This window comes from Bradyrhizobium liaoningense (assembly GCF_018130955.1).
Classification (GTDB): domain Bacteria; phylum Pseudomonadota; class Alphaproteobacteria; order Rhizobiales; family Xanthobacteraceae; genus Bradyrhizobium; species Bradyrhizobium liaoningense_C.
Map to the genome: position 1 here is coordinate 1 of NZ_JAFCJM010000046.1, position 52,959 is coordinate 52,959.

Here is a 52,959-nt window from a genome sequence, read left to right on the forward strand (position 1 = left end):
CCCCTGGATGGCCCGGTCGCTGATGCCGCGCGGTTGGAAATTCATGTCCGTGATCCCTTCGATGACGACAAACTGGCTGGTCGCCAATCTCGACATTTGTGACAGTGCATTGCGAAGTACGTGTCGAGAGCTAAACGCGAAAAACATAAACTCGTACAGATGGCTTGTAATCGAATGGTGATGTCATGTAACATAAGAACATGTAACAAATGTTATTTTGTAAAAAATGTAGATAATTGGGTCAGAAGACCTGTCCTTAACGTCACTGGGAAACCGCCATGCCTGCCGTATCCGGGAAAAAGCTGTTCGTGGGGCCGCGCTTCCGACGCATCCGCCAGCAACTGGGGCTGTCGCAGACCCAGATCGCCGAGGGGCTTGGTATCTCGCCGAGCTACATCAACCTGATCGAGCGCAACCAGCGCCCCGTAACCGCACAGATCCTGCTGCGGCTCGCCGAGGCCTATGATCTCGATCTGCGAGATCTTGCGACCGCCGACGAAGACCGCTTCTTCGCGGAACTGAACGAGATTTTCTCCGATCCGCTGTTCCGCCAGATCGACGTTCCCAAGCAGGAGCTGCGGGACCTCGCCGAGCTCTGTCCCGGCGTGACCCACGCGATGCAGCGCCTCTATGCGGCCTATGCCGAGGCACGCCAGGGCGAGACGCTGGCGGCGGCGCAGATGGCCGACCGCGACGTCGGGACGCGCTACGAGGCCAATCCGGTCGAGCGGGTGCGCGAGCTGATCGAGGCCAACCGCAACTATTTTCCGGAGCTCGAGCAGGCCGCGGAGGCCTTGCGCGACGAGTTGAACGTGCCAGCCGAAGGCCTCTACGCGGCGCTCGCCACGCGCCTGCGCGAGAAGCACTCGATCACGACCCGCATCATGCCGGTGGACGTGATGCGCGAGACCTTGCGTCGCTTCGACCGCCATCGCCGCCAGCTCCTGATCTCCGAACTGGTCGACACGCCCGGCCGCGCCTTCCAGCTCGCGTTCCAGATCGGGCTCGGCGAATGCGCTGCTCATCTGGAGACTATCATCAGCCGCGCCGGGCCGCTCGACGACGCGCCGCGGCGGCTGTTCCGCATCACGCTCGGAAACTATTTTGCGGCCGCCGTGATGATGCCCTACCCGACCTTCCTGAGCGCTGCCGAAACGCTGAACTACGACATCCACGTGCTGGCGCAGCGCTTCGGCGCTGGGTTCGAGCAGGTCTGCCACCGCCTGACCACGTTGCAGCGGCCGAACGCGCGCGGCATCCCGTTCTTCCTCTTGCGCGTCGACAATGCGGGCAACGTCTCAAAACGCTTCTCCTCCGGCACCTTTCCGTTCTCGAAGTTTGGCGGCACCTGCCCCTTGTGGAACGTGCACTCGACCTTCGACACGCCGGACCGGCTGCTCAAGCAGGTGATCGAGCTGCCCGATGGCACGCGCTATTTCTCGATCGCGCAGATGGTGCGCCGGCCAATTGCGCCCCACCCTCTTCCCCAGCCGCGCTTTGCGATCGGCCTCGGCTGCGAGATCCGGCACGCCTCGCGCCTGGTCTATGCCGCGGGGATGGATCTGGAGAAGGCGGAAGGCACGCCGATCGGCGTCAACTGCCGGCTCTGCGAGCGCGAGAACTGCGCCCAGCGTGCCGAGCCGCCGATCACGCGCACGCTAATTCTGGACGAGACGACGCGGCGCGTGAGCTCGTTCGCGTTCACGAATGCGCGGGAGTTGTGAGGCGATTGCGGTCGCGCAATCACACCAGCGTATGCACGATCACCGGGCCCGCCACCGCGCGCGCGTCTCCCGCCAAGAGCGGGCCAAGATCCTTCTCGATCCAGGCGATCGCGCGCTTGTTGGCCTCCTCCGCCTGCTCGAACTTGTCGAAGATGGAGATCGCGGTCACCGTGTCGTCGCCGGCATAGACCACGTAATAGGCACGAAAGCCCTCGACGTCGCTGATGATGGGAACCGCACCTTCCTTGATGCGGCGCGCCAGCTCTTCGGCCGTTCCGCTTTTTGCCTTGGCCTGACGGATGGCGGCATACATGAGACCCTCCTTCCGGTACTTGATGGGCATTGCGCCCTCCGCGCGATCCTACGCCCAAGCGCCCAATCGATCCACGGTTGAAAGCGTTGGATAGCCGCGACTTCGGCCTTCTACGGGCCCGTTCGTTGCGTTCACGCGATTGCCAACCCCGACCCGTATCTGCATATTCGCCCGCCTTGATGTGACTGTTTTCGAAGAGGAAGATGACATGGCGGACGCCGACCTGGATGTCGTGATCCGGCAATTGGCCAGACAACTGCATACCGGGCTGATGGCCCGCGCCAAGGAGCGACGGGACAAGTTCGCGGCCCTTGCGGCCAAGGCCAAGGGCAAGGACGTGCGGGATCGCTACAAGGAGATGGCCAAGACCACGATGGAGCAGGCCACCGCCGCCGCAAGGCGGTTGCAGATGTCCGCCGACAACGTCGCCGACAGCTACGCGCGATCGATGCGGCTTGCGGCTGCCGAGGCTGCCGCCGCTACGCAGAAGCCGGAGAAAAAGCAGTCGGTGAAGGAGAAGCCGGCCAAGGCCGCGAAGGCGAAGAAGAAGAAGAAGGCGAAGTAGGCATTCACCGCTATGGCGCGGCGACGTGGGTCGGCTCTGCGTTTTCGAGGTCGGCCAGCCTGGTCCGCGCCGTGTTGTGGGCCCAGCCATCCTTCCCGTCCGGGAGCGCCAGCGCGGCCTCGAAATCGGCCCGCGCGTCGGTGCTGCGTCCCTGCATCGCAAGCGCGAGACCGCGGTTGACGCGCAGTTCGGCATCCGACGGCGCGAGCCGAATGGCGGTGTTGTAGCTCAGGATCGCGCGGTCGAGGTCGCCCTTGGCGGCGAGCACGAGGCCGCGGTTGGCGTAAGGCGCGGCGAGCTTCGGATCGAGCGCGATCGCCTGGTCGAAATCGGCGATCGCGGCATCGAGCTCGCCGTTGCGCTGGCGCGCGAGCCCGCGGTCGCGGAAAAGTGCCGCGCGGTTGGGATTGAGGCGGATGGCCTGGTCGTAATCGGCGATCGCCACCTTGGCATCGCCGTGCCGCATCGCGATCCGGCCGCGCCCCTCATAGGCAAAGGCGATCAGCGGACCGCGCAGGGGGCTGAAGCCGATGACGGCCGAGCAGACGTCGGGATCGTCGGCGTCACCGCAATTGACAACGGTGTGCAACGACAGACCGACGAGAATGCCGAGAATGATCAACAATGGCGCGGCTAGTCTGGTCATCATCGACCGTCGCCGGCAGCGGGCCGGCCACGCATCCCCTTTCAAAACGAACTGGAAGCGGTGTTAGCACCGCCGAGCACGACCTTGTGTGCGCCAGCTCACAAAGGCGGCCGCATCTGCGAAAGGAACCAGGCCCTCCCAAAGATCCTCAACGTTGCCTTGGATCAGCCCCACGGCCCGCGCGAGGACGAGCGGCCCCAGGGGCTTCCGCTCGGGTAATTCTCGTTGGCGCCGACCGACGGCCCGGCGCGCGTGCCGAGCTCGGCTGCAAGCTGCTGGAGCGCGGCGATGCGGTTCTGGGTCGAGGGATGCGTGGCGAACAGGTTGTCCACGCCGTGCCCCGACAGCGGATTGATGATGAACATGTGCGCGGTCGCCGGATTGCGCTCGGCGTCGTAGTTCGGCACCTGATGGGCGGCGTTCTCGATCTTCACCAGCGCCGAGGCGAGCCACACCGGCTGACCCGCGATGCGCGCACCGAGATTGTCGGCGGCATATTCGCGGGTGCGGCTGATCGCCATCTGCACCAGCATCGCGCCGATCGGCGCAAGGATCATCATCAGGATCGAACCGACGATGCCGGGGCCAGAGTTGCTGTCGCGGTGACCGCTAAAGAACATGCCGAACTGCGCCAGCATCGAGATCGCACCGGCGATGGTGGCGGTGATCGTCATCAACAGCGTGTCGTGATTCTTGATGTGCGCGAGCTCGTGCGCGATGACGCCGGCAAGCTCCTCGCGACTGAGCTGTTGCATCAACCCGACGGTGACGGCGACCGCTGCATTTTCGGGGTTGCGGCCGGTGGCGAATGCGTTGGGCTGCGCCTCGTCCATCAGGAACACGCGCGGCATCGGCAGCGCGGCGCGGGCTGCGAGCTCGGAAACGAGGCCATAGAGCTCCGGCGCGCTGGCACGGTCGACCTCATGGGCGCCGTACATCGACAGCACCATGCGGTCGGAGTTCCAGTAGGTGAAGAGGTTGGTCGCCGCCGCAACCAGCAGCGCGATCATGGCACCGCCGGCGCCGCCGATGAGATAGCCGACGCCCATGAACAGCGCCGTGAGGCCTGCGAGAAGAAGAGCTGTGCGAAAATAGTTCATGGCGACGTTCCGTTGCGAGGGGAGAGCGTTCTGCCCCGCGTCTCAGGTAATGATCCGGTTCCGGACGCTTCAAGAGGGGCGGCTGCGTCTTGGCGACGCGGCAAACAGCGCCGCTAAACCTTACCGCGCATTTGCGCAAAAACCCACGCCATCGTTTAGCGGATTGGAAAGTGCGGCGTCGGCTATATCCGATGGCGCGGGCACGACGGGCTGGGTCTGCGCATTAGTCGGTTCCATTGTTACCATTGAGCAAGGTGCTTGCCATGATGGAACGGTCCCGAGCGGCGTCCGTTGGCGATCCATCGCCCTCCTCACCTCGGACGGATCATGCCGCCGACGCGAAGGGCCTGCAGCATGCGTTGCAGGAACGGCTCTTTGCCGACGAAGAACACCTGCAGGAGCCTGTCGCCCACTCAGAGCCCCCCGACGAGGAACGACGCTGGCCGTGGCTGCGGCGAGGCCTCAAGATCGCCGTGGGACTTGCCGTGGTGGCCGTGTTCGGCTGGCTGCCGCTGCGCGCGATGTGGGAGAGCTCCAGCGTCGAAGCGGTGCTGAACTCCCGTCTCGTCACGCTGCGCACGCCGATCGGCGGACGCGTTGCCGCCACCGCCTACACGATCAAGGACCGTGCCCAGCTCGACGCCGGCACGGTGGTGCTCCGCGTCGTCAATTCGCGCGGCGACCGGACCCGGCTCGACGACCTCAGGCGGCAAAAGTCGCGGCTGGAGAACGAGCGGCCGAGCATCGCCGCCAAGCTCGAGACCGCGCGCGCCGCGCAGCAGGACCTGGCGCGGCAGGCGGCGCAGTTCAAGGACGGACGCGTGCTGCAGCTCGAAGCGCGCATCGCCGAGATCCAGACCTCGATCGAGGCGGCGGCCGCACGGCGCGAGGAAGCGAGCGCGGCCGTGGAGCGCGCCTCCTCGCTCGCCAAGACCGGCAACGTGTCCACGGTCGAGCTGGCGCGGCTGACGCGCGAGCTTTCAGTGGCGCAGCAGACCGAGCTTGGTGCGCGCAAGCGGCTGGATGCGGCCAAGGTCGAGCTGACCGCGGCGAAGAGCGGCTCGTTCCTCGGCGACAGCTATAACGACCGGCCGAGCTCGGTGCAGCGCGAGGAGGAGATGCGCCAGCGTGCCAAGGACCTCGAGGCCGATCTGGCGCGCGTCGACACCGAGATCGCCTGGCTCGCCAACGAAATCATCATCGAGGAAATCCGCTTCACCGATCTGTCCGAGGCCGACATCAAGACGCCGGTGACGGGACGGATCTGGGAGATGATGACCTCGCCGGGCGAGGACGTGCAGTCCGGCCAGCCGCTGCTCAAGGTGCTGGATTGCAGCGGTGCCGTCATCACCGCCAACGTCACCGAGAGCGTCTACAACCGGCTGCAGCTCGGCGACCGTGCGACCTTCGAACCGAATGATGGCGGCAATCCGATCTCCGGTACCGTGGTCAACCTGACCGGCGCGGCCGGCGCGCCCGCCAATCTCGCCATCAATCCCGATACGCTGAGCAAGGAGCCGTATCGCGTCACGGTGGCGCCAAGCGATGCCACGCACTGCATGGTCGGACGGACCGGCCGCGTCGTGTTTGACAGGCACGAGACCGCGCCATGATGGCGGCGCTGGCGCCCGGCTTTCTGGCGCTCGGCCTTTTCCTGGCGGCGGTCCCGCTGCTCAGCCGCAAGAGCACGCCCGCGCGCTCGCTGCTGACCGGGGTGTCGTTCGCACTGCTGCTTCGCTATGTCTATTGGCGCGTGACGAAGACCCTCCCTCCGGCCGGGCTGACGGTGGATTTCGTCGTCGGCTATGCCTTCATGCTTGCGGAAGCGGCCTCAATGGCCGCCGTCGCGCTGTCGCTTCTGTTCATCAGCCGCACGATCGATCGCTCCGCCGCGGCCAGGATCGACGGTCGCGCCACCGATCCCGCCGCGCCCCTGATCGACGTCTTCATCTGCACCTACAATGAAGACCGTTCGATCCTGGAGCGCACCATCATCGGCGCCACCGGAATGGCCTACGGCAACTATCGCGTCTGGGTGCTCGATGACGGCCGCCGGCTGTGGCTGCGACGTCTCGCGGGTGAGCTCGGCTGCCACTATCTCACGCGCTCCGACAATCGCCACGCCAAGGCGGGCAACATCAACCACGCCCTTCGGCATGTGAGCCAATTGCCAAACCGGCCCGCCTTCATCTCGATCCTGGATGCCGACTTCGTGCCGCGGCCCGACTTCCTCGCCCGCACCGTCAGCCTGATGGACGATCCGTCCGTCGGCGTGGTGCAGACGCCGCAGCACTTCATCAATCCCGATCCGATCCAGACCAACCTCGCCGCGTCAGACGTCTGGCCCGACGAGCAGCGCTTCTTCTTCGACATCCTGATGCCGGCAAAGGATGCCTGGGGCGTCGCCTTCTGCTGCGGCACGTCCTCACTGATCCGGTATGACGGCTTGATGCAGATCGGCGGCTTTCCGACGGACTCGGTGACGGAGGACTATCTCCTCACCTTGCGGCTGAAGGAGCGTGGGCTAAACACCATCTATCTCAACGAGCGGTTGACCATCGGCCTCGCCCCCGAAGGATTGAAGGAATACATCACCCAGCGTGGCCGCTGGTGTCTCGGCTTCATGCAGATCGCGCGCGGCCGCAGCGGACCATTGTCGCGGACGTCGACTCTTCCATTCATCGACCGGCTGTCGCTGATCGATGCCTTCATGAGCTGGGCCGCGGTGTACCCGGCCAGAATGCTGGGGCTCGTCGTGCCCTGGCTGTTCCTGCTGTTCGGCGTCAAGGCCGTGCAGGCAAATCTCGGCGAGGTTCTTGCCTACTTCCTGCCGTTCTACGTCTGGCATGGACTGACGATGGCCTGGCTGTCGCGCGGCCGTTCGCTCGCCATGATGACTGATGTCTCGCAGCTCATCGCGGCGCCCGCGGTCCTGAAGGCGGTGACGACGGGCCTGTTGAAGCCGAAGGGCCACAAGTTCAAGGTCACCGCCAAGGGCGGCAAGCGTGACCGCAAATTCCTGGAATGGCCGCTGCTGCGGCTCTATGGCGGCGCGCTGCTCATCACGTTGGTCGCGATCGCCTACGCCTTCATCCTGCATCTGCGCGGCGAGAATATCGCCTATGGCGGGCTGGCGCTGGCGTGGAGCTTCTACAACGCCTTCATCCTCACCGTTGTCTGCTTCGTCTGCATCGAGCAGCCGCGCAAGCGCAAGGCGGAACGCTTCGTCCGCAACGAGCCGATCCTGCTGCGCCAGGACGGCAGGTCGCATCTCGCACGGCTCGCCGATCTTTCCATCACGGGCGCCCGGCTGATCGATCCGGATCCCCCCGCGATCGGAAGCGCGGTTGAATGCAAGATCTACGGCCGGTCGATCGCAGCCGTGGCGGTGCGCCACACGACGGACGGATTTGCGGTGCGGTTCGAGGAAAGCATGGACACGCGTGTGCACGCGATCAGGGCGTTCTATGCCGGCGAATATGTGCGCGCCTTTCGCGGCGTCCGGGCCTTCCCGGTCGGCAAGGCGCTGCTGCTGCGGCTGTTCGGCTAGATCGCGATAGCTGGGCCTTTGGGCAAGCTACTCGTCACGACAGATCCTCGGGATCAAGCGCCGCCTCGAAGCGCAGCCACGCGTCCGTTGCGCGCGTCGCCTCGTTCGGAAAGGCTGCCGCGGCGGCAACCTCCTTTGCCAGGCGGGTATGTTCCAGCCAGACCAGATACAGCATCAAGGGCGGCAGTTGCCGCCGCGCGGCCAGCATCGCGGCACAGCGCGCTTCGGCGCCGTCGGTCGCCCACCACCGCTGCGCAACCACGACCACCTTACGGAAGTTGCGCAGGATACCGGTGACTTTCGCGCGGTCGACCTTGGCGATCCCGGCGCAATGGTTGAGCCAGTTCAACCCGGCGATGATGGCGATGGCGACGTCGTCGCCGGCCTGGCCGGTGAAGTCGATCACCGTCTGGTCATGTGGCTTCAGCCGCAGGAAGCTTTCGATCATCTCGGCCTGGCGCGTGGGCGCGGTGAGCAGGCTAGCGTCCCGGCCCGGGATCATGGTGAGGTAGCGCAGCGCCTCGAGCCGCGTGTCGCGCCAGATCTCGCGCGCGCCGACCTCGACCGTTCCAGGCTCACGCTTGCCGGCGGGATAGACGATCTCGCCGCGATCGGCCTTTTCGAGATAGTCTGGCGCGACCTTGTCCAGGCCGCGCAGCAGCGCGTCAGGGCCTGCGCGCGGATCCAGCGCATCGTCTGGCGGCGGAGCTTTGTAACTGCCGAACAAGGCCATCGGGAACACCCCTGCGACCCAACCCCCAAGGCGCAGTCTAGCGCATGATGAGACCGAGTCGCCTGAGGCCTAATGACCGTGCAACAAAAAACATCGAAAACAACCCCATGCACAGTAGCCGATGACCGCCGGCACGATCGTACGATTTTTCCGAAATTGACTTGACGCGTCGGGCAAATCTGAGGTATAGTTTTCATCATCGCAAGGCGCGCCCCGCGGATGGCCCCGCAGGCAATTGGTGCCACCGCGTCAATCCTGCTCGTCAGTCACGGACACACCAGCACGGGGGTTGTCGCCTGCGTCAGCACCTTGTTCGTCACACTGCCGATGAGAAGCATGGAAAGTCCGCTGCGTCCATGCGATGACATGACAATGAGATCGCAGCCCTTGTCCTCGGCTGCTGCGATGATGGCTTGATGCGGGTGCCCGTTCTCGACTTGAATCGTCTCGCAGGGAACACCGGCCTCCTTGGCCTTATTGGCCATGTGATCCAACACGCTCGTGGCCTGTTCCTTGCGCAGTTCGGCATATGTTGCGACCGCTTCAAGAAACCGCCCAGATAGTTCTGAGAACGGCTCGACAACAAAGATTACGGAGACCTTGGCTCCAAGGGATTTCGCCAGTGCCAATCCATGCGCCACCCCACGCTCCGCGATATCCGACCCATCCGTCGGAATGAGAATATGCCGGTACATGCCTCACCTCCCGATTGCTGAACGTATTGCTGCCGTCCGAATGTGTTGTCACCGTCAGCTTCTCTTCTTCGCCGGCGGAATCCAGCAATTCGCCCGGCCGATGATCGGGAAGGCGGCCGCCGGATTCATCGAGAGAGCGACAAGCCGGATGATCACCAGACCGATCTTCAATGCTCGCAGACGCGATTTCGTGTCGAGCAGCACCGCTTCCGCGACCTGCGCCGGCCAAGCGGACGTGCGCCTCGCGCACGAGGTTCTGGACCGCGTCAGCTTCGGGCAGATGCCCGGTCGATATGTAGGGCCAATGCTCCTGCTCAGGATGAGAACGCATGGCACGGCACTCACGCCAGGGTAGTAAATTAGGCGAATGCGAACCTGAAGGCAAGGTCAGGCCAGGTTCCGTTCTTGACGGTCGTGGACGCGCACTGACCAAAGGGACTGTCGGCTTGCGGAGTGCGCGTCGACGTCACAGTCACGAGTTGCAGCGGTCGAGGCCACAGCGAAAACAAAGAGGCGTTCGATTCCAGCTTTATGAGAACCGTATCGAACCTCTTTATCGCCTCCGTCCGCCGGTTTACGGTGGGATTCGCAAAGACCTTCCCTGCCCTCAATCCGGTGAGCTGATGTCCAGGACCCGATGCGCGATCGCGGCATGCGCGACCATCTTCGCTTTTGCCTCCGCAGCATCGGCCCAGCAACTGCTTCCGCCTCCGGGCAGGCCGGCGGCCCCTGCGGCGCCGAAGGCTGCGCCGTCGCCGCGCGGGGCATCGTGTCACAATGGCGCGAGTTTTGATCGCTTCCTCGCGGAGCTGAAACAGCAGGCGGTCGCCGAAGGCGTCTCTCAGCGCACGATCGCCGAAGCCGCGCCCCACCTCGTCTACGACCAGGGCATCGTCAACCGGGACCGCGGCCAGCGCGTGTTCGGCCAGCTCTTCACCGAATTTGCCGGCCGCATGGCCGCGGTCTACCGGATGCAGAACGGCCAGCAGCACATCAAGCAATATGCCGCGGCGTTCGCGCGCGCCGAGAAGGAATACGGCGTGCCCCCCGCCGTCATCGCCGCGTTCTGGGGACTGGAGAGCGATTTTGGCGCCAACATGGGCAATCTGCCGACGCTGAGATCGCTGGTGTCGCTGGCCTATGATTGCCGCCGCTCCGAGATGTTCGCCAAGGAGACCATTGCCGCACTGAAGATCATCGACCGCGGCGATCTGCATCCCGACGAGATGATCGGCTCCTGGGCGGGCGAGCTCGGGCAGACGCAATTCCTGCCCGTGCACTACGTCAACTACGCCGTCGATTATGACGGCGACGGCCGGCGCGATCTGTTGCGCTCGGGGCCCGACGTGATCGGCTCGACCGCGAACTACATCGCCAACGGCCTGAAGTGGCGGCGCGGCGAGCCGTGGCTGGAGGAGATCAAGGTGCCGCCGAACCTGCCGTGGGAGCAGACCGATCTGTCGACCCAGCAGCCGCGCTCGAAATGGGCGCAGCTAGGGGTGACTTATCCCGACGGAAGGCCGTTGCCGAACGACAATCTCGCAGCCTCCGTACTGCTGCCGATGGGACGGACCGGGCCGGCCTTCATGGCCTATCCGAATTTCGCCGCCTACACCGAATGGAATAACTCGCTGATCTATTCAACGACCGCGGGCTACCTCGCCTCGCGCATCGCCGGTGCTGCACCGATGCGCAAGCCGGCGCAGCCGGTCGCGCAACTGCCGTTCAACGAGCTGAAGGAGTTGCAGCAGCTTCTGGTGCGCGCCGGCTACAATGTCGGCAAGATCGACGGCGTGCTGGGCCAGCAAAGCCGCATCGCTGTCAAGGCGATGCAAATCAAATACGGCCTGCCGGCGGATTCCTGGCCGACCGCCGAACTGCTCGCCCGCATACGCGGCGGCACCGCGCAGGCGCAGCCCCAGGCGACGGTGCGGTAGATTTTTTACCCGTCAGCGCGGGTTCATGCAGTTGCATTTTTCCATGCGGATCCCATGTCAGGGGACCAGGATTTCTCCTGGCATTCCGCAACACGAAAAGAGCATCCCATGTCCTTCTATGACGCCGTCGTCCCCGGCTATTTGCAAATGCTGAACAGCCTCACCGGCCTGCTCACCAAGGCGGAAGCGCATTGCGCGGCCAAGAAGATCGAGCCGAGCGTGCTTTTGGGATCGCGGCTCTTCCCGGACATGCTGCCGCTGTCGAAGCAGATCCAGCTCGTCAGCGATTTCGCCGCCAAGGGCTGCGCGCGGCTGACCCACAGCGAGGTGCCGTCGATGCCCGACACCGAGACGACCTTCGCTGAACTGAAGCAGCGACTCGCCAAAACCATCGACTATGTGAAGTCGTACAAGCCCGAGCAGTTCGAGGGCGCCGACGCCAAGGACGTCACCTTCCCGGCCGGTCCCGACCGCTCGATCACGGTGAAGGGGCAGCAATTCCTCTCCTCGTTCTCGCTGCCCAACTTCTATTTCCACGCCGCCACCGCCCACGGCATCTTGCGTCACAATGGCGTGGAGATCGGCAAGCGCGATTTCCTCGGCGTGAGCTAGCCAGCCGACTGGTCGAAGGTTTGAGCTGTTTGACCGCGGGCTCGTTCAACCTCTCCCGCTTGCGGGAGAGGGAGCGCATCTCCTTCGTGGCAAGCATCAAATTCAATCTCGTGAGCTAGTAGCGCCTTCGTTTCCTGCAAGCGCCGCGGCGCAGATCGAATCTGCTGTCGCGGCGCTGATTGCACATGAATTATGCTCCGCGGGTTTCGCGCGCATCTCGCCTGCACTTTCGGAATGGCTTGTCCCTTGCGCCGCTTGCGGCGATGCACAAGTCTTTCCTCACCTTCCACTCACTGAAAGCATTTTCCGATGAGCCGACCGACCAAATTGTTTGAGCCCTACAAGCTCGGCCCGATCACGCTTGCCAACCGCGCGGTGATGGCGCCGCTGACGCGCAACCGCGCGGTGCCGGGCAGCTTCGTACCGGGACCGCTGGCCGCCGAATACTATGCGCAGCGCGCCTCCGCCGGCCTGCTCGTCACCGAAGCGAGCCAGGTCTCGCAACAGGGCCAGGGCTATCAGGACACGCCCGGCATCTATTCAAAGGACCAGGTCGCCGGCTGGCGCAAGGTCACCGATCGCGTGCACGAGCGCGGCGGCAAGATCTTCATCCAGCTCTGGCATGTCGGCCGCATCTCGCACACTGCGTTGCAAGCCGGCGGCGCGGCACCTGTCGCGCCTAGCGCGATCCGCGCCAAGGGCAAGACCTTCGTCAACGGCACCTTTGCCGACGTCTCCGAGCCGCGCGCGCTCGAGCTTTCCGAAATCCCCGGCATCATCGACGACTTCAAGCGCGCCACCAAGAATGCGCTCGAAGCCGGCTTCGACGGCGTCGAGATCCACGGCGCCAACGGCTATCTGCTCGACCAGTTCGCCAAGGACGGCGCCAACAAGCGCACCGATGCCTATGGCGGCGGAATCGAGAACCGCGCAAAGCTGATGCTCGAAGTGTCGAAGGCGGTCGCGTCCGAAGCCGGTGCCGATCGCACCGGCATCCGCATCTCGCCGGTGACGCCGGCCAACGACATCCTGGACTCGAATCCGCAAGCCCTGTTCGACCATATCGTCGACGGGCTCAGCGCGCTCAAGCTGGTCTATCTGCACGTGGTGGAAGGCGCGACCGGCGGCCCGCGCGATTTCGCACCGTTCGACTATGCGAGCCTGCGCAAGCGCTTCTCCGGCGCGTACATGGCCAACAACGCCTATGATTTCGAGCTCGCCAGCAAGGTGCTGGAGGCTGACGCCGCCGACCTCATTGCCTTCGGCAAGCCGTTCATCTCCAACCCCGACCTCGTCGAGCGGCTGAAGAAGGGCGCAGCGCTGAACGAGTGGGACAAGAACACGTTCTACGGCGGCGGCGCCAAGGGCTATACGGACTATCCGACGCTCGCTGCTGAGCCGGCGGAGTAGATCCAGACGAACGTTGTCATGCCCCGCGAAAGCGGGGCATCCAGTACGCCGCGGCTTCTCCGTATTCGTCACCGTCTCTGGAATACTGATCGCCCGATCAAGTCGGGCGATGACAGCGGAGAAGATGGCGGCGCCGCAACTCGCTGGACACAAAGAAAAAGGCCGGGATCGCTCCCGGCCTTTCGTCGTTCTCGGATGGCGTGGGCTGGTACGCCTGTCCTTACTGCAGCGAGGCGCGCTTGGGCGGGGTGGCGGGCCACGACTTGATCAGGGTGTCGTAGTCAACCGTTTCGCCCTTCGGCTTCTCGTTCGCGAGCTTGCGCTGCGGAGCGATGGTGCCATCCTTCTGAACCTTGGCGAACCAGTGCTCAGCGGTCTCCTTCTTATTCAGCTTGGGACCGCAGGCGCCCTGCACGCCCGACTTCTCGAGGCGTTCAAGCACCGAGTCCTGGGCCGCAGCGAGCGAGTCCATCGCGGCCTGGGCGGTCTTCGCACCGGACGACGCATCGCCGATGTTCTGCCACCAGAGCTGCGCCAGCTTCGGATAGTCAGGCACGTTGTTGCCGGTCGGGGTCCACTGCACGCGCGCGGGCGAGCGGTAGAACTCGATCAGGCCGCCGAGCTTCGGCGCACGCTCGGTGAACGACTTGTCCCAGATATCGGATTCACGGATGAAGGTGAGACCGACATGGCTCTTCTTCAGCGACACCGACTTGGAGACGATGAACTGGAGATAGAGCCAGGCCGCCTTGCGGCGATCGGCCGGGGTCGACTTCAACAGCGTCGCAGAACCGGCGTCCTGGTAGCCGAGCTTCATGCCTTCCTTCCAGTACGAGCCGTGCGGCGACGGAGCCATGCGCCACTTCGGCGTACCGTCAGCGTTCACCACCGGCAGACCGGGCTTCACCATGTCGGCGGTGAAGGCGGTGTACCAGAAGATCTGCTGGGCGATGTTGCCCTGCGCCGGCACCGGACCTGCTTCCGAGAAGGTCATGCCCTGGGCCTGCGGCGGGGCATACTTCTTCAGCCAGTCGAGGTACTTGGTGATGGCGTAGACCGAAGCGGGACCGTTGGTGTCGCCGCCGCGCTCGACCGACGAGCCGACCGGACGGCAGCCTTCCATGCGGATGCCCCATTCGTCGACCGGCAGACCGTTCGGAATGCCCTTGTCGCCGTTGCCGGCCATCGACAGCCAGGCGTCGGTGAACCGCCATCCGAGCGACGGGTCCTTCTTGCCATAGTCCATATGGCCGTAGACCTTGACGCCGTTGATCTCCTTGATGTCGTTGGTGAAGAACTCGGCGATGTCCTCATAGGCCGACCAGTTCACGGGAACGCCGAGCTCGTAGCCATACTTGGCCTTGAACTTGGCCTTGTAGTCCGGGTTGGTGAACCAGTCGTAGCGGAACCAGTAGAGGTTCGCGAACTGCTGGTCGGGCAACTGGTAGAGCTTGCCGTCCGGAGCCGTCGTGAACGACTTGCCGATGAAGTCGTTGACGTCGAGCATCGGGTCGGTGACGTCCTTGCCTTCGCCCGTCATGTAGTCGGACAGCACGACCGTCTGGCCGTAGCGGAAGTGGGTGCCGATCAGGTCGCTATCGTTGATCCAGCCGTCATAGACGTTCTTGCCGGACTGCATCTGGGTCTGGAGCTTCTCGACGACGTCACCTTCCTGGATGAGGTCGTGCTTGAGCTTGATGCCCGTCAGCTCGGAGAACGCCTTGGCCAGCGTCTGCGACTCGTATTCGTGAGTCGTGATGGTTTCCGAGACGACGTTGATCTCCATGCCCTTGAAGGGTTCGGCGGCCTTCGCGAACCACTCGAGCTCCTTCTTCTGGTCTTCCTTCGACAGCGTCGAAGGCGTGAATTCCGCGATCCACTTCTGGATCACGGCGTCGTCGGCGGCGCGGACCGGCGCCGAGACGGCGAAAGACGCTGCAACGAGCGCAGCAGCGCTAGACATGGTCAGAAAGCTATTCTTGGTCAATGGACCTTTCCTTCTCCTAAACTGTCGCATGTTGTTCCTCCGTTGCAGCGACAAACTCTAAACAGGTCCGGGTTGGCCCCCGGATCTGGTCTTCTTCGCGAGCTTCAGACCGTGCGGAAAATAAGCACGGCCGTGACAAGCGAAATTCCACTTGCGAACCACAGGTTCGAGATCTCGAACCCGTCCTCCCCGATCGGCAACGTGCCGATCGCGTCGGTCCCGACGAACGCGATCCACAACAGGTGGATCACGGCCGCCGCGATCAGAGAAATGAACAGGCGATCGCCGCGCGTGGTCGGGATGCGCAGCACGCCGACCCGCTCGGCCTCGGGATAGACGGCAGCGAGCCAGGTCATGACAGCGAGCGTGCAGGCGAGCGCGGCGAAGAAGATCGCCGTCGGCAGCGTCCAGGCCATCCATGCGATGCTTTCCATGGGTGCCTCCTTACACGCGGCCGAGCGCAAAGCCGCGCGCGATATAGTTGCGGACGAACCAGATCACGAGTGCGCCCGGAATGATGGTCAGCACGCCGGCGGCTGCTAACAGGCCCCAGTCCATGCCGGCGGCCGAGACCGTGCGCGTCATGATCGCCGAGATCGGCTTGGCCGCGACCGAGGTCAGCGTGCGCGCCAAGAGGAGCTCGACCCAGGAGAACATGAAGCAGAAGAACGCGGCGACGCCGATGCCGCTTGCAATCAGGGGAATCAGGATCTTCACGAAGAAGCGCGGGAAGGAATAGCCGTCGAGGAACGCGGTCTCGTCGATCTCGCGCGGCACGCCGGAGACGAAGCCTTCGAGGATCCACACCGCCAGCGGCACGTTGAAGATGCAGTGCGCGAGCGCGACCGCCCAGGGCGTATCGAACAACCCGATCGCCGAATAGAGGTTGAAGAACGGTAGCGCATAGACCGCGGCCGGCGCCATGCGGTTCGACAGCAGCCAGAAGAACAGATGCTTGTCGCCGAGGAAGCGGTAGCGCGAGAACGCATAGGCCGCCGGCAACGCCACCGAGATCGAGATGATGGTGTTGAGGACGACGTATTCCAGCGAATTGATGTAGCCGGAGTACCAGCTCTCGTCGGTGAAGATGCGCCTGTAGTGCTGCAGCGTCGGCGTGTGCGGCCACAGCGTCATGCTCGAGACGATCTCGGCGTTGGTCTTGAAGCTCATGTTGACGAGCCAGTAGATCGGCAACAGGAGGAAGATCAGGAACAGCGCCATGATCAGGCGACGACCGGGAATCGTGTGCATCAGACGACTCCTTCCTTGGATGCGAGCGCGACCGCGGGCTGCAGCGCGCCGGCGGGCGAGCGATCCACCGCCGGCTCGCTTTCCGCCCGCGCCTTGCGCTCGACGCCGGCATTGGTCATGACGGTGTAGAACACCCAGCAGACGATCAGGATGATCAAATTGTAGACCAACGACAGGGCGGCAGCCTTGCCGAGGTCGAACTGGCCGAGCGCGATCTTGACGAGCTCGATCGAAACGAAGGTCGTGGAGTTACCCGGGCCGCCGCCGGTGACGACGAAGGGCTCGGTGTAGATCATGAAACTGTCCATGAAGCGCAGCAGCACGGCGATCAGGAGCACACGGTTCATCTTCGGCAACTGGATCGCCTTGAACACCGCCCAGCGCGAGGCGCCGTCGATCTGCGCCGCCTGGTAATAGGCCTCGGGGATCGACTTCAGGCCGGCGTAACAGAGCAGCGCGACGAGGCTCGTCCAGTGCCAGACGTCCATCGCGATGACGGTGACCCAGGCGTCGAGGGCGTTGGAGACGTAATTGTAGTCGATGCCGATGCTGTTCAGCGTGTAGCCGAGCAGGCCGATGTCAGGCCGGCCAAAGATCTGCCAGATCGTGCCGACGACGTTCCAGGGAATGAGCAGCGGCAGCGCGAGGATGACGAGGCAGGCCGCGACCGTCCAGCCCTCGCGCGGCATCGACAGCGCGACGACGATGCCGAGCGGCACCTCGATCGCGAGGATGATCGCGGAGAACAGCAAATTGCGGCCAAGCGAAGCGAGGAAGCGGCCGCCGAGATCGGTCGAGGGATCGAGCAACTCCTTGAACCAGCCGACGCCGTTCCAGAAGAACTGGTTGTTGCCAAAGGTGTCCTGCATCGAATAGTTCACGACCGTCATCAGCGGCAGCACCGCCGAGAAGGCCACCACCAGGAACACCGGCAGCACCAGGAACCAGGCCTTTTGGTTGATTGTCTTGTCCATCAGGCGGCTCCCTCCACCAGAAGGCTGTCGGCATAGACGTGGACGTGCGACGGATCGAACTTCAATCCGGCTGATCCGTCGGAGGGCGTGAACCCGGCCGGGGCACGCGCCGCGAGCTTGGCATCGCCGAGACGGGTGCGCGCGAAGCGGATGCGGCCGAGATCGTCGACGCGCTCGATCTTGGCGGTGAGCAGGCCCGGTCCGGGCGCGACGGTTTCGACGAATTCCGGCCGCACGCCGATCTCGATCTTCGCGCCCGCGGGCAGATTGTCGTAGCTGCGGTTGAGCGCGATGGTGTGGCCGTCGATGCGCGCTTCCCGCCCCTTCACCTCGGCTGGCAAAATGTTCATGCCGGGCGAGCCGATGAAGTAGCCGACGAAGGTGTGCGCGGGCTTGTCGAACAGCTCGGCCGGCGTGCCGCTCTGCACCACGCGGCCGTCATGCATCACCACGACCGTGTCGGCGAAGGTCAGCGCCTCGGTCTGGTCGTGGGTGACGTAGATCATCGTGAGATCGAGCTCGCGATGCAGCGCCTTCAATTTCGAGCGGAGCTGCCATTTCAGCTCGGGATCGATGACGGTGAGCGGCTCGTCGAACAGCACGGCGGCAACGTCGTTGCGCACGAGGCCCCGGCCGAGCGAGATTTTTTGCTTGGCGTCCGCCGTCAGTCGCGTGGCCTTGCGGTTCAGATAGGGCTCCAGGTCGAGCAGGCGCGCGATCTCGGTCACGCGCTTGTCGATATCGGCCTTGGCCACGCCGCGGTTCTTCAGCGGAAACGCCAGGTTCTCCCCCACCGTCATGGTGTCGTAGATCACCGGAAACTGGAACACCTGGGCGATGTTGCGCTTCTGGGTTGACAGCGGTGTGATGTCCTGGCCGTCGAACAGGATTTTTCCCCGCGACGGCGTGATGATGCCGGAGATGACGTTGAGAAGCGTGGTCTTGCCGCAGCCGCTTGGGCCGAGCAGCGCGTAGGCGCCGCCCTGCCGCCAGGTCATGGTCACCGGCTTGAGCGCAAAGCTTTCGGGGGCGGCATCATTGCCACCGTAGGAATGGGCGAGGTCGACGAGGTCAATGCGGGCCATGGCGCATCTCCCTCAGCTGTTCTTTGCCGCGGCGCCCGGCGCGGCGACCAGGCGGTCGGCCGCGTCGAACACGAAGACGTCGTTGGGATCGAGCACGGCATCGAGCGTCTGACCGGGCTCGAATTCGTGCACGCCGTGCAGCACCGCAACCCAGTTCGAACCGTCGCGGGTCAAATGCACGAAACTCTCCGAACCGGTGATCTCCGTCACCGTCACTGTGGCGTGGAAGGCGTGGCGCTCGGTCTCGCCGTTGGCGAGGCCGAGCTGGTGGGCGCGGAAGCCGACGCGATAGGCGCCGTCGGCGAGACCCGCATAGAGACCGGAGGCCGGAGCGGCGCTGCCGCCGGCATAGGCGACCCGGCCGTTCTTCTTCTCGAGGCCGACGAGGTTGAGCGGTGGATCGGAAAAGACCTGCGCGACGCGCAAGGTCTGCGGACGGCGATAGACGTTGGAGGTCTCGCCCATCTGCAACGCCTGGCCTTCCCACATGCAGACCGTGTTGCCGCCGAGCAGCAGCGCCTCGGTCGGCTCCGTCGTGGCGTAGACGAAGGTGGCGCCGGTGGCCTCGAAGATGCGCGGCAGCTCGGCGCGCAGCTCCTCGCGGAGCTTGTAGTCGAGATTGGCGAGCGGCTCGTCGAGCAGCACGAGGTCGGCGCCCTTCACCAGCGCGCGCGCGATCGCGGTGCGCTGCTGCTGGCCGCCGGAGAGCTGCAGCGGCGTGCGCTTGAGGAACGGCTCCAGCCGCAACAGTTTTGCGGCTTCCGCAACCCGCTGCTCGATCTCGGAGGCCGGCTTGCCCTGCACGCGCAGGGGCGAGGCGATGTTCTCATAGACCGTGAGCGAGGGGTAATTGATGAACTGCTGGTACACCATCGCCACCGAGCGCTGGCGCACGTCGATGCCGGTGACGTCCTTGCCGTTGACGAGCACCCTGCCCGTGGTCGGCTTGTCGAGGCCAGCGAGCAGCCGCATGATCGAGGTCTTGCCCGACAGCGTCGGCCCGAGCAGCACGTTGAGCGTGCCGCTCTCGAGCGTCAGCGAGACGTCGCGGATATGGGCCATGCCGTCGACGGTGCGGGTGACGTGATCGAGGGTTACGGTCATGAGCGTCCTCCTGCTTCCAGCAAGGGAGACTGCTGCACTCCGTGGGTCGCAATCCAGTCGTTGAGGGCCGCGATCTGGTCGGCAGATAGTCGCAGGCCGAGTTTTGAGCGGCGCCAGACGATGTCCTCGGCGCTGACCGCCCACTCATTGGCCATGAGGTAGCGGACCTCGCGCTCGGTCAGCGTCGCACCGAAGGACTGGCCGAGATCGGCCGCCGACTTGGCCTCGCCGAGCAATTTGATCGCGCGGGTGCCATAGGCCCGCGCCAGGCGGCGGGCGTGTTCGGAACTGAGGAAGGGATAGCCGCGCTGGAGTTCCGCGATCAGGGCGTCGACTGCCGAGACGTCCATGTCGCCGCCGGGCAGCGGCCATTTGCCGGTCCAGCCCTCGCGCGACTTGGAGGAGCGCAAATAGGGCGCCAGCCGTTCCAACGCCTCTTCGGCCAGCCGCCGATAGGTCGTGATCTTGCCGCCATAGATCGAAAGCAGCGGCACGCCGCCGGGGGTGTCGAGCTCGAACACGTAATCGCGCGTTGCGGCCTTGGCTTCGCTGGCGCCGTCATCATAGAGCGGACGGACGCCGGAATAGTCCCACACCACGTCCTCGGGCTTGACGGGTTTTGCCAGATATTCGCTCGCCGCCGCGCAGAGATACGCGATCTCCTCCTTGGTCGCCTTCACCTTGGCAGGATCGCCCTCATAGTCGCGATCGGTGGTGCCGATCAGGGTGAAATCGTCCTGGTAGGGAATAACGAAGATGATGCGGCCGTCCGCGTTCTGGAACATGTAGGCGCGGTCGTGGTCGTAGAGCTTCTTGACCACGATGTGCGAGCCCTGCACCAGGCGGACTTTTGCCTTGGCATTGACGCCGGCGCCGCGCGCGAGGACGTCCTCGACCCAGGGACCGCCAGCATTGACCAGCGCGCGCGCCTGGATCGTCGAGCGCTCGCCGGTGACGGTGTTGACCATGCTGACGTGCCAGAGGCCGCCTTGCTGGCGAATCTCGGTGGCGCGGGTGCGGGTGCGGATCTCGGCGCCCTTGTCGGCAGCATCGCGCGCCGAGAGCACGACGAGGCGGGCGTCGTCGACGAAGCAGTCGGAATATTCGAACGCGCGCGTGTAGCGGTTCGGAATCAGCGGCTTGCCGACTTCATCCCTGGTGAGATCGACCGAGCGCGTTGCCGGCAACAGATGCCGGCCGCCGATGTGGTCGTAGAGAAAGAGACCGAGCCGCAACAGCCAGGCCGGACGCAGGCCCGCATGGTGCGGCAGGACGAAACGAAGCGGGCGGATGATGTGGGGCGCGATGCCCCAGAGGATCTCGCGCTCGATCAGCGCCTCACGGACGAGGCGAAACTCGTAATATTCGAGATAGCGCAGACCGCCATGCACGAGCTTGGTCGACCAGGACGAGGTCCCGCTCGCCAAATCGTTCATCTCGCAAAGGAAAACCGTGTTGCCCCGGCCGGCCGCGTCGCGCGCGATACCACAACCGTTAACACCGCCTCCAATGATGGCGAGGTCAAAAACACGCTCCAAAAGACGCATCCCCCGGCGACCGCCCGTTCACTTGGGCGATTTCACTTTCGTTTTTGGATTAAAACAGATCACAAAACGAAAGCAAGACGAAAGGAAGCGAAACCGGAACTTTTTTTATGAGCAGGTGGATCAATCGATGAGCACGCTCTGCCACCCTCCCCTGGAGGGGTCCGAGACGAGCGAAGCTCGCTCGTGGGTCGGCTCACATGAGCGTAGCGAAATGTGAGACGGGGTGGGGTGACAGTCCCTCCACGTCAAACAGCGCCCGAGTTGAGAGATCACCCCACCCCGCTCGCGCTGCGCGCGATCGACCCACGAGCGAGCTACGCTCGTCTCGGACCCCTCCAGGGGAGGGTGGAGAGCTACCGCAACCTTACCACCGGCGCCGCCTCGGGTGCCGCATCCTGCGCGGGCTCGGCCGGCGCGTCGTCGATGTCGGCAGACTTCGGCATGGCCTCGACCACCTCGATGCCCTTGCTGTGGCAGATCGTGGCGAGGCGTTCGGGGAGTTCCTGATCGGTCACGAAGGTCTGGATCTGGCTGATATGGGCGATGCGCACCGGCGCACTGCGGCGCAGCTTTGTCGAATCGGCCACCAGCATGACGCTGCGGGCGTTGGCGATGATGGCCTGCGCCACCTGCACCTCGCGATAGTCGAAGTCGAGCAGCGCGCCCTCCTCGTCGATCGCCGACGAGCCGATGATGGCGTAGTCGACCTTGAACTGGCCGATGAGTTGCGTCGCGGTCGAGCCGACCACGGCGCCGTCGGCGCGCCGCACGGTACCGCCGGCCACCACGACCTCGATGCGCGGATGGCGGTAGAGCAGCATCGCAACGTTGAGATTGTTGGTGATGACGAGCAGGTCCTCGTGCGAGGTGAGCGCGCTCGCCACCTCTTCCGTAGTGGTGCCGATATTGATGAACAGCGAACAGCCGTTCGGGATCAGCGAGGCGGCGGCTGCCCCGATCGCCTTCTTCTCCTCGGCGGCCACGAAGCGGCGCGCCTCATAGGCGAGGTTTTCCACGCCCGAGGCGATGATGGCGCCGCCATGGATGCGGGTGAGCGACCGCCGCTCGCAGAGATCGTTGAGATCCTTGCGGATGGTCTGGGCCGAGACCTCGAAACGGCGCGCGAGCTCCTCGACCATCACACGACCGGAGGCACGCGCGATGTTGAGAATTTCGGCTTGGCGATGGGTCAGTCCGGTCACGGGCGGCACCTCAAATCAGAACGGCATGGTGCGGCGGTTCGGCGCCGAGGTCAACGCAAGAGCTGCGCACAGCGTTAAGGGCTGCGCTGCAACAACGCCACCCTCACCAGTTCATTGCCTTCGCAACCAATGTCACCAGTTCCGGATCGTCGAATGCGCGCGCCGAGGCGATCGCGCCCGCCGCGACGAGATCGTCGTGGCTGAGGCTGGTACGCATGCCGATCGTCCTGATTCCGGCCGCGGCCGCCGACTGGATACCGGAGCGGGAATCCTCGAACGCGATCGCGGCATGCGCCGCGCCGCCGGTGAGCCGCAGCCCTTCCAGATAGGGCATCGGATGCGGCTTGCCGTGCGAAAGCTCGTCGCCGATCACGATCGCCTTGAAGCGGTTGATGATGCCGAGTCCCGACAACAACATCTCGGCATTGAGCCGCGGCGCGTTGGTTACGGCGGCCATGGGGATGCCGGCCTGGTCGGCTTCGTCGAGCAGGGCCATCAGTCCCGGCACCGGCCTGATCTGCCCGCCCACCAGATTGCGAAAAATCTGCTCCTTCTCGCCCAGGATGGCGGCACGCGCATCCTCGGATTCGTCGGGCAGGAAACGCTCGCCGATCGAGGCATTGGAAAAGCCCTGGAGCTCCTTTGCGAAGCGCGCGTGGTCGAACACATGTCCGCGCGGACCAAAGACCTCATTGAACGCCTCGCGATGCAGCGCGTCGGTGTCGGCGAGCGTGCCGTCGATGTCGAACAGCAGCGCCCTGCCCATATCCTGCATCCTTCCTTGCATCATTGCCGTGATCCCTTCGCGCGTCGCGCATCGATGCACGAGACGTATCAATACGGCCCGACCAGCGCAATGCAACGCAGGACGTTGACGGCGACGTGACACTCGACAAAGTCGCGCGCGGCTGCAACACTCGCCTCAAGAGCAAAAACGGAGGAAACCATGACTATCGATCGACGCGACCTGGCTTTGATGGCCGCGGCACTTGCAACGCTGAGCGCGGTTCCTGCGCTGGCGTCTTCACCCGACGACGAAGCGGTGGCGAAGAATGTCGAAGCATTTCGCATGGGGCAGATTGCGGCGGACGGCAAGGTGCTGGCCGCGCTCTGCGCGGACGATTTGAGCTACAGCCACTCCAGCGGCAAGGTCGAGGACAAGCAGCAGTTCCTTGCGGGCGCCATCGACACGTCAAAGACAAAATTCCTGTCGATCGAATATCGCGATCCCAAGATCAAGGTCGTCGGCCCGGCCGCGATCGTTCGATTCAACTGGGTTGCGGAACAGGAATCTTTGGCCGATGGGAAGAAAATTCCGACCAACCTTCACATTCTCATGAACTGGCAGAAACAGGGCAGCGACTGGAAGCTGTTGTCGCGCGCCGCGACGAAATTGTGATGCTTCTCTTACCCTCTCCCCTTGTGGGAGAGGGTGGCTCGCCGCGGGAGCGGCGAGACGGGTGAGGGGTCTCTCTAGGCGAGTCCTCTCACGCTTGTGAAATTGCGGATGCAACCCCTCATCCGGCGCTTCGCGCCACCTTCGCCCACAAGGGGAGAAGGGAATGTCAGAGTTTGCGGCTCAACGAGCCTGAGATCACGCCGCCTCCTTCAAATCTCCGTTCACAAGCCGGCGCGCGGCGCGTTCGGCTTCGCGTGCGTTGCGGAAGAGCTGGCCTTCGAGGCGATTGAAGCGGTGAGATGAGGCGAAGAAGCGGTATCCTTCCGGGTTGCGTACGACGATACCTGCGGTTTGCGAGTTCACTTCGATGATGTAGCTGTCCGGCATTGCCCGTTGATCCCTGGTGCGGGCGAACAACGACCCCCGTGTCCAAAGGTTCCTATGGGCACGACGAGCATTTCCACCCCGAATCGACACGCAACTAGGTACGCCGCGACCTCATCGGTTTTGTGACTTGATGTTGGCAAAGACGCGACGCGCGTTCGCATCGCCGACACATGCGTTAAGAGGCCGCGCGCGATTAGGTCGCGACCAGCGGCTCCGTGCGCTGAATGGTTTGCGGCTTTCCCTCGTCGTCGATCGAGACGTAGGTGAAGTTGCCGTCGGTGACGAGGATCGGCTGCACCTCCCTGCGGCGCAACGCCCAGGCTTCGAGATGCACCGTCATCGAGGTGCGGCCCACGCGAACCAGCGTGGCGTAGACCGAGACGAGATCGCCGACATAGACGGCCTTGCGAAAATTCATCGCGTCGATCGCGACCGTCACGGTGCGCGACTTCGCCACCTTCGAGGCGAACACGCCGCCGCCGACGTCCATCTGGCTGAGGAGCCAACCGCCAAAGATGTCGCCATTGGCATTGGTGTCGGCGGGCATCGCCAGCGTGCGGATGCAGAGATCGCCCTTAGGTTCGTTTGCTTGCTCGGTCATGCCCCTCTCACTTGAAATTCGCCCATCCCTCGTCAGGCGCAAAGCGCCCGCCAAATCTGTCGGCCAGCTTGCGCAAGGTCGCGACGATGTTTTCCACCCCGCGCGTGCGCGCATAGTTGAGCGGACCGCCGCGGAACGGCGCATAGCCGGCGCCAAAGATCATGGCGCCATCGACGCCATCAGCATCGTCGACGATGCCTTCGCGCAAGGCCGCGACGCAGACATTGGACATCGGCAGGATCAGGCGGTCGATCATCTCGTCGGAGACTCTTGGGCCGGTCTCGGGCAGCGGCGCCTTCTCGGCCTTGCCGTCCTTCCAGGTATAGAAGCCCCTGCCGCTCTTGCGGCCGAGCTCGCCCCTGGCGACCTTGTCGCGCAGCCAGGCCGGCGTCGGCGGCAAGAGATCGCCGAACTTCGCGCGCAGCATGTCGCCGACGTCGAGGCAGATGTCGAGGCCGACCTGGTCGGCAAGCTCGATCGGCCCCATCGGCATGCCGAACTCTTCGGCGGCAGCATCAATCAGGCGCTGGTCGGTCTTCTCGTCCAGCATCACCATGGCTTCAAGCATGTAGGGCGTCAGCGCGCGGTTGACGAGGAAGCCGGGCGAGCTCTTGACCGGCAGCGGCAGGCGATCGATCGCGCCGACGAAGGCAAGTGCTTCCTTCAGGACGCCTGCATCGCTGCCGTCGTGGCTGATGACCTCGACGAGCTGAAGCCGCGACACCGGATTGAAGAAGTGGAGGCCGACAAGCCGCGCGGGGTTTATCAGCGTCGTGCGCAGATCCTGCAGCGGAATGCTCGACGTGTTGGTCGCAAGGATCGCGCCGGCCTTCATCTTCGGCTCGATGCCGGCATAGACCTTCTGCTTCAGCTCGAGCTTCTCCGGCACCGCCTCGATAATGAGGTCGGCGTTGCGCACGCCCTCGCCGTCCATGTCCGGGATGAGCCTGTCGAGCGCGTCGCGCACTTCGGTCGGCTTGCGGATGATTTTTCCATAGAGCTCGGCGGCGCGCTTCACCGCGCCCGCGATCGGCTCCGCCTTCATGTCGGCGAGCGAGACGCGAAGCCCCTGCCCTGCGCACCAGCCGGCGATGTCGCCGCCCATGGCGCCGGCGCCGATGACGTGGACATGCCTGACCGTATTGCCGCTTCCCGCCGTCTTCTTCATCTGCTCGCGCAGGAAGAAGACGCGGATCAGGTTTTGCGCCGTCGGCGTCACCATCAGATTGGCGAAGGAGGACTGCTCGGCCCTCAACATCGCCGTCTTGTCACCGCCATGCTTTTCCCAGAGGTCGATCAGCGCGTAAGGCGCGGGATAATGATCGCGCCGCGCGGCCTTCGCGGTCTCGCTGCGCATGCGCTTGGCGAGGAAGCCGCGCACCGGCGTGAAGTTGAGGACGGTGTTGAGCATACCGGGCCTGGCGCGCTTGAGCCGACCGAACACCGCGTCCTTCACGGCGCCCCGGACATGGCGTTCCTGCGTCACGGCATCGACGAGGCCGAGCGCCTTGGCGCGGCGCGCGTCGATGGTGCGGCCGGTCAGCATCAGCGTCATCGCCTGCGTCGGATTGACCAGCGCGGTGAAGCGCGCGGTGCCGCCGAGGCCGGGATGCAGGCCCAGCATCACCTCGGGGAAGCCAAAACGCGCGCTGTCGATCGCGATACGCGACTGGCAGGCGAGCGCGACCTCGAGCCCGCCGCCCAGGCAAATTCCGTGGATCACGGCGACGGTGGGCAGGCGGAGCGCTTCCAGCCGGTCGATCACGGCATGCGCGCCACGGATTCCCGCCTCGACCATCTGTGGATCGGTCGCGCCGCGGAATTCATTGACGTCGGCGCCCGCAATGAAGCCAGATTTTTTCGCCGAGCGAATGACGAGCCCGGCCGGGCGGTCGGCCTCGATTCCCGCAAGCACCTTGTCGAGCTCTTCGATCACCTCGGCGGAGAGCGTGTTGGCGCTCGCGCCGTCGCGATCGAACAGCAGCCAGGCGACGCCGTCGGCATCGCGCGTCAGCTTGAAATGGCGGTAGGGACCGGCCTCAGGCTTCGGTCCAAGCTCGAGCGCGCGGTCGCCGATGGCGTCCATGATCTTCGATTCCATGGTCACACCACCTCGATCAGCATGGCACCGCCCAGCCCGCCGCCGATACATTCGGTGGCCACCCCACGACGGGTGCCGAGCCGCTTCATCGCATTGACGAGATGCAGCACGATGCGATTGCCTGACGTGCCGACGGGATGGCCGAGCGAGATCGCACCGCCGTCGACATTGAGCCTGTCGCGATCGATCTCGCCGGCGGCACCGTCGAGCTTCAAGATCTCGCGACAGAATTTGTCGTCGTTCCAGGCGGCGAGGCAGCCGAGCACCTGCGTCGCAAAGGCCTCGTTCAATTCCCAGGTCTCGACGTCCTTGATGGTGAGGTTGTTGCGCGTGAGCAGCGGCGTCGCGGACATCACCGGCCCCAAGCCCATGATACTGGGATCGAGCGCGGCCCAATTGCTGTCGACGATGACGGCTTTTGGCGTCAGATGATGCTTTGCCACCGCTTCATCCGAGGCGAGGATCACCCAGGAGGCACCGTCGGTGATCTGCGAGGAATTGCCCGCGGTGACCTGACCCCAGGGGCGCTCGAACACCGGCCTCAGCTTCGCCAGCGATTCAGCGGTGGAGTCCGGCCGCACGCCATCGTCATGATCGTAGAATTTGCCGTCGCGGGAGAACGCGGTCTCGACCTCGCCCTTGAGCCAGCCCTGCGCCTGCGCATTCGCGAGCCGCTTGTGGCTCTCGGCGGCATAGGCGTCAGCCTCTGCACGGGTGATGCCGAAGAGATGGCCGACGACTTCTGCGGTCTGGCCCATGTTCAGTTCGGTGACGGGATCAGTGAGACCGCGCTCCAGCCCGATGATCGGCTTGAGATAGCGCGGCCGCAATTTGAGCGCGGCGGCGATCTTCGCGCCGACGCCCTTGGCGGTGGCAAGGCCCGCAAACCAGCGCACGCCGCTGTTCGGCCAGACCAGCGGCGCGTGGCTCAGTGCTTCCGCGCCACCGGCGAGGATCAGATCGGCGTGGCCTTCCCTGATGTAGCGGTAGCCGGTGTCAATCGACTGCATGCCGGAGCCGCAATTGATCTGCACGGTGAAGGCGACCATATCCTCGCCCATGCCGAGCCGCAGCGCCGCAACCCGCGCCGGGTTCATCTCGTCGGCGATCACATTGACGCAGCCGAGGATCACCTGGTCGAAGGCATCGGGCGCAAAGGGCTGGCGCGCGAGCAGCGGCCGGCCGCATTGCACGGCGAGATCGACCGGTGTGAACGGCCCGGGGCCGGAGCGCGCTTTGAGGAACGGCGTCCGACTGCCGTCGACGATAAAGACAGGTCGTGCCATCAGCTCGCCGCCCTCTGTTCACCGAGTTCCTGGAAGAACTGATGCACGTCGGCGGATTTCTTGTAAATCGGCGACAGCGCCTCCGGCGCAAAATCATCGACCTCGATCACCTTCTTCACGGCCTCGCGGGCGACGGCGAGCTTTTCGCCCTCGGCTTGCGTGATCACGCCCCTGGTAACGCCGTCCTTCCAGTCGTGGATGCGTGCGGCGCGCAGGCGCTTTGCGACCTCGTCGGTCTCGACGACCAGTACAAAGGCCTGCTCCAGCCGGGCAAAGCCGCCGTCGTCGGCGACATGGGCGAGATCCGGCGTCAGCCGCTCGCGCGCGGCCGACGGCGCCAGCACGAGTTCGGCGGTTTGATGCACGACGCGGTCGGACGGACCCAGCACGCGGGCGCCAAAGGGCTGGACGACGAGCTTGAGGATTATTGCGACGAAGCGGTTCGGCAGATTGGCCAGGATCTCGGCAAAGCGGTTCTCGATGGTCTTGAAACCGTTCGCCATGCACCATTCGAGCGCGGCAAGGTCCTCCTTCTGCCGCCCCTCGTCCTGCCAGCGTTTCAGCGCAGCGGAGAGCAGATAGAGTTCGGAGAGGATGTCGCCAAAGCGCGCCGACAGCATCTCCTTGCGCTTCAGCGCGCCGCCGAGCGTGAGCAGCGCCATGTCAGCGCAGAGCGCGAACGCCGACGAATAGCGCGAGAGCTGGCGATAGAATCTTGTCGCATCGCCCGCATCAGGCGCCGGCGCGAACAGGCCAAAGGTCCAGCTCCGCACGAAGGCACGGCCCAGCGTCTTGAAACTGTGGCCGACATGTTTCCAGAACGCGGCGTCGAAGGCGATCAGCCCGCGCTCCTTGTCGCTATCGGCGAGCGCGTTCATCTCCTCCAGCAGATAAGGATGCGCGCGGATCGCGCCCTGCCCGAACACGATGAGGTTGCGGGTCAGGATGTTGGCGCCTTCCACCGTGATGCCGACCGGAACGGCGCGATAGAGATTGCCCATGTAGTTCTGCGGGCCGTCGATCACCGCCTTGCCGCCATGGATGTCCATGGCGTCGTCGACCGCAAACCGCATCCGCTCGGTCGCGTGCAGCTTCATGATGCCGGAGATGACGGCGGGGTGAATGCCGGCATTGAGCGCGGCGCAGGTCAGCCGCCGCGCCGCGTCGAGCTGATAGGCGGTCGCCGTGATGCGGGCGAGCGGCTCCTCGACACCCTCGAACTTGGAGATGGAGATGCCGAACTGCTCGCGGATCCGCGCATAGGCGCCGGTGGTACGCGCCGCATAGGCCGCACCCGCAGCCGACAGCGACGGCAGCGAGATGCCGCGGCCGGCGGCGAGCGCCGTCATCAGCATCTTCCAGCCCTGCCCGAGCCGTTCCTTGCCGCCGATGATGTAGTCGAGCGGAATGAAGACGTCGCGGCCCCAGTTCGGGCCGTTCTGGAACACCTGCATTGCCGGCAGATGACGATGACCGATCTCGACGCCGGGAAGATTGGTCGGGATCAGCGCGACGGTGATGCCGAGCTCTTCGTCCTGGCCCACGAGATGATCGGGATCATAGGCCTTGAAGGCAAGGCCGAGCAGCGTGGAGACCGGGCCGAGCGTGATGTAGCGCTTGTGCCAGTTGAGCCTGAGGCCCAGCACTTCGCGGCCCTCGAAAATGCCCTTGCAGATGATGCCGGTGTCGACCATCGAGGCGGCATCGGAGCCGGCCTCGGGGCTGGTCAGGCCGAAGCAGGGAATGTCGCGGCCGTCGGCGAGGCGCGGCAGCCAGCGCTCCTGCTGCTCTTTTGTGCCGAAGCGCAGCAGCAATTCGCCGGGGCCGAGCGAGTTCGGCACCATCACAGTGACGGCGGCCGCGATCGAACGGGTCGAGATTTTTCGCACCACTTCGGAATGCGCATAGGGCGAGAAGCCGAGCCCGCCAAACTCCTTCGGAATGATCATGCCGAAGAATTTGTTGCGCTTGATGAAGGTCCACGCGTCCTGCGGCAGGTCGCGCCATTCCCAAAAGATCTTCCACTCGTCGAGCATGGCGCAGAGCTCGTCGACGGGGCCATTGAGGAAGGCCTTTTCCTCGCCGCTCAGCGTCGCAGGCGGAATCGCCAGCAGTTTCGACCAGTCGGGATTGCCGGTGAAGAGATCGGCGTCCCACCAGACGTCGCCGGCCTCCAGCGCCTCGCGCTCGGTGTCCGACATCGCGGGCAGAGCGCCGCGGGCGAGCGCGAAGATGGGCTTGGTGATGGTGTCGCGGCGGAAGCTCATGGCGGTGACCTCATGAAACGGCGGCGCGGATCGCCCTCATTTTAGCGGAAACTGGCGGCGAGAAGTGAAGACTTCGCTGGCAAAAAGCAGCGAATTTGACGCGGGTCAGGCCGCCCTGCCGAGGATAACGGCGGGAGAGCGCGGGCAGTTCCGGAGGCTCCGTCATTCCGGGGCGCGCCAGAATGGCGCGAGCCCGGAATCCATACTCACGATCGTGGTTATGGATTCCGGGCTCACGCTTCGCGTGCCCCGGAATGACGGCGTGGAGAGAGCGGAGGCCTAATCCGGCCGAACCATCGAGAACATGTTCTCCGGCCTGATCTCAAAATAGTCGCCCTGGCGGCCGGCGCGGACGATGGGGCGGGCGGCGGCGGTCTGGTAGACGCCGTCCTTGATCATGGCCTTGTCGATGTGGACGGCGACGACCTCGCCGAGCGTCAGCCAGGCATTGGTCTCCGTGCCGTCGGCGCCCTTGAGGCGGACGATGTCGGAGACCTTGCACTCGAAGGCCACCGGGCTTTCGGCGACGCGCGGCACGTTGACGAGTTTGCTCGGGATCGCGGTGACGCCCGCGAGCTTGAACTCGTCCACTTCAGGGGCAACGTGGGCCGCGGTCGCATTCATCTGCTTCGCCAGGTCCATGGTGACGAGATTCCAGACGAATTCGCCTGTCGCCTTGAGGTTGCTCACCGTGTCCTTCCAGTGCGTGGAGGAGAAGCCGATGATCGGCGGGGTGTAGCAGAAGGCGTTGAAGAAGCTGTAGGGCGCGAGATTGACGTGGCCGTTGGGATCGCGCGAGGAGATCCAGCCGATCGGCCGCGGCGCGATGATGGCATTGAAGGGATCGTGCTTGAGGCCGTGGCCCTTGGCGGGCTCGTAATAGTGCAGGTCTTTGTCGGTCACGCTGGCTTCTCCGCTATCCGTCATTCCGGGCGATGCGAGGGGACCGCGCAAGCGCGGCCCCGGAGCATCGAACCCGGAATCTCGAGATTCCGGGTTCGGTCCTTAAGGACCGCCCCGGAATGACGGCGGAGCTGCTTATAAGAGAAATTCCGCAGCCCGTCAGTGGCGCGGGGTCAGACCGGCAATGACGAAATCGATCATCTGGTCGATCGAGGGGCCGGGCTTGTTGGCGGCCTGGGCGATCATCTGCGGGTGAAAGAAGCGAATCATGGCGGTGCAGGAGCAGAGCGAGGCCAGTTGCAGGTCCGGAGCCTCGAATTCGCCGGAGGCCACGCCTTGCGCGATCACCTGGCCGATGATCGCCGCGATACACTCGATATGGGCGACGCAGACGTCCCAATCCTCTTCCATCGCGATCGCGACCATCTCATGCAACTTGGAGTCACCGACATAGCGCTCCGAATTCATGCGGTGGATCGTGGTCAGAAGCTCCCGGAAGCGCTCAAGCACCGGGCCGGGCTTGGCCACGATGCGCCGCGCCTCCAGCTCGACCTCACCCATCAGGCCGCGAGCCACGGCCTGATGGATCGCCTTCTTCGATTCGAAGAAGCGATAGACGTTGGCCGGGCTCATCCGGAGCTCTTTGGCGATGTCGCCGACGGTGGTCTTCTGATAGCCCATCTGCCGGAACAGCCGCTCGGCCACCTCGAGGATGCGCTCCCGGGTGTCGCTTTCGATATGTTCCGAAACCAGTGTCATCTGTCAGGACTCGTCAGTAGTCACTCTTCATCTATTCAGCGGCCTCAGCAAGCGGAAATGCGCTCTCGGCATCGCTCCCATGCTGCGGTGCAACTTCCGGCTGCTTGGCCGTGCCCGTTTCGTCCAGGCTCTTGCGGAACCACAGGGCGTAGAGGCCCGGCAGGTACAAAAGCGTCAGGAAGGTCGCCACGAACAGGCCGCCCATGATGGTGATCGCCATCGGGCCCCAGAAGGCCGAGCGCGACAGCGGGATCATGGCGAGGATCGCGGCGAGCGCGGTCAGCACCACGGGACGCGCGCGGCGCACGGTCGCCTCCACGATCGCTTCGCCGCGGGTCAGGCCATGGGACACGTCGGTCTCGATCTGGTCGACCAGGATCACCGCGTTGCGCATGATCATGCCGGCGAGCGCGATCAGCCCGAGCAGCGCCACGAAGCCGAAGGGCTGGTTGGCGACGTTGAGCCCGAGCGATGCGCCGACGATGCCGAGCGGCGCGGTGAGGAACACCAGGATCAGGCGCGAGAAGCTCTGCAGCTGGATCATCAAGAGCGTCAGCATCACCATGACCATCACCGGGAAGAGGATGAAGATCGAGGCGTTGCCCTTGGCAGATTCCTCGAACGCGCCACCCGGCTCGATGCGGTAGGCCGGCTCGAGGTAATCCTTAATCTGCTGCAGTTTCGGCGTGATCTGGCTGGTGACGTCGGGCGCCTGCACGCCGTCGACGACGTCGGAGCGCACGGTGATCGCCATGTCGCGGTTACGCCGCCACAGGATCGGCTCTTCGTGGGCATACTCGATCTTCGCGACCTGCTGAAGTGGCACGGCAACGCCGTTGCGCGAGGTCACGGTGAGGTCGCCGACACCGGCGAGATCGAGCCGCTCGGACGGGATCGCACGGGCAACCACGCCGACCTTCTCGATGCCGTCGCGCACGGTCGTGACCTGCGCGCCCGAGATCAGCATGGCGAGCGCCTGCGAGACGTCCTGCGGGGTCAGGCCCATCGCACGCGCGCGGTCCTGGTCGACGACGAGCTTGAGGTAGGGCGACTGCTCGTTCCAGTCGAGCTGCACGTCCTTGACGTTCTTGTTCTGCCGCATGACGTCGCGGACCTGGTAGGCGATCTCGCGCACCTTGTTGGGGTCGGGGCCGACGACGCGGAACTGGACGGGGAAGCCGACCGGCGGGCCGAAATTGAAGCGATCGACGCGCACGCGCGCTTCGGTCAGCATGCCCTCGGCCACCGCGTTCTCGATCTTCGCCTTGATGCGCTCGCGCGCCTCGACGCCCTTGGCGACGACGACGATCTCGGCAAAGGCCTCGTTCGGCAGCTGCGGATTGAGGCCGAGCCAGAAGCGCGGCGAGCCCTGGCCGACATAGGCCGTGTAGGTCGCGATGTCCTTGTCGTCCTTGAGCAGCGTCTCGGCCTTCTTCACCGCCTTCTCGGTAACGTTGAAGGCGGTGCCCTCGGGCAAGCGGAGCTGGACGAACAGCTCGGGGCGCTCGGAGAGCGGGAAGAACTGCTGCTGGACGTGGCCGAAGCCGACGATCGAGGCAATGAAGATACCGACGGTCGCGGCCACCACGATGATGCGGTGGTTGACGCACCATTGCACGATGGCGCGCAAACCGCGGTACATCCGCGTCTCATAGACCGCATGCGGATCGTGGTTGGCATGGGCCTTCATGTTCGGCAGCAGCTTGACGCCGATATAGGGCGTAAAAATCACCGCCACGAACCAGGAGGCGACCAGGGAGATCGCTACGATCCAGAAGATGCCGCCGGCATACTCGCCGACCGCCGAATTGGCAAAGCCGATGGGGAGGAAGCCAGCGGCCGTGACCAGCGTTCCCGTGAGCATCGGAAACGCAGTTGATTCCCAGGCGAACGAGGCCGCGCGCATGCGGTCCCAGCCCTGCTCCATCTTCACCACCATCATCTCGACCGCGATGATGGCGTCGTCGACGAGCAGGCCGAGCGCGATGATCAGCGCGCCGAGCGTGATGCGGTGCAGGTCGAGCGACATCGCGTTCATGACGATGAAGACGATGCCGAGCACCAGCGGCACCGACAGCGCGACCACGATGCCGGTGCGCCAGCCGAGTGCGAGGAAGGAGACGAACAGCACGATCGCCAGCGCCTCGACGAAGGAGTGCACGAACTCGCCGACGGCGTGCTCGACCACCTTGGGCTGGTCGGCGATCAGCTCGACCTCGATGCCCTGCGGCACCGCCTTCATGAATTCGCTAGTTGCCTTCTCGACCTCCTTGCCGAGCTCGAGGATGTTGGCGCCCTTGGCGGTGACGACGCCGATACCGATCGCGGGTTTGCCTTCCTGGCGCACGATGAAGCTCGGCGGATCGACGAAGCCGTGGGTGACCGTTGCGATGTCGCCCAGGCGGAACACGCGACCATTGCTCTCGACCGGCGTCTCGGCCACCGCCTTGGCGCCGTCGAGCGCGCCGGTGACGCGCAGGGGCACGCGCTGCGAGGAGGTCTCGACCGTGCCGGCCGGCGTCACGTTGTTCTGCTTGGCGAGCGAATCGAACAGCGCCTGCGGCGTGATGCCGAGGGTAGCGAGCTTGGCGTGCGAGAATTCGACGTAGATGCGCTCGTCCTGGGTGCCGTAGACGTCGACCTTGGTGACGCCAGGCACCTTCAGCATGCGCTGGCGAAAACCTTCGGCGGTCTTCTTGAGCTGCGCATAATCGGCACCGTCGCCGGTCATCATATAGAGGATGGAATCGACGTCGGAGAATTCGTCGTTGACGACCGGGCCCAAGATGCCTGACGGCAACTGCCCCTGCACGTCGACCAGCTTCTTGCGCAGGAGATAGAAGAGATAGGGCACGTCCTTCGGCGGCGTGTTGTCGCGGAACGTGACCTGCATCGCGGTGAAAGCAGGCTTCGAATAGGTCTGCACCTTGTCGAAATAGGGCAGCTCCTGGAGCTTCTTCTCGATGGGGTCAGCGACCTGGGTCTGCATCTCCTGCGAGGTGGCGCCCGGCCACATAACCGAGACGTTCACGGTCTTCACGGTGAAGAACGGATCTTCGGCGCGGCCGAGCTTCTCATAGGAGAAGAAGCCGGCGACGCCGAGCACGATCATCAGGAACAGCACCAGTGTCGGGTGACTGACGGCCCAGGCCGAAAGGTTGAAGCGCTTCATCGCACTCTCCGAGGATGACCCAATTGCCAAAACTCAAAACGACCAACCCTGACGTATCAGTCCTTGCGAGGAAGCGAAGCGATCCAGGGGGCTGGGCAGGTTCTGGATTGCTTCGCCGCTTCTGCCGTCGCATTGGCGCGAGCGGCGGAAACTCGCCTCGCAGGAGGAATTAGAATGACAGCGAGGAGACGATCCGCACCCTCTGGCTCGGATCGAGTTTTTGCACGCCGAGGGCGACGATCTTGGCACCCTCCTCCACGCCGCCGGTAATGACGACGTCGTTGCTCTCATAGCACTTCACGGTGACCGGCTTCAGCGCCACCGCGCCGTTGTCGTCCACGACGTAGAAGGAGGGCTTGCTGCCTTCGTTGAACAGCGCCGACAGCGGCAGGCGCGCGACGCGCTCGGTCGCAGCGTCCGACAGCGTCAACGTCGCGGTCATGCCGAGCGCGACCTTGTCGTCGGCTTCCGGCAGCGAGAACTTTGCGAGATAGGTGCGCGTCGCGGGATCGGCGGTCGGCGCGATCTCGCGCAGCTTCGCCGTGTACTTCTTGTTGGGCTCTGACCAAAGAGTGACGCTGGCGGCGCCCGACTTGGCACGTCCAACCAGCGTCTCAGGGACCGCGACGACCGCTTCCTTCTCGGCAAAGCGGGCGACCCGAATCGAAGCCTGGCCTGCGGCAACCACCTGGCCGGGTTCGATCTGCGTTGCGGTGACGACGCCACGGGCGTCGGCAACGAGCGTCGCGTAGGAAAGGGAATTCTTGGTCAGCTCGACCGAGCGCTCGGCCCGGTTGAGCCGCGCGCGGGCTTCGTCCGCGGCGGCGCGGCTCGAATCCATCTGGGCATCGGTGGTCCAGCCCTTGGCGCGCAAATCCTTGGCGCGCTGCTCGGCGGCGGCAGCCTGCGCCAACACGCCAGTCGCGGCGGTCTGCTCGGCCACGGCCTGCTCGGCCTGCAGCTTCAGGTCGACCTCATCGAGGGTCGCGAGCGCCTGCCCGACCTCGACGGTCTGGCCGACCTCGACCAGGCGCTTGGCCACCTTGCCGGCGACGCGGAAGCCGAGATCGCTCTCGATCCGGGGCTTGATTGTGCCGACAAAGCTGCGCTCGGGCGTTTCGGCCTCGAAATGGGCGGTGGCGACCAGAACCGGCCGCGGCGGCTCGGCCTTCTGGGCGACGGTATCGTTGCATCCGGCCAGCGCGACGGCCATCAGGGCCAGCGAGGCGCCTGCCAAGAGCTTGGAATAGCTCGATAAAATCGACCGGACGAACATCGGAGGACACTCCTGGGGCTGCGTTGCGGATGAATGTTGAGTAATCACTGATAAAAGTCAATATTCGTCAGTCATCAGAAAAACGTGAGCGTTAATGAGTGCTGAGGGAATTGACGGTGCGAAAATGCCTCTGCCAGCGGGAGAGAAGACCGGCGCGTCGTAAAATCCGCCTGTAGCCTCTATGCAGGCTACGCAGCAGTGCGTCGGGTCGCTGCGAGAGGGCGATGGAGCGAGCAGTGCGCACGGCGCGAGCAGATCAACCGATGGCGCCGTTACAGACGTCGCTGGCGCGCGCCACCCTTGCCGCCGTCGTGATCGCCTGCGGCCTGTCCTTGCGCTGGTATGGCTTCCCGCTCGGACTTCCCACTTTCGTCGTGAAGTATGGCGGCTCGCTGTTATGGGCGACGATGGTGTTCCTGCTGGTCGGGGTGGTGCTGCCGCGCGTGACGCGGACGCAGATTGCAGCGATCGCGGCAGCGATTGCGATTGTGATCGAGTTTTCCCGCCTGGTGCATGCACCGTGGCTGGATGCGTTCAGGCTCACCGGAGCGGGTGCGCTGCTCCTGGGCCGAATCTTTTCGTTGTGGAATTTAGTAGCGTACGCGATCGGTATCTTGCTCGGCGTCTGGATCGACCGTCTCGCCGCGATGCGTTGTCTCGTAGGCTGGGCAAAGGCGCCTTAGCGCCGTGCCCACCACCTTGCCTTCATGCAACGACAGTAGTGGGCACGCTTCGCTTTGCCACCCTACGAGACCTGTCCACACGGAGACAAGAGTGGTGGGTTACGCTGAGCGGACTGCGCTTCGTGCAGCCGCGCGGCTAACCCACCCTACGAAGCCTCGAACCAACTACTCCGACAGTTGAAACCGCTCGAAGCGATCGAGCTCGTCCTCGATCGCGCGCTTCAGCTCCTTGCGCCCCGCGGTCTTCCTGCCCTGCCCGACCCAATTCCATTTCTGCATCAGGAGCTTCTTGTTCTGCCGGTCGGTCTTGAGATCGAGCGCGGCGACGATCTCGTCGCCGACCAGCACCGGCAGCGCGAAATAGCCGAGCTTGCGTTTTGCCTTGGGCACATAGGCCTCGAACAGATGCTCATAGTCGAAGAACAGATGCGTGCGCTTGCGCTGGATGATTAGGGGATCGAAAGGCGAGAGGATGTGCACGAGATCGGCGGGCGCGCCCTGCCCGCCGGCTTCGACCGCCGCGGGCTCCGCCCAATGCTCCTGCTTGCCGGCACCGTCGAGCGCAACGGGCACCAGCGCGCCACGACGGACCCGGCTTGCGATCGCGCGACGCACGGCCGGCTTGCTCGGCGCATCGAGATGGCAGATCGAATCGAGGCTGACGATGCCCTGCGCGCGCAGCGCGCGGTCGAGCAAATAGTTTGCGATCTCTGTGCCTGACGCCGGCTTCGGTAACTTGTCCCAGCCGAAATGGCGCGTCATCAGCTCATAGGTCTTGAGCATGCCCTGGCGGGCGCTGATCGTCACGACGCCGGTGTAGAAGGCGAGCTGCAGCGCGCGCTTCGAGGGCTTTCGGCTCTGCCACAGATGCTCCTTCTCGGTGAGCACGTCGTCCTCGATGTCGCGGATCGTGAGCGGACCGGCGCGGACCAGCCGCATCACCTTGCGCGTGTCGGCAGGCGTCACCGACGCATACCATTTGTGCCCGTCCCGCTTGTGCTCGCGCATCGCCGGCAGGAAGAAGCGAAAATCCCCTGAAGGCACGTAGGACAGCGCATGCGTCCAGTATTCGAACACGCTTCTGTCGGCGCTCTGGGCCGCTTGCAGATCGGCGCGGCGATAGGCGGGGATGCGGCTGAACAAAATGTGGTGGTGGCAGCGCTCGATCACGTTGATGGTGTCGATCTGCACATAGCCGAGATGGGCAACCGCGTCGGCGACCGCCTGCGGGCCCGCACCGAACGGCTCGCGCGTGTCGAGCCGCTGCGCGCACAGCCAGATCTGGCGGCCTTGGGTCTTGGTGAGCGGGAGGGGTTTGGGCGTGCGGGACATTGCGAGGTGCAATGTAGCGGGATTCGCGCGAGGTTAGGCCAAAGAAAAAGCCGCGCTGCCAACTGCTGACAGCGCGGCTGTAATCGCGCGCGCCGATTACTTCATCGACATGGCCTTCTGCGCCTTCATGTAGTGGCCGCAGGCGCCGCGCATGTTGCCCTTGCTCATGTCGGTGTTGGCCATCGACATCTCCTTGTTCATGGCCATCTTGGCCGGCGTATCAGCCGTGCCGCCCATCATCGCGGCCGACTTCATCATGTTGTCCTTGGTGCACGCCATCATCCCGGCGGATGCGGGCGACAAGGTAAGCGCGACAAAGGCTGCGGCGGTCAGCAAAATCTTCATCGGAAACGTCTCCTCCGTAAAACGAAACCGGCGTCATGCCGGCAATCGCAATTACGCATTCTCCGCCCGGAATGTTTCGCGGAGAAGATATTTTCTTTGCTGCGATGCGATGGCAATTTGAAAGGGGTCTTGGCGTCAGCGCCCGGTCTTTGGCGCCCTCGTCCTGTCACCAACGCTGCCCGTGGCCATGTCGCCCTCGCAGGACGCCTTGCCACGCTCCGCCGCCTGACAGCGATAGACGCTGCCGGTCAGCCGATCGACCAGCCACATGTTTTCTTCCGTCGGACCTTCGACGCCGACATAGCGGTTGGCGACGCCTGTGATCAGCGTCGACAGCAGGATCGCAATCGCGATCATCGCTGCGCCGATATAGACGGGCATTGAACTCTGGGAAGCTGTCCGATCCGGCGGGCCGCCGCGATAGAACTGATAATCACTCGGCCTTGGCACTGGAAGAAACCCGGCTCCCTCTCTCACGTCTGCGGTTCTTGTCAGGCCAGTTTGCTAGGCGCGTATCTGGCCGATTTGTTGTTCGCATGCCGGCCATGAGGCGACGCCTTTGCGACCGGCTGTGTGCGAATGTTTCCGGCGTCGAGCGTAAGCATCGGCCGCACCGGCATTGCGGTTGCGCATCATGCCTCGGCGCCGATCGACCGACAGCAGAAGTTTGGTCCCTGTGCGCGGAAGCGGATGTGATCTGAGTCACGCTGGCTCGGCAAGGGCTCGAACCCGATCCTGTCGACCACGCGACGAAGCCTCTTCACGCCTCGTGGCGACCCCTTCACCGCGGGTTTGGACATCCGGCAGTCGAAGCTGCGATTGGCAAGTTTCCGGCCCTTGTCGTCAGGATCTTCCCGTAAAATCAGGGCACCAGCAGTGTGATCCGCATCACATCTGGGCATTTGAACCCGGCTTAGGCTCGCAGCATCAAATCGCCATCAGGCGTTACAGCGAGGATACGACAATGACCCATTTCGATAAGTTCTTTGGACTGAAGGCGATTACCTTGACGGCCGCGCTCTCTCTTTCGGCGGGCCTGGCTCTGGCCGGCGACAACGTGACGTCGGGTCAGATCCTGGACGCGCTGAAGCCGAAGGCGCCGGTGACCCGCGGCCTGTCCGCAGGTCCCGCCGTCGACACCGCGGCGCAAGCCAAGGAAGCGACCTTCCTCAACACCGTGCGCAACCGTTCGACGCGCTCGCTGTCGACCGGAGAGCGTGAGCAGATCGCAGAACTTGCTGCCAGCAAGCCGAAGATCGATCTGGAGATTCAGTTCGACTACAACTCGGCCCAGATCAGCAAGACCTCGATGGGCTCGGTGCAGGCGCTCGGCAAGGCGCTGTCCGACCCGAGCCTGAAGGGTTCGACCTTCGTGGTTGCCGGTCACACTGATGCGGTCGGCGGCGAATCCTTCAACCAGGATCTCAGCGAAAGGCGCGCGGATACCATCAAGAAGTACCTGGTCCAGAACTACGGCCTCAACGGCACCGACCTCGTGACCGTCGGCTACGGCAAGACCAAGTTGAAGGACACGGCCAACGGTGCCGACCCGATCAACCGTCGCGTCCAGGTCGTGAACATGGAAACCAAGACGGCATCGAAATAGCCGTCGCATTCAATCCGCCTGGTGCAAGAGCGCCGGGCGGATGCTCACGAGAAGTGCCCTGTTCCGACGAGATCGGAACGGGGCTCCCAATACTTTTTTTGATGCGTTTTTTTTGACGCGAACCGGTTTCCACTTCGCTCGAAAACGCTCTAGCCGGGCGCCTGCGTCGAGAGCGCCTTGCGCAACAGCCTTGCGAGCTCCGCCTTGCGATAAGGCTTTTCCAGGATCAGGGCTCCCTCCTGGACATGACCGTTTGCCGCCAGGGTTTCGACGGCATAGCCGGACGTCAGCAGCACGCGCAGTCCCGGCCTCGTCCGGCGCGCGATATCTGCAAGCTCCCAGCCATTGACGCCTCCGGGCATCACGATGTCCGTAAACAAGAGATCGACCTGCGACGTCGATGCCAGCTTCTGCAAGGCCTCCTTGCCGTCGACCGCCGCGATGACCCTGTATCCCAGCGCCCCCAGGCTCATGACCGCATAGGACCGGACGAAAGGATCATCCTCCACGATCAGCACCGTTTCGGAGCCGCTCGGAGCCAACTGCGCTTCAGCCGGTCGCGCGAGGTCCCGCGTCTTCGCCACCACCGCCGGCAGATAGATCCTCACCGTCGTTCCAAGACGCGGCTCGCTGTAAATCGTGACGTGACCGTTGGACTGCTTGGCGAAGCCGTAGACCATGCTCAGCCCGAGTCCAGAGCCCTTGCCGACCTCCTTGGTGGTAAAGAAGGGCTCGAATGCGCGTTCCAGTACGCGCTTGGGCATGCCCACCCCATTGTCGGTCACTGCAATCACGACATATTCGCCCGGCCCGACGTCCGGATGCCCGTTGTGATCGCCGGCGTCGAGCGATGCATTCGCCGTGTTGATGCTGAGCCGACCGCCGGACGCCATGGCATCCTGGGCATTGAGGGCGAGGTTGAGGATGGCCGCTTCAAGCTGGACCGGATCGGCGAAGGCCCGCCGCAGCGCGGGATCGAGATGCGTGCTAATCTCGATGTCTTCGCGCAATGTCCGCCGCAGCAGCTTGTGTATCGAATCCAGAAGATGGTTGCATTCGGTCTCGACCGGCCGCAGCAGCTGCTTGCGACTGAAGGCGAGCAGACGTTGCGTCAACTCGGCGCCCCGTTCACCCGCACTGCAGATGTCCTCGGCGAGCCGCTTCAAATCCGCGCGCGGGGCGAGCTGCTCGCCGAGGTGCTCCGCATTGCCGACGATGACCGTGAGAAGATTGTTGAAGTCGTGGGCGATGCCGCCGGAGAGCTGTCCGACGGCCTCCATCTTCTGGGCCTGGATGAGTTGCGCCTCGGTGCGCTTGCGTTCGCTGAGGTCGTGGATCATGCCCACGAAGATCGACGTGCCGTCCTGCTTGGCCTCGCCGACCGACAGGTCCATCGGGAACGTGGTGCCGTCCTTGCGCTGACCGACCACCTCTCGGCCGATACCGATGATCTTCTTCTCGCCGGTTTCCAGGAAGTTGCGGACGTAGCCGTCGTGCCCGGACCGGTAGGGCTCCGGCATCAGGATGCGGACGTTTTGACCGATGACCTCTTCGGCCCGGTACTGAAACAGCCTCTCGCAGGCCGGATTGAACTTCTGGATGATGCCGCTGGAATCGATCAGGATCACGCCGTCGACGGCGGTGTCGATCACCGCGCGCAGCCGGGCCGCACTTTCACGCAGCACCCGCTCGACCCGCTCGCGCTCCGTGAGATCGTGAACGATTCCGACGAAGATCGAGCCTCCATCGGACTGCCTCGTTTCACCGACCGAAAGATGCATGAGGAAGGTCGAGCCGTCCTTGCGCTGGCCGAGTACCTCGCGCCCGATCCCGATGATCTTGCGGTCCCCGGTCGCGTGATAGTTCTGGAGGTAGCCATCATGTGCTTCGCGATAGGCCGTCGGCATCAACTGCTTGACGTTCTGGCCGATGATTTCCGCGGCGGAAAAGCCAAACAGCGTTTCGCAGGCCGGATTGAACATCAGAATGCGGCCGTCCGCATCGATTAGGATGACCCCGTCGACGGCGGTGTCGACCACGGCGCGGAGCCAGTCAGCGTTCAAATTGTCGGGTTCTCGCAATGCAAATCTCCACCGCCGGGCACCGCAACAAATTCCGGCAGCGAGCGTCAGTCCACACACATCGATTGATTCCGGCAAGCAAAACTGGAGCTTTTTCAGGACATATGCCCAACAGGGCGCATTCAGATCCAGTTCTGAAAAATCATCAGCCGGTTGAAATTCTGCATCGAAGTGCCGACGAAGGCGGCCGAGACCGGCAACATCACGGCAAAGCCGATCGCGGCCACGGCGACATAGGCCCACAGTGCCCAGCGCGGAAGATTTCCCCGCCGCAAGACATAGACCAGCGCGAGCGAGGCGGCGGTCGCGGCCGGCAGATAGTAGTAGATGAAGCCCAGCGTGCGCGGCAGCAGCGCCCAGGCGAGATACGGCCCGAGATAAAACGCCAGGATCAGGAACGCGTCCCAGCGGCGCGCGACGATTACGTCCCGCGCGACGACGACGAGGGCGACGAGAGCCGGCCACAGCACCAGAGGATTGCCGAGGAACACGATCGCAGCGATGCGGTCCTCCGCCGTCTTGTCGAACAGAAACCATACGGGACGCACCAGCCAGGGCCAGGACGGCCACGAGCTCTGATAGGTGTGGCCCGCAATTGCCGTCGTGGTGTTGTCGACAAAAATCCGCCGCTGCGCCTCGATCAGCTCGGTTGGCGACAGCCCGTGGAGCGGCACGAAGGTCACGAGGTAAGTGAGCGCCGGCAGGGCCACGAAGCAGAGCGCAAAATGCTGCACTCTGAAATCGGGCCAAAGGTCGGGACGATACCAGTCTGCCGGCCTCGCGTCGCCAAACGTCACGCGCCAGGATTGCAGCAACCGTACCGCCGCGACGATCCCGATGCAGGCAGCCAACGGAAACAAGCCGCTCCATTTGCACGCCGCGGCAAGTCCGAACAGGCCGCCTGCGAGCGCGAACAACAGATGCGGCGTCTGCTTGCGAAAGCCGTGCATGAAGGCGGCGGTGGCGAGCAGGCCGAAGGCGAGCGCAAAGACATCGAGCATCGCGATCCGCGACTGCACGAATACCATCTGATTGCAAAACGCGATCAGCGCCGCCGCGATCGCCGGTCCTTGCGCTGCGAACAGCGCGAGCCCGCAGAGATAGATCGCCACGATCGCAAGCGCGCCGAACAGCGTCGCGGGATAGCGCCAGCCCAGCGCATTGTCGCCGAACACCGCGATCGAGGCCGCGATCAGCTCCTTTGCGAGCGGCGGATGCATCGGATTGAGCGCTGGCTTCGGCAGCACCGGCTCCAGCATCTGCCGCGCCGCCGGGACATAGTGCACCTCGTCGAAGACGAATTTTTCCGGCGTGGTGACGCCGACCAACAGCACGAGATGTGCGATCAGGAATATCGCGACAGCGAGGACTGCGCTCCGCGACATGTCGGGAACTGAAGCGGATTCACGCGACGCTTGTAGGGAAGTTTTGCGTGGCAAATTTGGCTCACCGCGGACAAAAAATTCTTCGCATTCTGCTTTGAACGCATTCTGCCGCAACTGTCACTAAGCATAACGCTCGTCCTGCGGCGCTTGTGATAATTTTACAACATCGCAATCGCGCGCAATCCGGTACGATACGGGACACATCGATCGGTTACGAAATGAATCTGCGCCTCCGCGTTCTTCTCCCTGCATCATTGCTTGCCCTCGTCTGCGCGACGCTATCAGCGCATGCGCAAACGCGCGTCGGCGAAGCGGTGGTGATCCAGAACGAAGTCGTGCGCGTTGCGACGGCGACCACGCAGATCAATGTCGGCGACAGCATGCTGCGCGACGAGACCGTGCGCACCGGCGCCGACGGCGCCGCGCGCTTCGTCATGGCCGACAGCACCAATTTGTCGCTCGGGCCAGGCGCAACGCTGAAGCTCGACCGCACCGTCTTCAACGACGAGCACAGCTATCGCGACGTCGCGATCCGCATGACCTCAGGCGCCTTCCGCTTCGTCACCGGACATTCGGAGAAGGCCGCCTACAAGATCACGACACCGCTCGCCACGATCGGCGTGCGCGGCACCACGCTCGACATCCTGGCGCAGCGCGGCCGCTCCGTGGTGGTTCTGCAGGACGGCGCCGCCACGGTCTGCACGCTCAGCTTCCAGTGCATTCAGCTCACCCAGCCCGGCGACACAGCGGTCATCACCTCGGCCGGCGGCAAGGTCACCATCACCAAGACCAGCACGCCGCCGTGGACGTTCGCAGCGACCTGCAGCGCATCGCCAGGCCTCTGCTCGGTGAACCAGTATGCAGACGCCTCGCCCACCGTTTCGCCGGCCGTCCATGACGACGGCATGCTGTGCGGGCGCTGACCATGGCAACGCTCGCCCTCCGACGCATTCTCCTCGCCGCCGCGCTGACCGCGGCCGCGACGCTTGCGCTGGTCGCCGTGGACATGCGCCCGGCCGCGGCCCAAGCCGCCTGCGAGAACGGGTGCTCGCCGTCACCGACGCCGACTTACACGCCGACGCCGACACCGACGCCAACCCCATCACCGTCGCCGAGCCCGGCACCCTCGCCGTCGCCTTCGCCGAGCCCCAATCCGGTGAGCCCGACGGGCGCGGATTCCAGCGGTGGCTCGATCGGCGATCTCGCGAATCAGCGCTTCAACCAGATGATCACCAACCGCGTGCTCGGCAACGTGCTGCTCGGCGTCAACGAGCAGGTCAATTGCAGCGATTGCATCAGCGCGTTCGGCTCGGCGGGCTCGTTCTCGGCCGGCGTCCATGGCCGCAAGGAGCTGACCAACAATCTGTCGCTGCTCGCCGGCATCGCCTACACGCAGTACAACGAGGGCGGCTACAAGGTGACGAGCGCGCCGATCGGCGCCTTCGCGCTACGCTATGATTTCACCGAGTGGGGTTCGTCGCGGCCGTTCTTCGACGTCGGCACCATCCTCACGCCCTGGGAGAAGGTGCGCTACACCCGCACCTACACGACGAACCTCGGGCCGGTGAGCGTCACGAGCTCCACCAACGCCTCGAACTATGCGGTCTACGGCCGCGCCGGATGGATGAGCCGGCTGTCGCCGCGCGACGAAGTCGCGGCCTCCGTAGAGTTCTGGCAGTTGTGGCAGCGCGTCTCCGGCTACGCCGACCAGACGGCTGCGTTCAATCCGTTCGATGCCACGATCGCGACCGGTACCGACCGCACCAGCCTGGTCAAGATCGGCGGCCAGTGGACGCACCTCTACGGCAGCAATGTCGAAGCCAACATCAATGGCGGCTGGGTGCAGTCGTTCGGGACCCACACCGGCATCGTCGCGACCGTGACCGGCAACGGCACCGTGGTGCCGACCATCGGCAACCAGGGCTGGTTCGAATATGGCGGCCGCCTCGGCTTCCGCGTGCAGAAGGGCTGGATCGTCGACCTCTTCGCCAACGGCACGCTCGGCCCGCAGCCCGTGGGCAACACCATCCACGGCGGCGTGGGCTTGAGGATTAATTACTGAGGCGGGCTGCGCGGCAGCCACTCACTCCGCCGTCATGCCCCGGCTTGCCGCCGAAGCTTTAGCGAAAGCGGCAAGCCGGGCGATGACAGCGCGTTTGTAGCTCGATCAGGCGGGCGCCATTTCCGGCTGCGCAGGGACGGCCGCCATATCCACCCACGTCACGCCCCACATATGGCCGTCCGGATCCTCGAAGCTGCGGCCGTACATGAAGTCGAATTCTTCCTTCGGGCTGGGATCGGCTCCGCCGCCGGCGGCCTCGGCCTTGCCGACGATATCGTCCACTTCGTTGCGGCTGTCCGCGGACAGGCAGAGCAGCACCTGGCTCCCGGCCCTCGCGTCCAGGATCGGCCGCGGCGTGAACAGGCGGATCTTGTCGTGCGTCGTCAGCATGACGAAGATGGTCTCGGAAATGACCATGCAGCTCGTCTTGTCGTCGGAAAACTGCGGATTTCGGACCGCGCCGATCGCCTCGTAAAAGGCGGTCGCACGCTTGACGTTGGTCACCGGCAGGCTGACGAAAATCATCTTGGGCATTGGAAGCTCCTTGGGTGGGTTCTGCCCAAGGACGGATGGCCCGATGGCCACCCGACATGGCTTCCGAATTATTTTTTGGGCTTACAGGCGCCCTATTTCTTCTCGTTGGGATCCCGGTGCACGGGATCGATCCAGAGCACGGTCTCCGGCTTCTCGACCGGCTCGATGTCGAGATTGATCGCGACCGCCTCGCCGTCGCTGCGCACCAGCACGCATTCCAGCACTTCGTCGGGGCTGGCGTTGATCTCCTGATGCGGCACGTAGGGCGGCACGAAGATGAAATCGCCGGGGCCCGCTTCCGCGGTGAATTGCAGGCTCTCGCCCCAGCGCATCCGCGCCTTCCCCTTCACGACATAGATCACGCTTTCGAGATGGCCGTGATGATGCGCGCCGGTCTTGGCATCGGGCCTGATGCTCACGGTGCCCGCCCACAATTTCTGCGCGCCGACGCGCGCAAAGTTGATCGCGGCCGCGCGGTCCATGCCTGGCGTCGACGGTACGTTCGTATCGAGCTGATTGCCGGGAATGACGCGCACGCCGTCATGTTTCCAGCGATCGTCGTGATCGTGGGCATGGTCGGAATGCGTGTGGTCGTGGCCGCTCATGTGACTTGCTTTCTGTTGGTTCCTTGCGCGGCAAGCTAACCAAAGCCGCTACCGCAAGCCACACTAAAATAGGAACGCTCCCAGCAGGTCAGCGTTGTCCTCGCGATAGAACTGGAAGGAGAGTTTCATGGGTAGCACGACCGACAAGATCAAGGGCACCACCAACGAGGCGATCGGCAAGGCCAAGCAGGGCATCGGTGAAGCCACCGGTTCCGACCGCCTGAAGGGCGAAGGCGTGGTCCAGGAGGTGAAGGGCAAGGGCCAGCAGGCCATGGGCGACGCCAAGGACGCCGCGAAGGAGGCGATCGATCGTGCCGCGAACGCCGCGAAGCGCGCGACGGAGTGATGCGTATGTCCTGAATGCCAAAGACCGGCCGCGAGGCCGGTCTTTTTGTTGTGTTGATTTCTCCGTCATGGCCGGGTTTGACCCGGCCATCCACGTCTTGGCTCCACGAAGAAAGAACGTGGATGCCCGGGACATCTGGCGCGAAGACGCGCTTCGCGCTTCTGCCCGGGCATGACGACGTAGAAACAGTACGTGTTATTTCACCCCGAGCAATTCCACGTCGAACATCAGCGTCGCGTTCGGCGGGATCACGCCGCCGGCGCCGCGTGCGCCGTAGCCGAGCTGCGGCGGAATGATCAACGTGCGCTTGCCGCCGACCTTCATGGAGGCAACGCCTTCGTCCCAGCCCGCGATCACGCGGCCCTTGCCGATCGGGAATTCGAACGGCTCGTTGCGGTCGACGGAGGAGTCGAATTTCTTGCCCTTCTGGCCGTTCTCGTAGAGCCAGCCGGTGTAGTGCATCACGCAGATCTGGCCGGGCTTTGGGGAAGCACCGGTGCCGACGGTGCTGTCGATGATCTGCAAGCCTGAAGCTGTGGTCATGGTTTTTCCTGCTGTCTGGGCCGATGCCGTGGAGACGTAGTTCGAGACGCTGCCGATCACCGTGATCGCCAGCGCCGACATGATGGCGAGAAGTGCGCGTTGAAAACGCTGCATGGAGCACCTTCCGTTTGAGGCGGAGAGGTGTCTAGCGCAACAGTGCCGACGTGACCAGCCTCTAAAGCGCGATGAGATTTTGATGAATCGTCACCGCGCTTTAGCTCTTTGTTTGAGCATGCTCTTTTCGGAAAACCGCTTCACACTTTTCCGGATCATGCTCTAGTAGCCGAGCGCGCAGCCGTCCTTGCGCGGATCGGAGCCGCCGGTCAACGTGCCCTTGTCCCAGTCGATCCAGATCGCCTGGGCGCCGCCGAGCGGGCCGACCACGCTGGTGGTCTTGTGGCCGAGCTTCTTCAGGCCGGCGACGATATCAGCCGGCACGCTGTCCTCGAGCTGATACTGGCCTTCATAGTGCAGGCCGCGCGGCATATCGATGGCTTCCTGCACGTCCAAGCCGTAGTCGAGAATGTTGGTCAGCACATGCGTCTGGCCGGTCGGCTGGTACTGCCCGCCCATGACGGCGAACGACATCGTGGAGCGGCCGCCCTTGGTGAGCAGGCCCGGCATGATCGTGTGCAGCGGGCGCTTGCCGCCCTCGATGCAATTGGGATGGCCCGGCTGGATGCGGAAGCCACCGGCGCGGTTCTGCAGGAGCACGCCGGTCTTGTTCGAGACGATCGCCGAGCCGAAGGAATGCGCGATCGAGTTGATGAACGAGCAGACGTTGCGGTCCTTGTCCACCACCGTGATGTAGATCGTCGAGGGATTCATCGGCGGCGCGACGTTCGGCAGGTCGAGCATGCCGTCCATGCGGATCTTGCTGATGTACTCGTCGGCAAAGCCCTTTTCGAGCATTTCGGCGACGTTGATCTTCATGTGCTCGGGAGAGGCAACATGCATCTCGCGATTCATGTAGGCGATGCGCGCAGCTTCCGCCTCGAGATGGAAGCGCTCGACGCTGAGCGGGGCGAACTTGGTCAGGTCGAAGCGCGACAGGATGTTGAGCATCAACAGTGCGGTGACGCCGGGGCCGTTCGGCGGGCACTGCCAGACGTCATGGCCCTTGTAGCTGGTACCGATCGGCGTCGTGACTTCGGTGGTGTGCGCGGCAAAGTCGTCGAGCGTGTGCAGGCCGCCGATCGAGCGCAGCGTCTCGACGATATCTTCGGCGATCGCTCCCTTGTAGAAGGCGTCGCGGCCGTCCTTGGCGATTGCCCGCAGCGTCTTGCCGAGCTCCGGCTGACGGATGACGTCGCCGGCCTTGGCCGGCTGCCCGTGCGGCAAGAGATAGCGCTCGGTGTTGGTGCCCTTCTTCAGCTTCTCGAACTGGTTCTTCCAGTCGAAGGCGATGCGCGGGGCAACGACGTAGCCCTCCTCAGCCGCCTTGATCGCCGGCTGCGCGAGCCGGTCGAAGCCGAACTTGCCGTGGTCGCGCAGCACGGTCGCAAAGGCGTCGATCACGCCGGGGACCGAGACCGCATGCGCCGAGGTCAGCGGCACGGAGTTGATCTTGCGCTCGAGATACCAGTCGGCGTTTGCCGCCTTGGGCGCACGGCCGGAGCCGTTATAGGCTGATATCTTGCCCTCGCCGCGCGGCTGGATCAGCGCAAAGCAGTCGCCGCCGATGCCGGTCGATTGCGGCTCGATCACGCCGAGCAGCAGGCTGCCTGCGACCGCCGCATCGGCCGCCGTGCCGCCCTCGCGCAGCACCTCGATGGCCGCCAGCGTCGCCAGCGGATGCGAGGTCGCCACCATCGCGTTCTGGGCGTGGACCGTGGACCGGCCGGGGAAATGGAAGCTTCTCATGCCAATTCTGCTCTCTGCACCAGAGCGTTTTCCCGCGAAGTGGATACCGGTTCGCGGCAAGAAACGCGTCAAAACAAGAATCCGCGCCGCGGATCGCGCGCGCCATCGTGAATTCCGGATCTACATGACACATTCAGGCGGGGCCGGGCAATGGCTGGCATACCAGCGAAATGCTGCCATCCGCCCAGCGAATGGGCCCTGGATTCGTGCGGGTTTTCCGGGCGACTGCCGCCTGCTAAACGAGCGCCATGAATTGCAAGACCATGAGCTACAAGGTCGCCGCCTTCTACCAGTTCGCTGCACTCCCCGACTACCGGGAACTGCGCGAGCCGCTGCGCGCGTTTTGCGCCGGCCTCGACCTCAAGGGCAGCGTGCTGCTGGCCCGGGAGGGCATCAACGGCACGGTGGCCGGGACGGATGAGGCGATCGACGCTCTTGCCCATGAGTTCGCCCATGGCGCGCTGTTTGGCGGCAGGCTGGACAATCTCGAAATCAAGTTCTCGACCAGCGCGAAAATGCCGTTCGGCCGGCTCAAGGTGCGGCTGAAGAAGGAGATCGTCACGCTGGGCGACGCGGCCGCCGATCCGACACGGCAGGTCGGCATCTATGTCGATGCCGCCGAATGGAACGCGCTGATCGCGGCTCCCGACACGCTGGTGCTCGACACCCGCAACGCCTTCGAGGTGGCGATGGGGACCTTTGAGGGCGCGGTCGATCCCAACATCAAAAGTTTTGGTCAGTTCAAGGACTTTGCCGCGGAGCAGCTTGACCCCGCGAGGCATCGCAAAATCGCGATGTTCTGCACCGGCGGCATCCGCTGCGAGAAGGCGAGCGCGCATCTGCTCGCGCGCGGCTTTGCCGAGGTCTATCATCTCAAGGGTGGCATTTTGAAATATCTGGAAGAGGTGCCGGAGGCGCAGAGCCGGTGGCGCGGCGAGTGTTTTGTGTTCGACGAGCGCGTCGCACTCGGTCATGGCCTGCGCGAGCGAACCCGGGAGCCGGCCGGCGATGAGTGAGCGCGAAGGACTGACCGAACGGATCGACAGGCTCGAAACGCGACTCGCCTACCAGGACGAGACCATCGAGCAGTTGAACCAGACCATCACTGCGCAGTGGAAGCAGATCGACGTGCTGACACGCCAGGTCGCCCAGCTCAGTGAGCGGCTGCAGGAAGCCGAGGCGAACGCACCCGGCCCCGCCAACGAGCGGCCGCCGCATTATTGACTGACGATCCCAATCCCCATACGAGGTCGTCATGCCCGGGCATAGCCGTCCGAAGGACGGCTGTGCCCGGTCATGACGGCGTGGAATGGTCGAGGCTGAACGCAACCGCCTACTGACCCGACGCCTTCAGCAGGTTCATCACTTCACCCGACATCACCAGACGGTCGCGCCCGGACTGCTTGGCGGCATAGAGCGCGCGATCCGCGGCCTCGATCAGGGATGACGTCCCGGCGGTGCGCTCCAGTGCGGGCCGGCAGACAGCCCCGCCGACCGAGGCCGTGACGATCCCCGAGGACGGATTGGAGGCGTGGACCAGGCCGGCCTCGCGAATGGCCTGGCGAAGCCGCTCGCCGATCCGCGCGCAACCCGCCGCGTCCGTGTTCGGCAGCAGCACGGCGAACTCCTCGCCGCCATAGCGCGCGGCGAGATCGCTCGTGCGGTGCGCTTCAGCAGCCAGGATTTTCGCGACCACCCGCAGGCAGGCATCGCCGGCGGGATGGCCGTATTCGTCGTTGTAGGATTTGAAGCGATCGACATCGATCATCAGGAGGCCAAGGGTCGAGCGGTCGCGATACGCCCTCGCCCATTCCTCCGCCAGGCTTTCGTCGAACCGGCGGCGGTTGGCAAGCCCGGTCAGGCTGTCCTCGATCGCCAGCGTCTCGAGCCGGTTCTCCAGATTCTTCTGCTCGGTGATGTCGCGCGAGATCGCCACCACGCCGTCGATCTCGCCGTCCACCTTGCGCGTCACCCGCATGCTGGATTCCAGCCAGATCTCGTCTTTTTCGCGATGGCGGCTGCGATAGGTGACCCGCGCCTCCTCCTGCTCGCCGCGCTTCATGGCATGGACCACGGCATGGACCTGCGGAAGGTCATCCGGATTGATGCCCGCGAGCGCCGGCGTCCCGATCAACTGGCCGGCGCGCCAGCCGACGACGCGCAAGGCTGACGGCGAGACGTAGCGGATGCGCTCGTCGAGCCCGATGCGGGTAACCATGTCGCTGGAGCCTTCGGCGAGCAGGCGGAAATGCGCTTCCTTCTCCACCAGCGCCGCCGCCATGCGCTGGCCGCGCTGCAACTGGCCGACCAGCACCGCGCCGATCACGGCGATCAGCATCACGAGCGCGAGCACGAACAGCATTCTGGAAATGGCGGCGGCCCGCCACGGCGCCAGCAGCTCTTCCTTCTCGACGGTCGCGAGCAGGAGGAGCGGGAATCGTCCGCTGCGCTTGTAGAAGCTGACCCGCTCCACGCCGTCCAGCGACGACTTGAAGTGATAGGCCCCGTCAGGACCCTGCAACGCGGGAGCGCGGAACAGCGGCTTGTCCGCAACGCTGTGCCCGACAAATTTGGCGTTGTCCGGATTGCGCGCGATGATCAGGCCGTCGCCATGGACGAGCGAGACGGAGCTGTTCCGTCCGATCTCGAATTGCCGGTAGAAGTTTGCGAGATAGCTGGCGCTTATGGCCGCAAGCACGACGCCGCCAAAGCTCCCATCCTGCTTGTTGAACCGGCGCGACAGCGTGATCACCCACTCGCCGTCGAGCAGGTCTTTGACGGGATGGCCGACATAGGCCTCCCGTTTCGGCGAGAGCTGGTGATGGCGGAAGAACTCGTCGTCGTTGAGCGTCGAGGTGATCGCGCCTGCCGCGGTCAGCCAGTTGCCCTTGTCGTCGATGATGGCGAGGCTGCAGGCTGCTGAAGAAGTCTCGATTTTGTGTGATTTAGGTCTTTTTGCAGGGGCGCGTCGAGATCGGATGTCGGACA

49 protein-coding genes are annotated in these 52,959 nt (G+C 64.3%); 15 read left to right on the top strand and 34 right to left on the bottom strand.

Annotated features, from left to right (window positions below):
• Positions 1–278: 278 nt before the first annotated feature.
• Positions 279–1,724, top strand: a complete 1,446-nt coding sequence (locus JQ632_RS28465) for a short-chain fatty acyl-CoA regulator family protein (RefSeq protein ID WP_212405960.1) — start codon at positions 279–281, stop codon at positions 1,722–1,724.
• Between the two features lie 19 nt (positions 1,725–1,743).
• On the opposite strand, the gene JQ632_RS28470 is transcribed toward JQ632_RS28465, so the two are convergent.
• Positions 1,744–2,037 carry an antibiotic biosynthesis monooxygenase gene (locus tag JQ632_RS28470; RefSeq protein WP_212406005.1) on the bottom strand — a complete coding sequence of 98 codons (294 nt, stop codon included), beginning with the start codon at positions 2,035–2,037 and terminating at the stop codon, positions 1,744–1,746.
• Between the two features lie 208 nt (positions 2,038–2,245).
• On the opposite strand from JQ632_RS28470, the gene JQ632_RS28475 reads away from it, so the two are divergent.
• A complete protein-coding gene (locus JQ632_RS28475) occupies positions 2,246–2,602 on the top strand; it encodes a hypothetical protein (protein ID WP_212405961.1) in 357 nt (118 codons plus the stop codon).
• 10 nt (positions 2,603–2,612) lie between these two features.
• On the opposite strand, the gene JQ632_RS28480 is transcribed toward JQ632_RS28475, so the two are convergent.
• Both JQ632_RS28480 and htpX read right to left on the bottom strand, forming a co-directional pair.
• Positions 2,613–3,248, bottom strand: a complete 636-nt coding sequence (locus JQ632_RS28480) for a tetratricopeptide repeat protein (RefSeq protein WP_212406006.1) — start codon at positions 3,246–3,248, stop codon at positions 2,613–2,615.
• Positions 3,249–3,412: 164 nt separating this feature from the next.
• A complete protein-coding gene (gene htpX, locus JQ632_RS28485; protein WP_212405962.1) occupies positions 3,413–4,348 on the bottom strand; it encodes a zinc metalloprotease HtpX in 936 nt (311 codons plus the stop codon).
• Positions 4,349–4,821: 473 nt separating this feature from the next.
• On the opposite strand from htpX, the gene JQ632_RS28490 reads away from it, so the two are divergent.
• Together JQ632_RS28490 and JQ632_RS28495 are read left to right on the top strand one after the other, a co-directional pair.
• Positions 4,822–5,961, top strand: a complete 1,140-nt coding sequence (locus JQ632_RS28490) for an HlyD family efflux transporter periplasmic adaptor subunit (protein WP_312015672.1) — start codon at positions 4,822–4,824, stop codon at positions 5,959–5,961.
• Complete coding sequence (locus JQ632_RS28495; RefSeq protein WP_212405964.1) at positions 5,958–7,898, top strand: glycosyltransferase; 1,941 nt, start codon at positions 5,958–5,960, stop codon at positions 7,896–7,898. The genes JQ632_RS28490 and JQ632_RS28495 overlap by 4 nt, the downstream gene beginning before the upstream one ends.
• Positions 7,899–7,932: 34 nt before the next feature.
• Here the strand turns inward: JQ632_RS28495 and JQ632_RS28500 are convergent, their stop codons facing one another.
• The 3 genes from JQ632_RS28500 to JQ632_RS28510 all read right to left on the bottom strand — a co-directional run bounded on the left by JQ632_RS28500 (position 7,933) and on the right by JQ632_RS28510 (position 9,530).
• A complete protein-coding gene (locus tag JQ632_RS28500) occupies positions 7,933–8,631 on the bottom strand; it encodes a hypothetical protein (protein ID WP_212405965.1) in 699 nt (232 codons plus the stop codon).
• A gap of 266 nt (positions 8,632–8,897) precedes the next feature.
• Positions 8,898–9,326, bottom strand: coding sequence for a universal stress protein (locus JQ632_RS28505; protein ID WP_212405966.1), 429 nt, complete (start codon positions 9,324–9,326; stop codon positions 8,898–8,900).
• A 54-nt stretch (positions 9,327–9,380) separates the two neighbouring features.
• A complete protein-coding gene (locus JQ632_RS28510; protein ID WP_212405967.1) occupies positions 9,381–9,530 on the bottom strand; it encodes a hypothetical protein in 150 nt (49 codons plus the stop codon).
• A gap of 419 nt (positions 9,531–9,949) precedes the next feature.
• Here JQ632_RS28510 and JQ632_RS28515 point away from each other — a divergent pair, with 419 nt between their 5' ends.
• The 3 genes from JQ632_RS28515 to JQ632_RS28525 all read left to right on the top strand — a co-directional run bounded on the left by JQ632_RS28515 (position 9,950) and on the right by JQ632_RS28525 (position 13,285).
• Positions 9,950–11,263, top strand: a complete 1,314-nt coding sequence (locus tag JQ632_RS28515; RefSeq protein WP_212405968.1) for a lytic murein transglycosylase — start codon at positions 9,950–9,952, stop codon at positions 11,261–11,263.
• 108 nt (positions 11,264–11,371) lie between these two features.
• A complete protein-coding gene (locus tag JQ632_RS28520; protein ID WP_212405969.1) occupies positions 11,372–11,875 on the top strand; it encodes a DUF1993 family protein in 504 nt (167 codons plus the stop codon).
• A gap of 309 nt (positions 11,876–12,184) precedes the next feature.
• Positions 12,185–13,285 (top strand): alkene reductase, encoded by a 1,101-nt coding sequence (locus JQ632_RS28525; RefSeq protein ID WP_212405970.1) that lies wholly within the window; start codon positions 12,185–12,187, stop codon positions 13,283–13,285.
• Positions 13,286–13,505: 220 nt separating this feature from the next.
• Here the strand turns inward: JQ632_RS28525 and JQ632_RS28530 are convergent, their stop codons facing one another.
• The 9 genes from JQ632_RS28530 to JQ632_RS28570 form a co-directional block, all read right to left on the bottom strand.
• Positions 13,506–15,248 (bottom strand): ABC transporter substrate-binding protein, encoded by a 1,743-nt coding sequence (locus tag JQ632_RS28530; RefSeq protein WP_212406007.1) that lies wholly within the window; start codon positions 15,246–15,248, stop codon positions 13,506–13,508.
• A 128-nt stretch (positions 15,249–15,376) separates the two neighbouring features.
• Positions 15,377–15,706 carry a DUF2160 domain-containing protein gene (locus tag JQ632_RS28535; RefSeq protein WP_212405971.1) on the bottom strand — a complete coding sequence of 110 codons (330 nt, stop codon included), beginning with the start codon at positions 15,704–15,706 and terminating at the stop codon, positions 15,377–15,379.
• A gap of 10 nt (positions 15,707–15,716) precedes the next feature.
• Positions 15,717–16,523, bottom strand: coding sequence for a carbohydrate ABC transporter permease (locus JQ632_RS28540; RefSeq protein ID WP_212405972.1), 807 nt, complete (start codon positions 16,521–16,523; stop codon positions 15,717–15,719).
• Entirely contained in the window at positions 16,523–17,497 is a 975-nt protein-coding gene (locus tag JQ632_RS28545; RefSeq protein ID WP_212405973.1) for a carbohydrate ABC transporter permease, read from the bottom strand. The genes JQ632_RS28540 and JQ632_RS28545 overlap by 1 nt, the downstream gene beginning before the upstream one ends.
• Positions 17,497–18,582, bottom strand: coding sequence for an ABC transporter ATP-binding protein (locus tag JQ632_RS28550; protein ID WP_212405974.1), 1,086 nt, complete (start codon positions 18,580–18,582; stop codon positions 17,497–17,499). Before JQ632_RS28550 ends, JQ632_RS28545 begins: the two co-directional genes overlap by 1 nt.
• A gap of 12 nt (positions 18,583–18,594) precedes the next feature.
• Entirely contained in the window at positions 18,595–19,686 is a 1,092-nt protein-coding gene (locus JQ632_RS28555; RefSeq protein ID WP_212405975.1) for an ABC transporter ATP-binding protein, read from the bottom strand.
• Entirely contained in the window at positions 19,683–21,233 is a 1,551-nt protein-coding gene (glpD, locus tag JQ632_RS28560; protein WP_212405976.1) for a glycerol-3-phosphate dehydrogenase, read from the bottom strand. The genes JQ632_RS28555 and glpD overlap by 4 nt, the downstream gene beginning before the upstream one ends.
• Positions 21,234–21,586: 353 nt before the next feature.
• On the bottom strand, positions 21,587–22,435 hold the full coding sequence (locus JQ632_RS28565; RefSeq protein WP_212405977.1) for a DeoR/GlpR family DNA-binding transcription regulator: 849 nt from the start codon (positions 22,433–22,435) through the stop codon (positions 21,587–21,589).
• 103 nt (positions 22,436–22,538) lie between these two features.
• Positions 22,539–23,225 (bottom strand): HAD family phosphatase, encoded by a 687-nt coding sequence (locus tag JQ632_RS28570; RefSeq protein WP_212405978.1) that lies wholly within the window; start codon positions 23,223–23,225, stop codon positions 22,539–22,541.
• A gap of 156 nt (positions 23,226–23,381) precedes the next feature.
• Here JQ632_RS28570 and JQ632_RS28575 point away from each other — a divergent pair, with 156 nt between their 5' ends.
• Positions 23,382–23,834 carry a nuclear transport factor 2 family protein gene (locus tag JQ632_RS28575; RefSeq protein WP_212405979.1) on the top strand — a complete coding sequence of 151 codons (453 nt, stop codon included), beginning with the start codon at positions 23,382–23,384 and terminating at the stop codon, positions 23,832–23,834.
• Between the two features lie 195 nt (positions 23,835–24,029).
• Here JQ632_RS28575 and JQ632_RS28580 read toward each other — a convergent pair whose 3' ends face one another.
• From JQ632_RS28580 to JQ632_RS28620, 9 genes are all read right to left on the bottom strand, one after another.
• On the bottom strand, positions 24,030–24,221 hold the full coding sequence (locus JQ632_RS28580) for a hypothetical protein (protein WP_212405980.1): 192 nt from the start codon (positions 24,219–24,221) through the stop codon (positions 24,030–24,032).
• Between the two features lie 193 nt (positions 24,222–24,414).
• Positions 24,415–24,822 carry an acyl-CoA thioesterase gene (locus JQ632_RS28585; RefSeq protein ID WP_212405981.1) on the bottom strand — a complete coding sequence of 136 codons (408 nt, stop codon included), beginning with the start codon at positions 24,820–24,822 and terminating at the stop codon, positions 24,415–24,417.
• Between the two features lie 7 nt (positions 24,823–24,829).
• Entirely contained in the window at positions 24,830–26,923 is a 2,094-nt protein-coding gene (locus JQ632_RS28590) for a 3-hydroxyacyl-CoA dehydrogenase NAD-binding domain-containing protein (protein WP_212405982.1), read from the bottom strand.
• Positions 26,924–26,925: 2 nt separating this feature from the next.
• Positions 26,926–28,209, bottom strand: a complete 1,284-nt coding sequence (locus JQ632_RS28595) for an acetyl-CoA C-acetyltransferase (RefSeq protein ID WP_212405983.1) — start codon at positions 28,207–28,209, stop codon at positions 26,926–26,928.
• Positions 28,209–30,476, bottom strand: coding sequence for an acyl-CoA dehydrogenase (locus JQ632_RS28600; RefSeq protein ID WP_212405984.1), 2,268 nt, complete (start codon positions 30,474–30,476; stop codon positions 28,209–28,211). The genes JQ632_RS28595 and JQ632_RS28600 overlap by 1 nt, the downstream gene beginning before the upstream one ends.
• 279 nt (positions 30,477–30,755) lie before the next feature.
• A complete protein-coding gene (locus JQ632_RS28605; protein ID WP_212405985.1) occupies positions 30,756–31,379 on the bottom strand; it encodes a flavin reductase family protein in 624 nt (207 codons plus the stop codon).
• A gap of 159 nt (positions 31,380–31,538) precedes the next feature.
• Positions 31,539–32,138: a TetR/AcrR family transcriptional regulator gene (locus tag JQ632_RS28610; RefSeq protein ID WP_212405986.1), complete on the bottom strand. Its 600-nt coding sequence runs from the start codon at positions 32,136–32,138 to the stop codon at positions 31,539–31,541.
• A 31-nt stretch (positions 32,139–32,169) separates the two neighbouring features.
• Positions 32,170–35,310 (bottom strand): efflux RND transporter permease subunit, encoded by a 3,141-nt coding sequence (locus JQ632_RS28615; protein ID WP_212405987.1) that lies wholly within the window; start codon positions 35,308–35,310, stop codon positions 32,170–32,172.
• A 169-nt stretch (positions 35,311–35,479) separates the two neighbouring features.
• On the bottom strand, positions 35,480–36,586 hold the full coding sequence (locus JQ632_RS28620) for an efflux RND transporter periplasmic adaptor subunit (RefSeq protein ID WP_212405988.1): 1,107 nt from the start codon (positions 36,584–36,586) through the stop codon (positions 35,480–35,482).
• A 263-nt stretch (positions 36,587–36,849) separates the two neighbouring features.
• On the opposite strand from JQ632_RS28620, the gene JQ632_RS28625 reads away from it, so the two are divergent.
• Positions 36,850–37,269, top strand: coding sequence for a DUF2809 domain-containing protein (locus tag JQ632_RS28625; RefSeq protein WP_249152596.1), 420 nt, complete (start codon positions 36,850–36,852; stop codon positions 37,267–37,269).
• A gap of 165 nt (positions 37,270–37,434) precedes the next feature.
• On the opposite strand, the gene JQ632_RS28630 is transcribed toward JQ632_RS28625, so the two are convergent.
• From JQ632_RS28630 to JQ632_RS28640, 3 genes are all read right to left on the bottom strand, one after another.
• Positions 37,435–38,601 (bottom strand): winged helix-turn-helix domain-containing protein, encoded by a 1,167-nt coding sequence (locus JQ632_RS28630; RefSeq protein WP_212405990.1) that lies wholly within the window; start codon positions 38,599–38,601, stop codon positions 37,435–37,437.
• 96 nt (positions 38,602–38,697) lie between these two features.
• A complete protein-coding gene (locus JQ632_RS28635; RefSeq protein WP_212405991.1) occupies positions 38,698–38,946 on the bottom strand; it encodes a hypothetical protein in 249 nt (82 codons plus the stop codon).
• Positions 38,947–39,081: 135 nt separating this feature from the next.
• A complete protein-coding gene (locus tag JQ632_RS28640) occupies positions 39,082–39,327 on the bottom strand; it encodes a hypothetical protein (protein ID WP_212405992.1) in 246 nt (81 codons plus the stop codon).
• Between the two features lie 583 nt (positions 39,328–39,910).
• Between JQ632_RS28640 and JQ632_RS28645 the strand changes: the two genes are divergently transcribed.
• Positions 39,911–40,552: an OmpA family protein gene (locus JQ632_RS28645; RefSeq protein WP_212405993.1), complete on the top strand. Its 642-nt coding sequence runs from the start codon at positions 39,911–39,913 to the stop codon at positions 40,550–40,552.
• Positions 40,553–40,701: 149 nt separating this feature from the next.
• On the opposite strand, the gene JQ632_RS28650 is transcribed toward JQ632_RS28645, so the two are convergent.
• Both JQ632_RS28650 and JQ632_RS28655 read right to left on the bottom strand, forming a co-directional pair.
• Positions 40,702–42,633: a PAS domain-containing sensor histidine kinase gene (locus JQ632_RS28650; RefSeq protein ID WP_212405994.1), complete on the bottom strand. Its 1,932-nt coding sequence runs from the start codon at positions 42,631–42,633 to the stop codon at positions 40,702–40,704.
• 122 nt (positions 42,634–42,755) lie between these two features.
• Complete coding sequence (locus JQ632_RS28655) at positions 42,756–44,018, bottom strand: phospholipid carrier-dependent glycosyltransferase (RefSeq protein WP_212405995.1); 1,263 nt, start codon at positions 44,016–44,018, stop codon at positions 42,756–42,758.
• A 218-nt stretch (positions 44,019–44,236) separates the two neighbouring features.
• On the opposite strand from JQ632_RS28655, the gene JQ632_RS28660 reads away from it, so the two are divergent.
• Positions 44,237–44,941 carry a FecR domain-containing protein gene (locus tag JQ632_RS28660; RefSeq protein WP_249152597.1) on the top strand — a complete coding sequence of 235 codons (705 nt, stop codon included), beginning with the start codon at positions 44,237–44,239 and terminating at the stop codon, positions 44,939–44,941.
• 2 nt (positions 44,942–44,943) lie between these two features.
• Positions 44,944–46,080, top strand: a complete 1,137-nt coding sequence (locus JQ632_RS28665; protein WP_212405997.1) for a hypothetical protein — start codon at positions 44,944–44,946, stop codon at positions 46,078–46,080.
• Positions 46,081–46,185: 105 nt separating this feature from the next.
• Here the strand turns inward: JQ632_RS28665 and JQ632_RS28670 are convergent, their stop codons facing one another.
• On the bottom strand, positions 46,186–46,614 hold the full coding sequence (locus tag JQ632_RS28670; protein WP_212405998.1) for a VOC family protein: 429 nt from the start codon (positions 46,612–46,614) through the stop codon (positions 46,186–46,188).
• A 92-nt stretch (positions 46,615–46,706) separates the two neighbouring features.
• A complete protein-coding gene (locus JQ632_RS28675) occupies positions 46,707–47,219 on the bottom strand; it encodes a cupin domain-containing protein (protein WP_212405999.1) in 513 nt (170 codons plus the stop codon).
• 127 nt (positions 47,220–47,346) lie between these two features.
• Here JQ632_RS28675 and JQ632_RS28680 point away from each other — a divergent pair, with 127 nt between their 5' ends.
• Positions 47,347–47,565 carry a CsbD family protein gene (locus tag JQ632_RS28680; RefSeq protein ID WP_212406000.1) on the top strand — a complete coding sequence of 73 codons (219 nt, stop codon included), beginning with the start codon at positions 47,347–47,349 and terminating at the stop codon, positions 47,563–47,565.
• A gap of 195 nt (positions 47,566–47,760) precedes the next feature.
• Here JQ632_RS28680 and JQ632_RS28685 read toward each other — a convergent pair whose 3' ends face one another.
• Positions 47,761–48,222, bottom strand: coding sequence for an FKBP-type peptidyl-prolyl cis-trans isomerase (locus JQ632_RS28685; RefSeq protein ID WP_212406001.1), 462 nt, complete (start codon positions 48,220–48,222; stop codon positions 47,761–47,763).
• 162 nt (positions 48,223–48,384) lie between these two features.
• Entirely contained in the window at positions 48,385–49,971 is a 1,587-nt protein-coding gene (ggt, locus tag JQ632_RS28690; protein WP_212406002.1) for a gamma-glutamyltransferase, read from the bottom strand.
• A gap of 263 nt (positions 49,972–50,234) precedes the next feature.
• On the opposite strand from ggt, the gene JQ632_RS28695 reads away from it, so the two are divergent.
• Positions 50,235–50,987, top strand: a complete 753-nt coding sequence (locus tag JQ632_RS28695; protein WP_212406008.1) for a rhodanese-related sulfurtransferase — start codon at positions 50,235–50,237, stop codon at positions 50,985–50,987.
• Positions 50,980–51,195: a SlyX family protein gene (locus JQ632_RS28700; protein WP_212406003.1), complete on the top strand. Its 216-nt coding sequence runs from the start codon at positions 50,980–50,982 to the stop codon at positions 51,193–51,195. Before JQ632_RS28695 ends, JQ632_RS28700 begins: the two co-directional genes overlap by 8 nt.
• Before the next feature lie 109 nt (positions 51,196–51,304).
• Here JQ632_RS28700 and JQ632_RS28705 read toward each other — a convergent pair.
• Positions 51,305–52,959 (bottom strand): diguanylate cyclase (locus JQ632_RS28705; RefSeq protein ID WP_212406004.1); only part of this gene is annotated, 1,655 nt, incomplete at its 5' end.

Excerpts from the sequence above, each read along its gene's own strand:
- JQ632_RS28465 (WP_212405960.1), top strand. The coding sequence starts at position 279 with ATGCCTGCCGTATCCGGGAAAAAGCTGTTCGTGGGGCCGCGCTTCCGA.
- JQ632_RS28470 (WP_212406005.1), bottom strand. The coding sequence starts at position 2,037 with ATGTATGCCGCCATCCGTCAGGCCAAGGCAAAAAGCGGAACGGCCGAA.
- JQ632_RS28475 (WP_212405961.1), top strand. The coding sequence starts at position 2,246 with ATGGCGGACGCCGACCTGGATGTCGTGATCCGGCAATTGGCCAGACAA.
- JQ632_RS28480 (WP_212406006.1), bottom strand. The coding sequence starts at position 3,248 with ATGACCAGACTAGCCGCGCCATTGTTGATCATTCTCGGCATTCTCGTC.
- htpX (WP_212405962.1), bottom strand. The coding sequence starts at position 4,348 with ATGAACTATTTTCGCACAGCTCTTCTTCTCGCAGGCCTCACGGCGCTG.
- JQ632_RS28495 (WP_212405964.1), top strand. The coding sequence starts at position 5,958 with ATGATGGCGGCGCTGGCGCCCGGCTTTCTGGCGCTCGGCCTTTTCCTG.
- JQ632_RS28500 (WP_212405965.1), bottom strand. The coding sequence starts at position 8,631 with ATGGCCTTGTTCGGCAGTTACAAAGCTCCGCCGCCAGACGATGCGCTG.
- JQ632_RS28505 (WP_212405966.1), bottom strand. The coding sequence starts at position 9,326 with ATGTACCGGCATATTCTCATTCCGACGGATGGGTCGGATATCGCGGAG.
- JQ632_RS28515 (WP_212405968.1), top strand. The coding sequence starts at position 9,950 with ATGTCCAGGACCCGATGCGCGATCGCGGCATGCGCGACCATCTTCGCT.
- JQ632_RS28520 (WP_212405969.1), top strand. The coding sequence starts at position 11,372 with ATGTCCTTCTATGACGCCGTCGTCCCCGGCTATTTGCAAATGCTGAAC.
- JQ632_RS28525 (WP_212405970.1), top strand. The coding sequence starts at position 12,185 with ATGAGCCGACCGACCAAATTGTTTGAGCCCTACAAGCTCGGCCCGATC.
- JQ632_RS28530 (WP_212406007.1), bottom strand. The coding sequence starts at position 15,248 with ATGTCTAGCGCTGCTGCGCTCGTTGCAGCGTCTTTCGCCGTCTCGGCG.
- JQ632_RS28535 (WP_212405971.1), bottom strand. The coding sequence starts at position 15,706 with ATGGAAAGCATCGCATGGATGGCCTGGACGCTGCCGACGGCGATCTTC.
- JQ632_RS28540 (WP_212405972.1), bottom strand. The coding sequence starts at position 16,523 with ATGCACACGATTCCCGGTCGTCGCCTGATCATGGCGCTGTTCCTGATC.
- JQ632_RS28545 (WP_212405973.1), bottom strand. The coding sequence starts at position 17,497 with ATGGACAAGACAATCAACCAAAAGGCCTGGTTCCTGGTGCTGCCGGTG.
- JQ632_RS28550 (WP_212405974.1), bottom strand. The coding sequence starts at position 18,582 with ATGGCCCGCATTGACCTCGTCGACCTCGCCCATTCCTACGGTGGCAAT.
- JQ632_RS28555 (WP_212405975.1), bottom strand. The coding sequence starts at position 19,686 with ATGACCGTAACCCTCGATCACGTCACCCGCACCGTCGACGGCATGGCC.
- glpD (WP_212405976.1), bottom strand. The coding sequence starts at position 21,233 with ATGCGTCTTTTGGAGCGTGTTTTTGACCTCGCCATCATTGGAGGCGGT.
- JQ632_RS28570 (WP_212405978.1), bottom strand. The coding sequence starts at position 23,225 with ATGATGCAAGGAAGGATGCAGGATATGGGCAGGGCGCTGCTGTTCGAC.
- JQ632_RS28575 (WP_212405979.1), top strand. The coding sequence starts at position 23,382 with ATGACTATCGATCGACGCGACCTGGCTTTGATGGCCGCGGCACTTGCA.
- JQ632_RS28580 (WP_212405980.1), bottom strand. The coding sequence starts at position 24,221 with ATGCCGGACAGCTACATCATCGAAGTGAACTCGCAAACCGCAGGTATC.
- JQ632_RS28585 (WP_212405981.1), bottom strand. The coding sequence starts at position 24,822 with ATGACCGAGCAAGCAAACGAACCTAAGGGCGATCTCTGCATCCGCACG.
- JQ632_RS28590 (WP_212405982.1), bottom strand. The coding sequence starts at position 26,923 with ATGGAATCGAAGATCATGGACGCCATCGGCGACCGCGCGCTCGAGCTT.
- JQ632_RS28595 (WP_212405983.1), bottom strand. The coding sequence starts at position 28,209 with ATGGCACGACCTGTCTTTATCGTCGACGGCAGTCGGACGCCGTTCCTC.
- JQ632_RS28600 (WP_212405984.1), bottom strand. The coding sequence starts at position 30,476 with ATGAGCTTCCGCCGCGACACCATCACCAAGCCCATCTTCGCGCTCGCC.
- JQ632_RS28610 (WP_212405986.1), bottom strand. The coding sequence starts at position 32,138 with ATGACACTGGTTTCGGAACATATCGAAAGCGACACCCGGGAGCGCATC.
- JQ632_RS28615 (WP_212405987.1), bottom strand. The coding sequence starts at position 35,310 with ATGAAGCGCTTCAACCTTTCGGCCTGGGCCGTCAGTCACCCGACACTG.
- JQ632_RS28620 (WP_212405988.1), bottom strand. The coding sequence starts at position 36,586 with ATGTTCGTCCGGTCGATTTTATCGAGCTATTCCAAGCTCTTGGCAGGC.
- JQ632_RS28625 (WP_249152596.1), top strand. The coding sequence starts at position 36,850 with ATGGCGCCGTTACAGACGTCGCTGGCGCGCGCCACCCTTGCCGCCGTC.
- JQ632_RS28630 (WP_212405990.1), bottom strand. The coding sequence starts at position 38,601 with ATGTCCCGCACGCCCAAACCCCTCCCGCTCACCAAGACCCAAGGCCGC.
- JQ632_RS28635 (WP_212405991.1), bottom strand. The coding sequence starts at position 38,946 with ATGAAGATTTTGCTGACCGCCGCAGCCTTTGTCGCGCTTACCTTGTCG.
- JQ632_RS28640 (WP_212405992.1), bottom strand. The coding sequence starts at position 39,327 with ATGCCCGTCTATATCGGCGCAGCGATGATCGCGATTGCGATCCTGCTG.
- JQ632_RS28645 (WP_212405993.1), top strand. The coding sequence starts at position 39,911 with ATGACCCATTTCGATAAGTTCTTTGGACTGAAGGCGATTACCTTGACG.
- JQ632_RS28655 (WP_212405995.1), bottom strand. The coding sequence starts at position 44,018 with ATGTCGCGGAGCGCAGTCCTCGCTGTCGCGATATTCCTGATCGCACAT.
- JQ632_RS28660 (WP_249152597.1), top strand. The coding sequence starts at position 44,237 with ATGAATCTGCGCCTCCGCGTTCTTCTCCCTGCATCATTGCTTGCCCTC.
- JQ632_RS28665 (WP_212405997.1), top strand. The coding sequence starts at position 44,944 with ATGGCAACGCTCGCCCTCCGACGCATTCTCCTCGCCGCCGCGCTGACC.
- JQ632_RS28670 (WP_212405998.1), bottom strand. The coding sequence starts at position 46,614 with ATGCCCAAGATGATTTTCGTCAGCCTGCCGGTGACCAACGTCAAGCGT.
- JQ632_RS28675 (WP_212405999.1), bottom strand. The coding sequence starts at position 47,219 with ATGAGCGGCCACGACCACACGCATTCCGACCATGCCCACGATCACGAC.
- JQ632_RS28680 (WP_212406000.1), top strand. The coding sequence starts at position 47,347 with ATGGGTAGCACGACCGACAAGATCAAGGGCACCACCAACGAGGCGATC.
- JQ632_RS28685 (WP_212406001.1), bottom strand. The coding sequence starts at position 48,222 with ATGCAGCGTTTTCAACGCGCACTTCTCGCCATCATGTCGGCGCTGGCG.
- ggt (WP_212406002.1), bottom strand. The coding sequence starts at position 49,971 with ATGAGAAGCTTCCATTTCCCCGGCCGGTCCACGGTCCACGCCCAGAAC.
- JQ632_RS28695 (WP_212406008.1), top strand. The coding sequence starts at position 50,235 with ATGAGCTACAAGGTCGCCGCCTTCTACCAGTTCGCTGCACTCCCCGAC.
- JQ632_RS28700 (WP_212406003.1), top strand. The coding sequence starts at position 50,980 with ATGAGTGAGCGCGAAGGACTGACCGAACGGATCGACAGGCTCGAAACG.